This is a genomic window from Nonomuraea deserti (assembly GCF_004348685.1).
GTDB classification, from domain to species: Bacteria; Actinomycetota; Actinomycetes; order Streptosporangiales; family Streptosporangiaceae; genus Nonomuraea; species Nonomuraea deserti.
Window position 1 is genome coordinate 1 of the sequence record NZ_SMKO01000060.1, and the last position, 47812, is coordinate 47812.

The following is a 47812-nucleotide window of genomic DNA, read 5'->3' on the forward strand; positions in this document are numbered from 1 at the left end:
GCGGGAACCCGGGCGGGATGAACACCGGCCCCGGCCCGGGAGGCACCGGCCCCGGCCCGGGAGGCACCGGCCCCGGCGGGTGGAAGCCCTCAGGGGTGGGCTGCGTGTTGCCGACCAGGTTCCGGCCGTAAGAGTCATGCTCGCGGTTCCGGCCGTAAGAGTCATGCTCGCGGTTCCGGCCGGAAGAGTCATGCTCGCGAGGCGGGTTGGTGTCCATGACGTCTCCTCGGGTCAGTCGAGCGAAGGCAGCCAGGCACATTCGCTCAGAGCACGCGTGCGCCGGTCTGGTGAGCTTCATGGAACACCCGCGCGTGTTTCATCCTTGTTAGCTCGGCGCCCTCATGGCCGGGGCTAGTGGCGCGCGAGGGCCGGGCTAGCGGGGTCGTGAAACATCTCGTTCGTGGATCTCCTGCTCGTCGCATGCCGGGTCCTGATCGGGACCGCGTCCGCCGTCACCGAGCCGCGCAGCCGCGGGGGCTCGCGCTCGGTCGCGTCCGCCCTGTGGACGGTGCCGGAACGGCCTCGCCTTCCGGCGGCCGGCGTGCTCGCGAAGAGAGAGGCGGCGACGGCTGCGCTCATGGCGATCCCGGAGTCGTTCACGGACAGGCGGGGGAGGGTGTGATGCAGTACTTGGTCGCCGCGGTCGGGCTGGTCGGGCTGCTGGGCATGGTGAACTTGCTGCTGACCGTCGGAGTGATCCGCCGGCTGCGCAGCCGGAGCAGGAGCGCGCCGCCGTCGATGACGGCGGAAGGCCTCTCGCCCGGTGCGAGGATCCCGCGGTTCGCCGCCACGACCACGAGCGGTGAGCCGGTCTCCGACGAGCTCCTGGGCGCACCCGCGCTGGTCGGCTTCTTCTCCCGCGGTTGCCGGCCCTGCGAGGAACTGCTCCCGCTCTTCGTGGAGCGGGCACGCGGCACGTCGGACGCCGTGCTCGCCGTGGTCGCCGCCGGCGCCGGCGAGGACTCCGCGGCCGAGATCGAACGCCTCGCGGAGGTGGCGCGCGTCGTCAAGGAGGAGCCCCAGGGGCCCCTGCAGGCGGCGTTCAAGGTCAACGCGTACCCCACGGTCATCACGATCGACGCCGGAGGCACGGTCGCCCACAGCGGCCACACCCTGCCCGCCGAGGTCAGGACGCCATGAGGCGGGCATTCCTCGCCGCGGTGTGCGGGGTCGCGGGTCTGGCCCTGCTGGCCGTACGGCTGCGCGCGACGTACATGGTGATCCGTGTCCACGGCAACAGCATGGCCCCGTCGCTGACCGACGGGGACCGGCTCCTGTCCCGGCGCACGCGTCTCGCGGCGCTGCGCAACGGGCAGATCGCCGTGGTCCTGAGCCCTTGCCCGACCGGCAGCAAGTTCCTGATCAAGCGTATCGCCGCCCTGCCCGGCGATCCGGTGCCGGAGCACGTACGGAAGGCCGTCGACGACGACGTCGTCCCGGCCGGCAGGTTCGTCCTGATCGGTGACAACACCGAGGCCAGCTTCGACTCCCGCGAGCACGGCTTCTTCCACGCAGACGATCTCCATGCCGTCACCATCAGGAAGCTGGAGCCGCAGCATGGCCGTTGACGGGGCCCGCCTGACCGCCTCCGCGCGTGAGGCGGCGGCGACCGGCTGGAGCGCCGCCGCCGTTCCCATGATCGGGTACGCGGTCATGCTGCTGGGCACGGCCGCGGCGCCGGTCGCGGCGGCCTGGCTGACCAAGCTGGTCATCGACGGCCTCACCGGGGCGGCCTCCCTGGCCGAGCTGCTGGGCCTCGCCGCGGGGCTGGCCGGCACCGGCGTCGCCGCCGCGGTCCTGCCGCACTGGTCGAGGTATCTCGGCAATCAGGTCGGCCGGGCCATGGTGGCCACCACGACGGACCGGCTCTTCGCGGCCACGGCACGATTCCCGGGGTTGCGGCCTTTCGAGGATCCGCGCTTCCTGGACCGGCTGCGCCTGGCCCAGGAGGGGGCGTCCAGGGCCGACAGCATCGTCACCGAGTCATTCGGCCTGGTCCGCTCCACCGTCACCGTGATCGGCTTCGTCGGAGCGGTGCTGGTGATCAGCCCGGCCATGACGTTGATCGTGCTGTGCGCCGCCGTACCGGCGCTCGTCGCGCAGCTGAAGCTGTCCCGCCAGCGTACGAACATGATGTGGGAGATCGGCCCGGCGGAGCGACGGCAGCTCTTCTACAGCAACCTGCTCAGCACGATCGAGGCCGCCAAGGAGATTCGGCTCTTCAACACGGGCGGATTCCTGCGCGGCCGGCTCATGGCGGAGCTGTCGACGGCTCATGCGGGCAAGCGGCGGATGGACCGCAAGGAGCTGTCGGCGGAGGGGGCGCTCGCCCTGCTGTCCGCCGTGGTGGCCGGGGGCGGACTCGTCTGGGCCATAGCCGCGGCCCGGACCGGCGCGCTCACCGTAGGGGACGTGTCGATGTTCACCGCCGCCGTCGTCGCCGTCCAGGGTGGGCTCAACACTCTGGTCACCGGCATCGCGGTCGCCGATCACAACCTGCGGCTCTTCGGCCACTACGTGGCGGTGGTCAGGGCGGAGCCCGACCTGGTCGTGCCGGTCGACCCCGCGCCGCTGCCGCCGCTGCGGCGCGGGATCGAGCTGCGCGACGTGTGGTTCCGCTACAGCGAGGGCCATCCCTGGATCCTGCGCGGCGTCGACCTGTTCATCCCGTACGGCGCGGCCGTCGCGCTGGTCGGGCTCAACGGCGCCGGCAAGAGCACGCTCGTCAAACTGCTCTGCCGCTTCTACGACCCGAGCCGGGGAACGATCCTCTGGGACGGAGTCGACCTGCGCGACGTGCGGCCGGACGCGCTGCGGGAGCGGATCAGCGGCGTCTTCCAGGACCACATGACCTACGACTTCTCCGCCCGCGACAACATCGGCGTGGGAGACGTCGGTGCCCGTGACGACCTGGACAGGATTCGCGCGGCCGCGCGAAAGGCAGGGGTGGACGAACTGCTCGCAGCCCTTCCCCGCGGCTACGACACGCTGCTCACCCGGATGTTCACCAGCGAGGAGGACCGCGAGGACTCCTCGACCGGCGTCGTGCTCTCGGGCGGCCAGTGGCAGCGAACCGCCCTGGCCAGAGCCTTCCTCCGCGACGGACGGGACCTGATGATCCTCGACGAGCCCAGCTCGGGTCTGGATCCGGAAGCCGAGGCGGACGTGCACGCCCGGATGCGCCGGCACCGCGCGGGCCAGACCAGCCTGCTCATCTCCCACCGGCTGAACACCGTGCGGGACGCCGACCTGATCGTCGTCCTGGAGGACGGGGTCGTCGCAGAGCGGGGAGACCACGACGACCTCATGGCGGTGGACGGCACCTACGCCCGCTTCTTCCGCCTGCAAGCCCGCGGATATCACGAGGTCGCCCTCAGTGAGAACCGCGCCCAGTGAACTCGAGGCAGTGAAGGAGGTGAGAACAGAATGCTGGACAAGCTCATCGACCGGTTGATTCCCACGGTCAAGGCCGACGCGGCGTGCACCCCGAGGTGCGTGCAGGTCAGCTACGACCCGAACACCGGGTGTTACAAGATGAGGTGCTATCAGTCCGACTGCACCTACCGCATGGTCATCATGTGCGAGTAAGTCGCCGGAGAGAAGGTGGGACAGGTGAAACTCTTCACTGAACTGGCGGACCGGATCGTCGCCCTCGTCGTACCGACCGGCGACGCGCAGGCCGCCTGCACCGCGCGTTGCATCCTCGACCACACGACCTGTACGGGCAGCATCTGCTGCTCCGTCTTCAAGTGCTGGAGGACCGACTGCTCGGTCTACATCAGGAAGCAGTGCGCCTAGGCAGGTGACAGGACCCTCTGGCAGGCGCCGGCCAGAGGGGCTGCTGAAAGGCGGGCTGGTCCCCGCTCCGGGGGCCACGTGCGGCTGAAGGGCCCGGGGCAGGGCCCCTTCAGCCGCGCGGGCGTGTCGCCGATCAGCGCCGGTGGCGGCGGCGACGGCGGCGGCTGGAGGAACTGTCGTGGTCGGGGGGCGGCGTCGGCACGCTGAGGCGAGGCAAGGGCAGGATCCTGGCTGCGGTCAGGCGGCTCGGCGTTCTCATGGTGGCTGCTCCTAACGTGGTGGAGCGATCGGTACGGCTGCGGGCGCAGCCTCGACGTGGGGAGCTACCCGGGGCACTGAAGCGACAATCTGCGCAAAACGGACTCCAGGGCCAGGCTTTGACCCCTCAAAACGCTCGGTGCATCGCTTCCCGCCCGGTGCACACCGTGCCGATGCCCGGCATGGCCACCGGTCCCGACGCGGTCGTGCACCGATCACCTGCCTGCCTGCTATCCGCCGTCCGGGGCCCGCATCGTGTTGCCTATCATCGGCGGTCGAGCACCGAGGCAGGCGGCAGGAGGTCGAGGATGGAGCTCACCGGCGCGTTGGCGGAGCCCGACTGGACATCGCATCGGCCGGCGGTCTTCGGGGCGGCCTACCGGATCCTGGGCACCGTGGCCGAGGCGGAGGACGTGACGCAGGAGATCAGGTCGGCGACGGCTACGCCGTCCTTTCCGACGGCACCGAGGTCGAGACGGACGCGGTGGTCTGGTCGGTGGGAATGCGGGCCAGCGAGCTCGCCCGGCAGATCTCCGATGAGCTCGACCACCTTGGCCGGGTGCCGGTGGACCGGCACCTGCGCGCCCTTCCCGAGGTGTTCGCCGCCGGCGACACGGCCGCGGCGGCGTTCGATGCCGAGCACACGGTCATGCAGGCCTGCCAGCACGCCACCCCGCTGGGCAAGGTCGCGGGGTACAACGCGGCCGCCGACCTGCTCGGCTTGCCGCTGCGCGACTTCACCCCCGGGCCGTACGTCACCTGCCTGGACCTGGGCGCCGCCGGCGCCGTCTTCACCAGGGGCTGGGACCGCAGGGTGATGGCCTCGGGCGCCGAAGCCAAGGAGGTCAAGAAACAGATCAACCAGTGGATTCATCCGCCGGTCGACGACGCCTCGCAGATCCTCGCCGCTGCCGACCGTGTCTCCATCGAACTGCCCTTCTTCCCCCGGGACGAGAAGGCGGTCGCCACCGGGTAGCCCCCCACCTCCCGCATGACGTGGCGGCCCGGCGGCGGGCCGCCGCTAAGGTGAGGTGATGTCCCGCCTGCTTGTTCTCAGCGCAGCCGCCCTGACGGTTGCGGCCGGGCTGGGGGTGCGGGCCTGGTTCGACGGCCCCGTGTCGAAGTACGCGGGCGACGCCCTCTACACCGTGCTGCTCTACACGCTCGTGATGCTGATCCTGCCCAGAGCGAGGCCCTGGGTGGCGGCGGGAGCGGCGGCCGGCGCGAGCTGGCTGATCGAGTTCGCCCAGCTCGGGGAGATCCCGGCCGTGCTGCGGCCGGTGCTGGGCAGCACGTTCAACCCGCCCGACCTCTTCTGGTACGCGGTCGGCGCCGCGGCGGCATGGGCCGCGCACACGCTCTGGCTACGGAGGAGCGGATGACGGCGTGGCGGATCCTCCTGGTCACGGCGGCCATCGCGGGCCTGGCGAGCCTGGCGGCGTCGATCGGCCGCCCGTGGGCCTACTTCACGGTGCAGAGCAATGCCATGCTCGCGCTCTACTACGCCTGGCGGCTGGTCAACGACCGCAGGAGACCGGCGTCCGCCGACGTCAAAGGCGCGATGACCCTTTACCTGCTGGTCACGTGCCTGGTCAACTACGTCTCGCGCGACCTGGCGAACCCGCTGGCGCTGCTGGACGGCGGCGTGCGCGGGCTGGGCAACTTCCTGCTGCACTACGTGACGCCCGTCATGGCGCTGGTCGACTGGGTCGCCTTCGACCGGTCGCGCCCGGTGCGGTGGTCGGCGCCGTTCGCGTGGCTGGGCTTCCCGCTCCTGTACGGCGCCTTCGTGCTGCTCACCGCCCCCAACCTCCCCCGCCGCTACGTCTACCCGTTCCTGAACGTGGAGCGGCTGGGGTGGCCGACGGTCGCCTCGGCGGCCCTCGCCGCGCTGGCCGCCTTCGTGGTGCTGGGCTACGTCCTGCTCGGCGTCCGCCGGCCCACGGCCGGGCCGACGGACGATTGAACTCCCGCCGCGTCAAGCATCGGCCGCGGGGCCGGCGAGGTCCACGACGGTGGCGGCGAACGCCAGCGGTCCGGGCAGGGGCCCCGCACCGGCTCGTCGCGAGGGAGTGATCGCCCGAAGGCCACCGCTCCGAGGTGAAGCTCAGATCAGGTAGCGGAACCAGAGGTACGGCACGGTCAGCGTGATGGTCACCACGGTGACGATCAGGCCGTACTTGGTGAACTGCCAGAAGCTGATCGGGGTGCCGTTGCGGGCGGCGATGCCGAGGATGACCACGTTGGCCGCCGCGCCGACGGCGGTGGCGTTGCCGCCCAGGTCGGCGCCGAAAGCCAGCGCCCACCACAACACTTGAGCCTCGCCGTTGCCGCCGCCCGCCTGGACCAGTTCGGCGACGATGGGACTCATGGTGGCCACGTACGGGATGTTGTCGACGATGGCCGACAACCCGGCCGAGGCCCAGAGCAGGCCCATGGTGGTGAGCGCGAGCCGGCCTTCGGTGGCGGCGGTCGCGGCCTGCGAGATCTGGCCGATCACACCGGTCTCCACGAGCGCCCCGACCATGATGAACAGCCCGGCGAAGAACACCAGCGTCGGCCACTCCACCTCGGCGATCGCGTCCTCGGTGGTGACCTTCGTGGCGGCCACCAGGACGCCCGCGCCGAGGACGGCCACCACCGACGGCTCGTAGTGCAGCACGGGATGCAGCACGAACCCGATCATGACCAGGGCCAGCACGGTGAGGCTCTGCCAGAGCAGCCGTGGGTCGGCGATGGCCTCCCGCTCGTTGAGCGCCATGATCTCGGCCGCGCGTTCCGGGTCGTAGCGGAAGGACTTCCTGAAGAGGAACCGGCACAACCCGATGAAGACGATCACCAGCACGATGACGAGGGGCGCCATGTGGATGAGGAAGTCGTTGAAGCTCAGGCCCGCGCGGCTGGCGATGATGATGTTCGGCGGGTCGCCGACCAGGGTGGCGGCGCCGCCGATGTTGGAGGCCATGGCCTCGGCGATCAGGAACGGCGCCGCATGCAGCGCCAGCCGCTCGCACACCAGGAAGGTCACCGGCGCGATCAGCAGCACGGTGGTGACGTTGTCCAGCAGCGCCGAGGCGACGGCGGTGATGACCACCAGCAGCACCATCAGCCGGTACGGGTGACCCTTGGCGCGTTTGGCCGCCCAGATCGCCAGGTATTCGAAGATGCCGGTCTGTTTCAGCACGCCGACGATGATCATCATGCCGAGCAGCAGGAAGATGACGTTCCAGTCGATGCCGGTGTGCTCGTCGAAGAACGCGGCTCCGGCGTCGGTGGCGTGGATCAGCAGCATGAGGCCGGCGCCGCCGAGCGCGGCGGCGACGCGGTGGATCTTCTCGGTGGCGATCAGTGTGTAGGCGCACAGGAAGATCGCCACCGCCAGCCATGCGGTGACGGTCACGCGGCCACCGCCCGGTCCAGCAGCACCTGGAGCGTGACCGCGCCCAGCAGCCGCCCGTCGCTCACCACGGCCACGAGCGGGCTGTGCGTGCGCGCCATCAGCGCGGCCAGTTCCAGGATGGTGGCATCGGGGGCGCTGATCGGCAGTTCGCGCGGCCGTGCCGGTAGCGCGTCACGGACGGTCCGGTCGGCCAGGGCGTGCAGGAACCGGTCCGCGTGCGCCTCGTCGACGACTCGCGCCAGCGCCGGATCGTCGTGGCAGTAGCCGGGCACGGCCAGCCGGAGCACCTGCGTGCCGGGCAGGATGGTGACGGGCAGACCGTGGTCGTCGACCACGATGAGGCCCGGCAGGTCCTGCTCGGCAAGGAGCCGGGCGGCGTCGTACACAGGGGTGTCCACGGTGACGGCGGGAAAATCGCATGCCAGATCGCGTGCGCGCATCCTCATGCCTCTTTCATGATCGACGACGAGAATCGCCGACCAGACTTCCCGGCACACCTGCCATCAACGTATCAACGATCCGCATACGATGGCGACCGGCCCCGTGCTCACGGAGAACGGGCGCGATCGTGTCCCGCCCGTGGGCGTCCGTGGCCCGCCCTCACGCTCACCAGGCCCAGGCGGGGTCGCCGGTGGCGGCCTGGGACACCGACCACAGCCGTTCGCGGGCGGCCTCGTCGTAGGCGAAAGCCGGGCCGCGGACCGGACGGAGGTCTTCGTCGACGTACGGCCCCGGTAGGTTCCCGTCCCAGGTGGCCAGCCGGGCGTAGGTCTCGCCGAGGCGTTCGGCGGGGACGGCCATGCGGTTCTTGGGGGCGTACAAGGTGCGCGCCAACCAGGGCATGGCCGCCACCCGATCGGGGTCGAGACGTACGGCGGGGACGCGCACGCAGGTCGTCTCCAGGTTTCCGCCGGCCTTCTCGGCCAGGGTGAAGGTGGTCATGATCTGGGCGAGCTTGGCGTGGTAGTAGGCGCGGGTCGGGCTGTACCAGCTCGGGTCGTCGAGTTGGCCGAAACGGATCCGGATGCGTGGCATCGAGATCAGGCCTTTGCTGGCGACATTGATCACGCGTGGGTTGTCCGCGGCGGCGAGCAGCCGACTCAGGTGTGCGGTGAGCAGGAAGGGGCCCAGGTGGTTGACGGCCCAGAACAGTTCGTGCCCGTCCGCCGTGAACAGGGGCGTGCGGAGCGTCTGGTCGAAGACGGCGGAGTTGTTGATGAGCACGTCGAGGTGGCCGGTGGTCTCCGCGAGTTGTTCGGCGGCGGCCTTGATGGAGCCGGGTGCCGACAGGTCTGCCTGGATCAGGTCGGCCGGGTGCGCGGCGTGGGCGTTGATGTCGGCCAGGGCGGCGCGGCCACGGTCAGGGTCTCGGCACAGCGCCAGCACGTGGTGGCCTGCGGCGGCGAGGGCGCGGGCGGCGCGCAGGCCGATCCCGGAGTTGGCGCCGGTGATGGCGATGGACAACATGAGCGAATTCTATCCTGTTCGGAACAATCCGAACAGAATAGAATCTGTGTGTGACCGGTGTCGAGGAATTCGTGGAAAGTGCCGGGCTGTACTTCGAACGTTTGGGGCTCAGCCGTACGGCAGGCCGAGTCATCGGCGTACTCCTGGTCGATCCGGACGACTCCGCCGACGCCCCGGGGTTGTGCGAGCAGCTCGGCGTGGCCAAGAGCAGCATGAGCGTCGCCCTGGGCCAGCTCGAACGGGGAGGGCTCGTCGAGCGCTTCCGCCCACCCCGAGGCCGCCGCGATCACTACCGGCTGACCGAGGACGTCTTCGGACGCGCGTTCAGGGCGAAGATGGCGGAGTTCACCGCGTTCGCGCAGCTCGCCGAACAAGGGCTGGCCGCGGTCGGCGACAACCCCAGAAGCCGGGCCAGGCTGGAGCTCATGCGCGACATGTACGGCTTCATGGGCCGCGAGTTCCCCAAACTCCTCGACCGATGGGACCGGGAGCGCCACTGACAGCCGAGCGGCGCTCGACGGCGCCGTCGAGCCACCGTGGCGACGACCTGCGGGATCGACCGCGGCCGCCAGAGCGTCTCTGAAGGTCGCCACTTGCGGCGGTCCAGTCCTTTCCCCGGCGTGCCCATTTCCTTCCTGCCTTGCCCGGATCCGGAGGCCGGATGTGCGCGGCGATTCAACGAATCGCGGGTCGAGGTCGTCTACGTGGTGACGGACCACGGAAAGGCGAAGCCAGGTGGAAGACGACTCGCGTTTTGTGGAGTTCGTCGCTGAGCGAGCCGATGCGCTGCTGCGTTACGGCTACGCGCTGAGCGGCAATGCGCACGACGCGGCGGACCTTACGCAGGAGGCGCTGATCAGGCTGCACCAGGCCTGGTCGCGGGTGCGCAAAAAGGAGGACCCGGAGAGCTACGCCAAGATGATCATGGTTCGGCTGCACATCAGCGTCTGGCGGCGTCGGCGGCGCGAGCAGCTCACGTGCGCTGTTCCGGAGATCGCGTTGGAGGACGTCCTGCCCTCCGATGCCGACCAGGAGCTGTGGCAGGCACTGTGCGTACTGCCGCGAAAGCAGCGCGCCGTGCTCGTCCTGCGCTTCTACGAGCAACTCACCGACGCCGAGATCGCCGCTCTGCTGGGCGTCTCCCGGGGGACTGTGCGCAGCCATGCCTCGCTCGGTCTCAGCAAGCTCCGCTCCGCGATGCCGCACCTCGTACCCGCCAGGAGGAGGACGACCCCATGACCGAACAGCCGGAACGTGATCTTCCCCGGGTCATCGGATGCGCGGTAGAGGGCGCGCCGCGAGCCCCGGGCGACTACGCGGCGCGGATACTGGGCCGCTCCCGGCGTCGCAGGGCCCGGACACAGGCCCTGCTCGCCGCGGCGGCGGTGGTGCTGGTCGTGGGAGGGGGCGCCGTGGCCGTACAAGGGGCGTCGGGCGGCGAGCCGCCGGTGGCGGCCGACATCACGCCCGAGACGACGCCGTCTCCGACGATGACGATGCCCGCCCCCGTTGCCGAGGTGTGGCCGGATGCGGTCCATACGATCCCGACGAAGCTCCCCAACGGCCGCAGAGGCCGCCCGCTGACCCTGATCGACGATCACACGCTCCTGCTGGAGACGTGGCAGAGCTTCGAGAAGGCCGACGCCCTCTACTCCTACGATCTCGCCTCCGGCCAGACCCGGAAGATCACCGATATCCGCACGCCGGAAGGCGCGTTCGCCTCGGGATACGCGGTGGGTGAAGGGCGGATCATCTGGAAGATGATCGATGGCGTACACACGAGCTTCTGGTCGGCGCCGCTCTCGGGCGGGCAGCCCACCGCCGTCGAAACCGACGCGCCGGTCAAAGGGCGTGGGGGCGGGCTCGTCGTAACCGGCGACAAGATCGCGTTCTCCCTCTTGGAAGGCGGCGTCTTCACGCTTCCCCTGAAGGGCGGCGCCGTCACCCCTGTCGAGGGCGCCGAACGCCACCACATCCTGCAGTGGCCCTGGGTGGGGACCCCCGGTGAGTACACGCCGAACAACGAGCCCAGCTTCGAGGAGATCCTCAATGTCGAAACCAGGCAGACCAGCAAGGCCCTCGTCCGGCTCGGGGAGGAGAACGTGCGCTGCGGCGTGACGGCATGCGTCGGCCGGAGGCCCGGCCGTAGCGCCTTCTACCGCCTGCGGGACGGTTCCCGGGAACGGGATCTCCCCGACTCCACGCTGGGGTTGGCCTACGACCGTTTCATGACCGTCAGCGTGGGTCCAACCCGCGCCCAGGTGCTGCTCGACCTGGCCACAGGCCGGTCCGGCGACCTCGGCTTGCGCCCCGACACCAAGGGACGAACAGGCAACATCCAGCCGGGCCTCAACCCCTACGAACGGCTGATCGCGTACGAGCTGAAGGGCCAGTACGTGATCATCGACCTCGCCATGATCCGCTGAGGTAACCCGCGTCATCGTCCGGTACTGGTGGGCTGTGCGGAGAGCGATGACGGCGACCCGGATGACGAGGGCGGCGACGGCGGCGACGGCGACGAGGGCGGCGACGGCGACGAGGGCGACGTGGATGACGAGGGCGGCGGCGACGGCGCGGCTGTGGGTGGCCGGCGCGAGAGCAGGTATCCCGTCAGCGCGGCGAGCAGGCCCGCCAGGCCGGCAGCGGCGAAGCCGCCCGCCGGCACGGACGCGTCGATCGCCACTCCCACGACGGGTGAGCCGAGCGCGAATCCCGCGCTCGCCGCCGAGGAGTGCAGCCCGGTCGCCTCACCTCGCACACTGGCGGGGGCGAGACGGCTCACCGCGTCGGAGACCGTGGAAAGGGTCGGCGCGGTGAGCAGCCCGGCCCCGATGACGGCCACGCACAGCCAGGCCCAGTCATGGGCGAGGCCGGCCGGAATCGTCGCCAGCCCGAGCAGGCCGAGCAGCAGCCAGGTGGGCATCGGCCGGGGCAGCGCTCCGTACACCAGACCGCCCACGACGGACGTCACCCCGAACACGGCGATGACCACGGCCGCCCACGAGACCTGACCGGCTTCTCGGAGGGTGGCGACGATGGCCAGGTCGACGCCGCTGAGCAGCATCGCGACGCCGAACCCCATCGTCAGGACAGCGACCATGCGCGCTCCGAGCCACTCCCGGCGCCGGGGCCGGCCCGCTGCCTCGCCGTCCGCCTCGTCGCCGGCCCGCAGCGGCGGATCGAGCAGGGCGATCCCTGCCCCGCCGGCGACGATCGCGGCGCCCACTCCCCAGGCCACCACGCCGGGGGACACCAGCGCCGCGCACAGGATCACCACCGCCGGCCCCACCATGTACGACAGCTCGCCGACCACGGACTCCAGCGCGAACGCCGCCCGCCGCTGCCCTGCCGTCGTCATCGCGGCGATCGCCTGCCTGGTCACCGATTGGACCGGCACCATCAGCAGGCCGGCGGCGAAGGCTGCGCTCAGCAAGATCACGTACGGCAGCGCGGGCACGGTCAGCCAGAACACGAACTGGGGCACAAGTGTGACCAGCAGCACGGTACGCAGGCCCCGCCGGTCGATCATCCGGCCCAGCAGCGGCCCGCCCAGCGCGACGCCGGCGGTGAGCGCCGCCACCACGGCTCCCGCGGCCGCGTAGCTCATGTCGAGGGCGACGACGACGTACATCGTCAACGCCATCGCGTCCGCCGTGATCGCGGTACGAGCGAGCAGCGAAATGCCCAGCAGGGGCGTCATCCCCGGCACCGCGAGCACCTGTCGAAATCTGGTCACCGGTTGACGCTAGATCCTCCGGAATGCCATAGGAAGTCGTCATTTTGTTGGACCGGGCATAATGCACACTTATGGCACCTGATCTCGAAACCGCACTGCTGCGGTCGTTCGTCACCACCGTGCGAGCGGGCAGCATCAGCCGCGCGGCGGCGGCGCTCGGCCGCACCCAGCCTGGGCTCAGCCAGCAGTTGCGCAAGCTCGAGAGGGCCGTCGGCAGTCCGCTGCTGCACCGGGCGCCGTCCGGCGTCTCGCCGACCCGGGTGGGCGAGGAACTGCTGCCCTACGCCGAGCGCATCCTCGCGCTGTCGGCACAGGCGCTCGCCGAGACAGGACGCGCGCTCACCGGGCATTGCGGGGTGGGACTCCACGAGGATCTCACCGCTTCCCGCCTTCCTCAGGCACTCGCGGACCTCGCGCGACTGCACCCCGACGCCGCACTGGAGGTGCTCAGCCTTTCCAGCGCGGCGATGCGGGAGGCCTACGACACGGGCCGGGTCCAACTCGTGCTCGACGAGGTCCCGAACCTTCCCTGGCCGCCGCGCTGGACGGTGCGTCTGCCACTGGTCTGGGCGGTCGGGCAGGGTGTCGCCGTCGACGCCGATCCGCTGCCTGTGGTGCTGTTCTCGAACACGTGCGCCTGGCGAACGTCGGTGCTGGAAACGATGGAAGCCACGGGGCGCCGCTGGCGGGTGGCGTTCGAGAGCAACAGTCTCGCCGGGGTGCTCGCCGCGCTACGGGCCGGACTCGGCGTCGCGGCGCTCCTGCCCGCCAACCTCGAACCGGCCATGGCCTGCCACGACGCGGCCGCGCTGCCCGCCCTGCCGGACGTCGAACTGGGCCTCACCCGCCATCCCGGCACCGAAGGCGATGCGCTCGTCGACGCGGTGGAGACCGCCCTGCGGCGAATGATCTGACCCGCACACCTGACCCGCCGCGTCCCGGACGGGACCGCCTTCGCCACCGAGCCCGCGCTGGCCACGCGGTAACTGTGCCGGAAATCGGCAACGTTCTTCAGGGGGCTTCGGTGGCCCTGGTGGGCGATATGAGAGGTGGGGCAAGCGCGCACCGTTCGGATACAGGGTGGACGGCGACATCGACTGCCTCGCCCATGCGCCGAATGGCGACGTCCTCGTCATCGGGTCCGTGGAAGGAGTCGACGTCCAGGGCGGTGACTCCCACGGCGCGGGAGCGTTCACCGGGCGGACAGGGCCGCCTCGACCTTGGCCACGGCCGACGACAGCGCGCCGACCCAGCCCGGCAGCCTTTCGCGGTCGAAACGGGCGGTCGGCAGGGCAAGCGACAGCGCGGCCACGGGGGAACCACCCGCGTCCTTGATGGCCATGCCGACGGCCGTCAGACCGGTCTCGGTGAGCTGGTCGTTGATGGCGAAGCCGCGCTCGCGCACCAGCGCCAGCTCGCGGCGCAGGCGGGGAAGGTCAACGCTGTCGTCCTCGCTGTAGAGCGCGTCCAGTTCGGTGGGGGGCAGCGCGGCCAGGATCGTCTTGCCGCCCGACACGCAGTGCGCCGGCAGCGACCGTCCCACCCGGTCGCCCCCCCGCAGGACCTGCGGGGACTCCGCGGTAGCGATGAAGCGCACCTCCGCGCCTGCGGGGACCATGAGGTTGGCCGACTCCTGGGTCCGTTCCATCAGGGTGCGCAGCTCCGGCAGGCAGAGCTCGCGCAGCAGGGCGACGGGCGCGGCGGAGGCGGCGGCCGGGCGCAGCACCTTGCCCGGCCGGTAGCGCCGGTCGGGTCCCTGCTCGGCGAAGTCCCGGTACACCAGCATGGCCAGGAGCCGGTGGGCGGTGGAGACCGCCACGCCGAGCCGTTCCGCGGCGTCGGTCACCCGCATCGGGCCTTCCTGCTGCAACAGCGCGGCGAGGTGGAGCGCGTGGTCCACGGATGAGAGCGCGTATGGCGGCTTATTCCTCATGGCAGAAAGAGTTTATCTGCAGAATGGAAAATAGTGCAGGGTGGGGTGCATGACCCTTATTGATCCGCCGCCGGTGCCCATCGTGGCAACCGACGCAGAGGACCAGCCCGAGCGCACGCCGGCGTTGGAGGCTTTGTACCGCGGGTTCGAGTCGGAGCTGCTGATCCCGCTGTGGACGCAAATCGGTGACCTGATGCCGCTTTCGCCCCGGTCGAGGGCCGTGCCGCATCTGTGGCGATGGAACCGGCTGTTGCCGCTGGCCGAGCAGGCGGGTGAGCTGGTGCCGGTGGGCCGCGGCGGCGAGCGCCGGGCCATCGCGCTGGCCAACCCGGGGCTCGGCGGCCGGCCGTTCGCCACCCCGACGCTGTGGGCGGCGATCCAGTACCTCAACCCGGGTGAGGACGCCCCGGTGCACCGTCACACCCAGAACGCCTTCCGCTTCGTCGTGGAGGGTGAGGGCGTCTGGACGGTGGTGGACGGCGACCCGGTCGCGATGCGCCGCGGAGACTTCCTGCCCCAGGCCGGCTGGCACTGGCACGGCCACCACAACGTCACCGATCGGCCGATGGCCTGGATCGACGGCCTGGACATCCCGTTCCAGTATTTCGCGGACTCGACGTTCTTCGAGTACGGCCCTGACCAGGTGGAGACCCGCGAGGCCCCCGACCGCTCCCGCTCCGAGCGCCTGTGGGGACATCCGGGGCTGCGGCCCCTCACCCACCTCCAGCCGACCCCCGCCACCCCGCTTCTGGCCTACCGCTGGGAGCACACCGACCGCGCGCTGAGCGAGCAGCTCGCCCTGGAGGCCGAGGGCTACCGCGCCACGGTCGAGCCCGGCCACGCCGCCGTCCGCTACGTCAACCCGACCACGGGCGGCGACGTCATGCCGACCCTGCGCACCGACTTCCACCGGCTCGCGCCCGGCACGGCCACCGCCGCCACGCGAGAGGTCGGGTCGTCGGTCTACCAGGTGTTCGAGGGCACGGGCGAGATCACCGTGGCCGAGCACACCTGGCGCGTCGAGCGCGGCGATCTGTTCGTGGTGCCGTCGTGGCAGCCGCTGACGCTGGCCACCGAGGACGGCCTGGACCTGTTCAGGTTCAGCGACACACCGATCTTCGAGCGCCTGCACCAGCACCGCGTCCAGACCGAGGGGGAGCGACCATGAGACTGGCCACCGTCCGCACCGCCGGGGGCACCCGCGCGGCCAAGGTCACCGGCGGCGGGTACGTGGACCTCGGGCTGCCCGACGTGGGGGCCCTGCTGGCCCACGAGGACTGGCCCGAGCTGGCCGCCCGCGCCGACGGGCCGGCCCTGCAGGCCGGCGACCTGGCGCCCGTCGTACCGCGGCCGGGCAAGATCCTGTGCGTCGGGCTCAACTACCGCACGCACATCCTGGAGATGGGCCGGGAGCTGCCGGACCATCCCACGTTGTTCGCCAAGTTCGCCGAGGCCCTGATCGGCCCGCGCGACGACGTCCAGCTCGCGCCCGAGTCCTCGGCCGTGGACTGGGAGGCCGAGCTGGCCCTGGTGATCGGCGCCACGGTGCGCCGGGCCTCACCGGAGGAGGCGGCGGCCGCCATCGCCGGGTTCACCGTCATGAACGACGTCACCATGCGCGACTGGCAGTTCCGCACCAAGGAGTGGCTGCAGGGCAAGACTTTCGAGGGCACCACGCCGCTCGGCCCCGTGCTGGTCACACCCGACGAGCTGCCCGGCGGCGTACGCCCGGCGCTGCCGATCCGCTGCCTCGTGGACGGCGAGCAGACGCAGCTGGCCGACACCGCTGACCTGGTCTTCGATCCCGTGGACCTGGTCAGGTACGCGTCCACGATCATGACTCTGCGCCCTGGCGACGTCATCGCCACGGGCACCCCCGGCGGCGTCGGCCACGCCCGCACGCCTCCGCGCTATCTGACCGACGGCGTCACCTTGGTGACGGAGGTCGAGGGCGTCGGCCGCCTGGAGAACACCGCGAGGACGGCATGAGCACGCGCGCATGGATGGATCTGGGCACCGAGTTGTTCCTGCGCACCGTGGACAGCCTGGACGACGCCCAGCTCTCCGAGCCGTCGGCACTGCCCGGCTGGAACCGGCGGCACGTCGTCGCTCACGTCCACGGCAACGCCGAGGCGCTGCGCCGGTTGGTCAGCTGGGCCGCCACCGGGGTGGAACGGCGCATGTACGCCGGCGCGCGCCAGCGGGCCGAGGAGATCGAATCCATCTCGGCGTTGCCCGCCGGCACCCTGCGAGATCTGGTCGGGCAGTCGGCGCGGGACCTGGCGGCCGACATGGACCGGCTGCCTGAGCAGGCGTGGAACACCCTCGTGGTGACGGCCCGGGGCCGTACGATCCCGGCGGCCGAGATCGTCTGGATGCGCACCCGCGAGGTCACCGTGCATGCCGTGGACCTGGCCCACGGCGTCGGCTTCGCCGACCTGCCCGAGGAGATCAACGTCGCACTGATCGCGGACGCCCTGGACACGCACGCTCGCAGGAGCGGCGATGCCGCCGCCGGCCTGGCGGCATGGCTGACCGGCCGGAACGCGGAGCCGCCCGCGCTGGGGCCTTGGCTGTAGACGAACGATTGGGGATGGTAACGATGAACGCTCCCACGGACGTCGTGGTGGCCGGAGGCGGCATCGGCGGGCTCGCCAACGCCTTCGCCCTGGCGTCGGCCGGGTTCACGGTTCAGGTCCTGGAACGGGCGCCCGAGTTCGCCGAGGTCGGGGCTGGCCTGCAGATGGCGCCCAACGCCACCCGCGTCCTCGCCGAGTGGGGCCTCCTGGACGAGGTGCTGGCGGCCGGGGTGAGGCCCCGGCGGCTGCTGTTCAAGGATGCCCTCGACGGCTCCGAGCTGACCCACCTCGCTCTGGACGAGGACTTCACCGGCCGCTACCACGCGCCGTACGTGGTCATTCATCGCAGCGACCTGCTCGAAATCCTGGCCCGCGCCTGCGAGCGCGCCGGGGTCGAGATGGTGCCGGGCTGCGAGGTCCACGACGTCGTGGACGGGCCGGACGCGGCCGTGGTCCGCAGCTCGCTCGGCCGGCACCGGGCGCGCCTGGTGCTCGTGGCCGACGGGCTGCACTCGCGGCTGCGGGCGCGCTTCAGCGACGACGAGCCGGTCTGCTCGGGTTACGTCGCCTACCGCGGCGCCGTCCCCGTCGAACGGCTCGGCCGCGCGCTGGATCCCGAGACGTCCTCCGACGTGGTCGTGCACGTCGGACCCGGCTGCCATCTCGTCCAGTACCCGCTGCGCCGGGGCGAGATCTACAACACCGTGGCCGTCTTCCGCTCCCCCGCCCACGAGCGGGGGGAAGAGGACTGGGGCGGGCCCGAGGAGCTGGACGCGGCCTTCGCGTGGTGCTCTCCAGACGTTCGCGAGGGTCTGACGTCGTTGTGGCGCGACCGGCGCTGGCCGATGTACGACCGGCTGCCGATCGACAACTGGACGGACGGCCGGGTCGTGCTGACCGGCGACGCGGCCCATCCCATGCTGCAGTACCTGGCTCAGGGGGCCTGCCAGGCGATCGAGGACGCGTACCACCTGACCGCCGAGCTCACCGCGGCCGGATGGTCCCGCTGGGCGGAGGCGCTCAAACGGTACGAGGCGGAGCGGACCGCGCGCACCGCCTGGATCCAGGAGACGGCCCGGACATGGGGTGACATCTGGCACGTGGACGGCGTCGGCAGGCTGCTGCGCAACGAGCTGTTCCGCCGCCGTGACCCCCGCGACTACACCTACATCGACGAGTTCTACGCCGTGCGGTCGTAGGGCGCGGGGGCGAGGCCCGCCAGTCCCGGGTCAGAACGCCTCTTTGGGGACGTCCATCAGGCGGTTGTCCGTGGTCTCGACGATGCTGCGGTGGGCGTCCAGCAGCGGGAGCACGGTGACCGCGAAGAACCGTGCGACCGCTGTCTTTCCCCGGTAGAAGTCGCGGTCGGCGGGGGAGAGATGCCCCTGGTCCAGCCGGCGGTGGGCCGTGGCAGCCTGCCGCAGGAGCAGGTAGCCGACCATGAGGTCACCCGCGCACATGAGCAGACGGGTGGTGTTCTGGCCGACCTTGTAGAGTTCGCGCGGGTCCTGCGTGCGGCGCCGGGCATGGGTGAGCATCGCGTCGGCCATGCCCGTGAAGGCGTCCCGGGCCCTCGATACGGCCTCCCGCTCGAGCCGCAGACGGTCGTCCCCGGCCAGGGTCTGCAGGAAGTCGCCGATCTCGGCCAGGACGACGTCGAGCGCCCGCCGGCCGTCTTTCGCGATCTTGCGGAAGAACAGGTCCTGGCCCTGGATCGCGGTGGTGCCCTCGTACAGGGTGTCGACCTTCGTGTCGCGCACATACTGCTCGAGGGGGTAGTCCTGGAGGTAGCCGGAGCCGCCGAGGGTCTGCAGGGCGTGGGCGAGTTGCTCGTAGGAGCGCTCCGAGCCGACGCCTTTGACGATCGGCAGCAGGAGCGCGTTGACGGCCCTGGCCGTGGTGACGTCGGAGCCCGCGTGCTCGCCGGCCGCCACCTCGTCCTGCCAGCCGGCGGTGTAGAGGACCAGCGCCCGCAGCCCTTCGGCGTAGGCCTTGTTCAGCATGAGGCTGCGCCGGACGTCGGGATGGCTGATGATGGCCACCTGAGGGGCGGACCTGTCGCCCAGCCGGGTGAGGTCCGCCGACTGGATCCGGGTTCGGGCGTGGTCCAGTGCGTGCAGATAGCCCGTCGACAGGGCCGCGACGGCCTTCACGCCGACGAGCATTCGGGTGTGCTCGATCACGTGGAACATCTGCGCGATGCCGTTGTGCGCGTCGCCGAGCAGGTATCCGACGGCGGGCTCCCGCTCGCCGAACCGGAGCTCACAGGTGGTGGAGGCCTTGATCCCCATCTTGCGTTCGAGGTTGGTCACCTGCACGCCGTTGCGGCCGAGCGGCTCGCCGGTCCGGAGGTCGAACAGGAGCTTCGGCACGATGAAGAGCGACAGTCCCTTCGTGCCGGCCGCGCTGGCCCCTTCGGGGCGGGCCAGCACGAGGTGCACGATGTTCTCGGTGAGGTCGTGGTCGCCGGAGGTGATGAAGCGTTTGACCCCTTCGATGTGCCAGGTGCCGTCGTCCTGCCGCACGGCTTTCGTACGGCCGGCGCCGACGTCCGACCCGGCGTCCGCTTCGGTGAGCGCCATGGTGGAGCCCCAGCCCCGCTCGATCATGTGCGCGGCGATCCTGCGCTGTTCCGGAGTGCCCTCGCGGTGGACGACGCCGGCGAAGGGCACACCGGTGCCGTACAGGTGGGCCGCGGGGTTGGACCCGAGAAGCAGCTCGGCCACCGCCCAGACCAGCGTGCGGGGGGCGGCCACGCCGCCCAGCTCCGGCGGAGCCTCCAGCCGCCACCACTCCGCGGCGCGCAGGGCCGCGTAGGCCTTCTTCAGCGAGCCGGGCACCGTGACGCCGCCGGATTCGGGGGAGAAGACGGGAGGGTTGCGGTCGGCGTCCGAGAACGAGTCGGCCAGCGGCCCTTCGGCCAGCCGCGCCACTTCCGCGAGGACGTGCCGGCAGGCCTCGTGATCCAGATCGGGGGAGAGGGCGGAGCCGAGGAATCGGTCGATGCCCAGGATCTCGAACAGGTTGAACTCGATGTCGCGGACATTGCTTCGGTAGTGGCTCATCAGCTCGCCCTTCCGACGGTCAGTGGTAGTAGCGGAAGACTGGTTGGGCCACGCAGACGGGTTTGTCGACCCCGTCGGCGTGGATGGTCACGTTCAGCACGAGTTGCACGCCGCCGGCGATCTCCGTGACCTCGGCGATCCGCGCGTGCAACCGGATCTCGGCGTCGACGGGTACGGGCGCGGGGAAGCGGACCTTGTCGAGCCCGTAGTTCACCTTGGTGGTGGCGTCCTGGACGTCGAGCAGATCGCCCCACAGCGGGATGACCAGGGACAGGGTCAGGTAGCCGTGGGCGATGGTGGTGCCGAAGGGGCCGGCGGCGGCCGCGACGGGATCCACGTGGATCCACTGGCGGTCGCCTGTCGCTTCGGCGAAGAGGTCGATGCGTTTCTGATCGACGGTGAGAGACGTGCTGTATCCGAGATCCTGGCCGACCAGGCCGGGGAGTTCGGAAACGGTGACGGTTCTGGTCATGGAGGATCTCCGATCACTGCGGCAGGCCGAGCAGACGGCCCGCGTTCTCCTTGAGGATCTTGGGGCGGACCTCGGGCTTGATGTCGAGCCGGTCGAAATCGGCGATCCACCGATCCGGTGTGATGAGGGGGAAATCCGACCCGAAGAGCACCTTGTCCTTCAGCAGCGTGTTCGCGTAGCGGACGAGGTTGGGCGGGAAATACTTGGGCGACCAGCCTGAGAGGTCGATCCACACGTTGGACTTGTGGGTGGCGACCGCCAAGGCCTCGTCCTGCCAGGGGAACGACGGGTGCGCCAGCACGATCTGCAGATCGGGGAAGGCGGCGGCGACCTCGTCGAGGAGCATCGGGTTGGACAGGCCGAGCCGAATGCCGCCGCCTCCGGGGAGCCCGGCTCCGATCCCGGTCTGACCGGTGTGGAAGACGGCCGGGACACCGAGTGCGGCGATGGCCTCGTACAGAGGGAAGACCGCGTGGTCGGTCGGGTCGAAGCCCTGCAGGCTGGGGTGGAACTTGAAGCCGCGTACGCCGTGCTCGCCGACCAGCCGGGCGGCGGCGGCGACGCCCGCCCTGCCGCGGGAGGGGTCGATGCTGGCGAAGGGGATGAGCACGTCGGGGTGCCGCGCCGCCGCCTGGGCCACGTATTCGTTGCTGATGGGAGGGTGGCCGGTGGCCCCTTGGTGATCGACGGTGAAGACGACCGCGGCCATGTTGCGGTCGCGGTAGGTCTGGGCGATCTCGTCCACCGTCGGCGTGCGATGGTCCGACCTGAAGTAGGCGGCGGAGGCCTCCATCAGCTCGCCGCCGAGGGAGGGATGACCTTCGTCGTCCACCTCCACGTGCACGTGCACGTCTATGGCGGTGAGCGAGGCGAGGCTGATCGGCTGTGTCATGCGCGCTTCCCCTCGGGCTGGGGGATCGGCTCCCCTACGGACTGGACATGAGGGCCGAACGCCGTCGGCCAGGTCTCGGCCAGCGCGTCGGCGCTCCAGCCGTCGTCGGCGAATGCGCTGACGATCTGCTGCGGATGGGACCAGAGGCTGACCCGGTCGCCGCCGACGCCGATGGCCTGCCCGGTGATGTCGGCCGCGGCGTCCGAGGCGAGGAACGTCACCACGCCGGCGGCGTCCGAGGGCGTTCCGAGGGCGAGGGCTCTGCGCGCGAAGGGCGTCAGCTTCTCGCCCCGGTCCAGCGCCTCGATGTGCGTGCGCAGGAAGGGCACCGTCCTGGTCATCTCGGTGGCGGCCACCGGGATGACCGCGTTGACGGTGATGCCGGCCCGGGCGAGTTCCATGGCCCACGTGCGGACCATGCCGACGATGCCGGCCTTGGCCGCGGCGTAGTTGGTCTGGCCGAAGGTGCCGCGCTGGCCGGTCGGCGAGCCGACACAGATGATGCGCCCTCCGTCGCCTTGCTCGCGCATGCGTACGGCCGCCGCGCGGGCGCAGGTGAAGGTGCCGCGAAGGTGGACGTGGACGACGGTGTCGAAGTCCTCGTCGCTCATCTTCCACAACACCGTGTCACGCAGGACTCCGGCGTTGGCGACCATGATGTCGAGGCGCCCGAAGGCGGAGACCGCGCGGTCGACGAGCGCTTGGGCGGCTTCGCCGGTGCCGACCGCGGCGGCCTGGGCGACGGCGGTGCCACCGGCCTGGCCGATCGCCTCGGCCACGGCCACGGCCGCCGCCTCGTCGATGTCGTTGACCACCACGTGCGCCCCTGCGGCGGCCAGGTCCTTGGCGTAGGCCAGTCCCAGCCCGCGCCCGGCGCCGGTGACCACAGCCACTTTTCCTCTCAGATCGGCCATTGGCTCGCTTTCGTTGTCGCTGGTGTCGTTGAGTCTGGGCTGGACCGTACGCGGAAATAGATGATAATGTCAATGATTGAATAGTTCGATCATTGAATACCTCCGACGAGAGGGTCGCCGTGAGTGGACAAGACGACGGGCTGCTTGATGACACCGGGTTTCTGCTGGCACACGCCAGCGGGGTGATCGTGCGCATGACCAACGCCAGGCTCGCCCCCCTCGACCTGCGGGTCCGTCACTACTCCGTCCTGGCGCTGGTGTGCGACCGCGACGGACTGTCCCAACGCGACATCGCCGAGTTCCTCGGCATGGATCCCAGTCCGGTGGTGTCGCTCGTCGACGCGCTGGAGACCAGGGGCCTGGTCGTGCGGCTTCCCCACCCGGCGGACCGCCGGGCACGTGAGGTGACGGCCACCTCCGAGGGGCGCGCCATGCGGGACCGCGCGCGGGCCGAGGTCGCCGCGGCACGCCAGGAGTTCCTGGCGCGGCTGACGCCCGGCGAGCAGGCCCACCTGCTCGCCATCCTCAGAAACCTGACCCTCGACGGCTCTGACCAGGGCCGCCCGGACACGGTGGCGACCTCGGATGCTTAACCAGGGTCTGGGCTCATGGCCCCTCAGGCGTGCTCGCTCCTCGCCGCACCAGCGTGCTCTCGTGGTGGGCGCCGATGAACAGACCTACGCCGGCCTGGTCGAACGGACCACTCGGTTCGCGCATGCGCTGCGCTCGATGGGCGTGGCGCATGGCGACCGTGTCGCCTACCTCGGGGCGAACGCGGCATCGCTCGTGGAGACCATGTTCGCCGCTCATCTGCTGGGGGCGGTGTTCGTACCGCTCAACACCCGGCTCACCGCGGCGGAGCTGAGTTTCCAGCTGGACGACTGCGGCGCGTCCGTGCTGGTGTACGCCACCGGTCACGCCGGGGTGGTGGAGCAGTTGCAGGTGGCCGCTCCCCCCGTGCTCGTCGCCGTCGGCGGCGGCAGCGCGGCCGCCCTCGACTTCGAGGAACGCCTGCAGGCCTCGCCCGCCGACCTCATCGACGAACCGGTCGGGTACGACGATCCCGCGATGATCCTCTACACCTCGGGCACCACGGGACGCCCGAAGGGGGCGGTCCTCACGCACGGCAACGTCATCTGGAACTGCATGAACGTGCTCGTCGAGCTCGACATCGCCGGCGACGAGGTCACCCTGATCAGTGCGCCGTTGTTCCACGTCGCCGCGCTGAACATGACACTCCTGCCGACCTTGCTCAAGGGCGGCTGCGCGGTGCTCATGACCGGCTGGAACGTCGACGACTGCTTCGACCTGGTCGAGCGGCACGGGGTCACCTGGATGTTCGGCGTCCCGACCATGTTCGCGGACCTCACGCGCTCACCCCGCTGGGCGTCGGCCGATCTGTCCTCGATCCGCTCCCTGCTCGCCGGTGGAGCGCCCGTGCCGACCTCGCTGATCGCCGCCTACCAGCAGCGCGGGCTGCGATTCCTGCAAGGGTACGGGCTCACCGAGGCGGCTCCCGGAGCGCTCATCGTCAGGGCGGAGATGAGTACGGTGAAAGTCGGCTCGGCGGGCGTTCCGCACTTCTTCTCCGACGTCCGCTTGGCACGTTCCGACGTGGCCGGATCCGGCGCCACGGAAGGCGAGCTCCTCATCCAGGGCCCGACCGTCATGGCGGGCTACTGGGGCCGGCCCGACGCCACCGCGGCGGCCATCACGGAGAACGGCTGGATCCGGACCGGCGACGTGGGCCGGGTCGACGAGGACGGCTACTACTTCGTCGTCGGCCGCCTCAAGGAGATGTACATCTCCGGTGGGGAGAACGTCTATCCCGCCGAAGTCGAATCGGCTCTGCTGCGCCATCCCGCGGTGGAGGAGTGCGCGGTGATCGGGGTGCCCGACGACCGGTGGGGCGAGGTGGGGCAGGCCTTCGTCCGCGTACGTTCCGGCCACCGGATCACCGAACAGGACCTGCTGGCCTTCCTCGACGGCAGGCTGGCCAGGTACAAGATCCCCAAGACGGTGCGGTTCATGGACGAACTGCCCCGGACCGGGTCCGGAAAGATCCACCGCGACAAGTTGCGATAACGGGCCATCGCCGCGAAAACGACGTCCAGCGGCTCCGCCGGCCTCACGAACACCCGGGCACGCACCGAGCCCGGCCATGATGAAGGGAACATGATGTCGGAAGTTCTGATCGTCGGCGGCGGCTTCGCCGGAGTGTGGAGCGCCGCCGCCGCTGCCCGCGTGCGAGGTGACAGTGATCTGCGCATCACGCTCGTCGCGCCCAACGAGGACATGGTCCTGCGGCCACGCCTGCACAAGCTCGATCCCGAGTGGTCGCGGGTCGCGCTCAAGCGGGTCCTGGAGCCGATCGGCGTGACGCACCTGAGAGCGGAGGTCACGGGCATCGACGTGGCCGGCTCGACGGTCACCGCCGGAGACCGCTCGATCGGCTATGACAGGCTGGTGCTGGCGGCCGGCAGCCGGCTTGTCCGGGCCACGCTGCCGGGCGCGGAACACCTCTTCGACATCGACACCGCCGACGGCGTGGCCAGGCTCAACGCCCACCTCGGCAACCGCGTGGGCTTCACCGCCGTGGTCATCGGGTCCGGCTTCACGGGGCTGGAGATCGCCACCGAGCTGGCCGCCCGCGGGCGAGTGATCCTGCTTGAGCGCGCCGACGTCGTCGCCCCCGAACTGGGCCCAGGCCCCCGTCCCGTGATCACGGCGGCGCTGGCCGAGTTGGGCGTCGAAGTACGCCTCGAAGCGAGCGCGGCGTCGGTCACCGGCCGGGGCGTCGTCCTGACGGATGGCAGCGAGGTCCAGGCCGACGCCGTCATCTGGACGGCGGGGATGCGGGCCCACCCCATGACCGAGCAGATCCCCGCGGAGCGCGACCGGCTCGGCCGGCTGGAGGTCGACCGTCACCTGCGGGTCGCCGGCGACGTGTTCGCCGCCGGCGACGTCGCCGCCGCCCTGGTCGACGCCGATCACCACGGGGTGCAGAGCTGCCAGTTCGCCACCCCCATGGGGAAGGTGGCAGGTCACAACGCCGCCGCCGACCTGCTCGGCCTGCCGCTGGTCGAGTTCGCCCCCGACCCGTACGTCACGTGCCTCGACCTAGGCGCCGCCGGCGCCGTGTTCACGACCGGATGGGACCGCGCGGTGGCGCTGACCGGACAGCAGGCCAAGGAGCTGAAGGGGACGATCCTGGAGGTGATCCACCCTCCGCTCGACGATGCCGACGAGATCCTCGCCCAGGCCGGCCGGCAGAGCAACGAGGTGGCCGGCTGAAACAAGCAACGGTGCGGGCCGATGGGAAGGTTTATCGGCCCGCACCGTCGTTCTGTGCCGCGCCGGCTCTCAGAGCCTCGCGGGGTCGGCGCCACGGCGGCTGATCCCGGCGAGGCCGACGGCGATGAGCAGCGCCGCGCCGTTGAAGACCTGGCTCACCCATGAGGGCGCGCCGACAAGGGTCAAACCGCTGACGCTGACGGCGACGAACAGGACCCCGATGACGGTCCCCAGCACGGAGGGCCGTCCCACCTCGATGACGATCGTGCTGAGGAACACCGCCGTCAGCGCGGGGAACAGCATGTTCATCCCGTTGTCCGACGTCGCGGCTCCCTGCCGGGCCAGCAGCAGCACGCCGGCGACACCGGAAACCAGGCCCGACAGCGCGAACGACAGGAACTTGATCCTGGTGACGTTCAGGCCGACCAGGTGAGCCGCGCTCGCGTTGGAACCCACGGCGAACAGGTGCCGGCCGAGCGGCGTGTGCCGCATCACGAACCACACCGCCACGGCGATCAACGCCGCCGCCAGCACGATCCGGGGGATGCCGAACACGGACAGGGAGCCCAGGTCGGTGAGCGTCTCGGGGATGTCCTTGCTGATCTGCAACCCGTTCGTGTACGCGAAGATGGCACCGCCCAGCAGGGTCGCCATGCCCAGCGTCGCGATGAAGGGGTTGATCCCGTACCGGGCCACCAGGAGCCCGAGCACGGCGCCGGCGACGACGCCGGATGCGACGGCCAGCAGGATCGCCACGAAGAGGGGGAGCCCGAAGTGGGACACCGCGGCCGCTGCCATGACGGACGACGTCGCGGTGACGGCACCCACGGAGAAGTCGAAGGACCCCGCCGCCATGGGGAAGAGCAGGGCCAGCGCCACGGTCAGGCCCACCGCCTGGCTGGCCAGCACCGAGTTGATGTTCGCCGCACTGCGGAACGCCTCGCCTGAGGACGGCAGCAGGGCGAAGAACACGACCATCCCGACGAGCAACAGCAGCAGGCCGTAGCGTTCGATGACACCGGCCACGGACCGGTCCCGGCCGACTACCGCGACAGGCGTCCTGCGCGGGGCCGGGGCCTGGTCCGGCAGCACGGCCGAGTCGGGGGAAACGTCAGTCATGGGTCGGCTCCTTGGGAGTGATCTGAGTGAGTTCGGCGATGGCGGCCTCCGTGAGCCGCGGCCCGGTGAGCTCGGCGACCCGCGAACCGCCGCGAAGAACGATCACGCGATGGCACAACGACTCCAACTCCTCGAAGTCCGACGACACGACCAGCGCGGCGTTGCCCCTGGCCACGTGCTCCCTGATGAGCTCGTGGATGTCGGCCCGCGCCATCGCGTCGACGCCCTGGGTGGGTTCGTCGAGCAGGAGCAGGCGCGGATCGAGTCGCAGCCATCTCGCGAGTACGGCCTTCTGCTGGTTGCCCCCGGACAAGTGGGTGAAGGGGGCGTTCGGGGTGGCCGTGCGAATGCCGAAGGTCCTGATCAGGCGCGTGGCGTCGCGCCGCTCGGTCGCGCGCGCCATCCGCCAGCCGGACCAGTACGACCTGATGGCCGTCGCGGAGACGTTCTCCCACAGCGGCAGGTCGGCGAAGGCGGCATCCTTGCCGCGATCTTCGGGCACCAGGGCGATGCCGCGGCGGATGGCGTCCCGGGGAGACCGGAGCCGGGCGGGGGCCCCGTCGACCTCGAGCCCGCCGCGCTCCATACGAGCATTGCCGAAGAGGGTCCGCAGCAGGGTGGAACGGCCCGAGCCCAGCAGGCCGGCGACCCCCACGATCTCATGGCGCCGCACGGTCAGGTCGACGCCGCGCAGCGGGCCGGCCACCAGGCCGCTGACCGTCAGCACCGGTCTCGCGTCGGCCTCCGGCATGCCGCGGGCAAGCGGCTCTCGCGCCTCCTGACCGGTCATGAGCGCCACGATCTGGGCCTCGTCCAGGCCGGCGGTGGACCGCTCCGCGACCAGAACCCCGTCGCGGAGCACCGAGATCCGGTCCGCTATCTCGAGCACCTCCGACAGGCGATGGCTGACATAGACGATCGTCTGGCCCCGGCTCTGACACCGGCGGATCGCCTCCAGGAGGACACCCGCCTCGTGCTGCGGCAGGCTGGCGGTGGGTTCGTCGAGCACGAGCGTCACATGACTGCCCTCGTCGCTGTCGCGTAGCGCCCGGGCGATGGCCACCAGGGTGCGGTCGCTCGGCCGGAGATCCCGCACCAGAGTCTGCGGATCGACGTCGACGTGTGCGCTCTCCAAGCTCTGACGGGTCGATCGGCGCAGCCCGCGCCAGGAGATGGCCATCCCGGCCCGCCGTGGATAGCCGCTTTCGAGCGCGAAGTTTTCACTGACCGTCAGATCGGGGACGAGCCCCAGGTCCTGATGCACGAAGCGGAGCCCGGACTGGCGCGCGATCGCCGGGCCATAGGATCCCGCGGCGTACGCCCGGCCGTAGATGGTGATCGTCCCGCCCTGGTCGGCCGGGTGAACGCCGGCGAGAATCTTCAGCAGCGTCGACTTGCCGGACCCGTTGCCACCGAGGAGAGCATGCACCGACCCGGGCGCGATGCTGCAGTCCACGTTCCGCAGCACCGGTATGCCGTCGAAGGTCTTGTTGATGCCGGTCAGCCGGATGGCTGTCGTGGACGGGCCGCTCCTCATCGCGACGAGCCGTTCCACGTCTTGCCGTACAGGCCGGCGAAGTCGACGGGGCCGACGTACTCGGCGCCGGGGACGGGGAGATTGTGGTCCTTGTCCACGATCTGGATGCCGACGCCTCCGGGGACGATCTTCTCGCCGTTGAAGACGCGGTTCAGGGCGTCGACCGTCGTGTAGGCGCGGTAGGCGTTCGAAGCGCCGAGGCAGAACTGCTGCCCCTTGCCGCTGCGGATGTAGTCCAGGTTGTCGATCTGGCACTCATTGCCGATCACCACCAGGTCCTTGCGAGGGCTGGACACCAACGCCGGCTGGATGCCCGCCACGAAGAAGTGATCGACGTCGACCGCGACGACGTTGGCCTGCGGCACCTGCACCAGCGCGGTCTCGAACTTCTGCCGGATGTTCGGGACGTCCGCGGGCGCGATCTTGACCGTGCTGACGATCTCGCAGCCGCCGCAGGCGGCGATGCGGTCCGCGAACCCCTTGGCCACGTAGCTGCCGAACGCGATGCCGTGGAAGGCGATGTGCAGCACCTTGGCCTTGCCCTGCGTCTTGGCGATGGCGAGATCGGCCCTCATCGTGCCCAGCCGGGTGTAGAAGCTGGCCAGGTTCGGCATGTCCGCGCTGTAGCCGGCCGGGGCGTCGAAGAGCGGCGAACTGCCGTCCTGCGTGGGGTCGTCGCAGTCGAAGCCGCTGAAGGAGGCGATCTTCACTCCGGCCTTCTTCGCCTCCACGAGGGCCTGCCGTACAGGGGCGCAGTCCACCGAGACCAGCACGATGCCGCTGGCGCCCGCCGCCGTGGCCTGGCGGACGCAGGTGGCCATGCCGCCGTTGGCGTTGTTCAGGCCGTCGCACGTATGTGCTTTCCAGCCCAGCGTGGTGGCCGCCTCGGTGAGTTGTTCGGCCTGGTAGGCGAGCGCGCGGACCTGCTGCCACGCTGTGATCACCCAGATGTTCTTGCCGGTCGCGGGCTTGGGCCCCGACTTCGGAGGCTCGGAGTAGGCCCCGGCATAGCCGCTCTCGACGGCTTTCGTGGCGGCGTCGAGCACCGCGGCGGACGTGCTCGACGAGGTGTCCGCGCCGCTCTGCGAAGCGGTTGTGCCGCATGCCGCCAGCGCGAGGCAGGCGGTGAGCAGGAGGCCGAGGAGGGGGGTGCGGGAATACCTTGGAGTGTTGACCATGTCGGTGATTCCTTGATTTGGCCATGCTCAGCCGGAGGGACGGCTGAGCGTGGGGGAGAGCGGTTCAGGAGCTGTAGCGGGGTGGGCGTGCGGCGGGCCAGCCCGCCATCGTCTGCATGGCGCCGGCCAGGCGGATCAGCGTGGCCTCGTCGAACGGCGCGCCGATCAACTGCGCGCCGATGGGAAGCCCGTCGGCTGCGATGTGGACGGGCAGGCTGATGGCCGGCAGGCCCGTGACGCTGGCCACCGCGGTGAAGGAGACCATGGCCAGGGCACTGGGCATCGCCGTTTCCGGATGCTGGTTGGCGTCGTCCAGCACGGTGCCGAGGCGTGGTGGCGGGCCGGCCATGGTGGGAGTGAGCAGCACATCGAAGTCGCGTCGCCACTGGGCGACCACCTGCCGCGATTCGACCTGCAGCCGCGCCACGGCCTGCACATAATCGCCGGCGTCGATGCCCCGCACCCGTTCCCATCGGTGTCGGTTGTACGGTTCGGCGGCCTTCGGGTCGTCGAAGGGATGGACATAGAGGGAGGCGGCGATGACCTTCTCCACGTAGGCATGCGCGCCTTCGGGGCTGAGGAGGAAGGGAGTGACGGGGAAGACCTCGTGACCCAGGTCTTCGAGGAGGGCGGCGGCGGCCAGGGCGCTGTTGACGCATTCGGGATCGACCGGCAGCCCGGTGGGGGCTTCGAGGAGCAGGCCGACCCGCAACCGCTCCGTCTCGCGGCCCAGTTCCGCCGCGAACGGGTGGCCGGAGGCGGGAGCCTGGAACCAGGCGAGCGGATCGGGCGCGCAGAGCGCGTCCAGTATCGCCGCGACATCCTCGACGTGGCGGCAGATGACACCCTCGGTGGTGCAGTACTCCCACCAGGACTGGACGTGTTGCGGTATCCGAGCCCGGCTGGGCTTCAGCCCGACCAGACCGCAGGCGGAGGCCGGCATCCGGAGCGATCCGCCGCCGTCGTTGCCGTGGGCCACGGGGGCCATGCCCGCTGCCACGGCGGCGGCCGCTCCGCCGCTCGAACCCGCGGGGGAACGGGTGAGATCCCACGGATTGGCGGTCTTCCCGTATCGGGCGTTCTCCGTCACGGGCAGCGTGCCCATCTCCGCGGTGTTGGTTCTCCCCATCAGGATGAAGCCGGCGTCGAGGAGCCGGTCGATGACCAGATCGTTCGTCGTCCTCGGGGCGTCGGAGACACCTCGCGACCCCATCGTGTTGGGCTGCCCCGCCACCGAGGTCAGGTCCTTGACCGGAATCGGGACCCCGTGGAACGGTCCGATCCGGTCGCCGGACACCAGCGCTCGCTCGGCCGCGCGGGCGGCGGTCATGACCGCCTCGTCGTCGCGCCAGACGAACGCGTTGATCTCCGGGTCCAGCCGGTCGATCCTGTCCAGGTACGCGGTGGCGACCTCGGCCGGGCTGAGCTCGCGGGCACGGATCGCCTCGGCTAGCTGTACCGCGGACACGAACGGGTCCATGGATTGCCTCCCATCACGGCTCCACGGCATGGTTCCGGCCGTAGATCGAGTCGGTGTCCCGACAGTCGGTCACAAGCCCGGTCGTGAGCGCTCCGTGGCTCAGCACCGGATCAGTCGTCACCGTGGTGTCCTCGAGCCCGTGGTGCACGCGCTGCTTCGGCGATCCCGGCGAGCCGCCCGCCCGGGCGGGCAAGTCCCTCCGCACGCCGTCTACGTGCGTAGATGTGCTCGACATGGAGACACGTTAAGCCGACTGTTCCGCAGAGGCGTATCTAATTCTGCTATGGAGAACAAACCTCGCACCCGCTCGACTCGGGCGACGACGCGTCGCGCCTCCCGGAGATCCCGCGAGCGCAAGGGCACCGTCGAGAGCAGGGGTTCCCGGCGGCAAGGACCCGTGGGCCGGTGGCCGGACCACTACCGCCGAGAGTTTCAAGCCGCCTGGCCCGTCATCGCGTCAAGCTGGAGCAGCGGAAGGCACAACACGAACCGGGCGCCACCCAGGTCCGATTCATGGGCGGTCAGCGTGCCGCTGTGGGCTTCGGCGATGGCCAAGGCGATGGACAGGCCGAGCCCGGCACCCCCGTGGCCGCGACTGCGGGCGCTGTCGGTCCTGGCGAAGTGGTCGAAGACCCGTTCGCGTTCCGGCAGGGGAACGCCCATGCCGTCGTCGTCGACCATGAGCATCACCTCACCGCCTTCGCTGCTCACCGACACCCGCACCGCCGACCTGCCGTGTCGTTCGGCATTGTCCAGCAGGTTGCCGAGCAGGCGCGCGAGGGTGGCGTTGACGCCTCCCACGACCAAGTCCTCCTCCAGGTCCAGATGGATGGGCAGGACATAGGGCCGCTTGCCGACCTCCTGCTTGACGAGATCGGCCACGTCGATGGGCAGGAGCGGGTCCGGGAATCCGGCGTCCAGCCTGGCGAGCGTCAGCATGTCGCCGATGATGGCCTGGATCCGGTCCACCTCCCGCAGGGCGTGGCGGACGAGGTCGTTCAGGTCGGTCTGGCCGGGATGCATGCGTGCTTCCTCCAGCTGCAGCCGGAGGCCGGCCAGAGGAGTGCCCAGCTCGTGCGAGGCGTCAGTGACGAACTGTCGCTTCTGGGCCCGCATCTGCTCTACCAGGCGCTCCATCCGCGTGACGAGGGTGACGACCTCGCCGCAGTCATAAACTGTGGTCATGGGATCCTCCACTAGTCCTGACCTTCAGCATGCCGGTCACGAAGCCGCTCCCGACACCGTAGAAATACGCGTTCGCCGTGGACCGCATGGGTGACGTCGCTGGAGGCCGGGCAGTCCGGCGGGTTCCGGGCACCGCCACAAGAAGGCCACGTGGGCGGCCTCTCATGCGGCGTCTTCGACTCCGAAGTCGTCGGCGACCTCGAACCAGACGACCTTGCCCGTCCTCGTGTAGTCCACACCCCACTCGCGGGACAACGTTTCCAGCAGGAACAGGCCTCGCCCGCTCTCCTCGTCAGGACCGGACAGCCGAGCGGGAGGCAACGGCGTGGATGCGCCGTGCTCTTCGACCTCCACCCGCAGCACACCGTCCCTGTCGCTGAGACGGACGTGCACCGGCTCGTCCGTGTGCGTGAGCGCGTTGGTGACCACCTCGGAAACGAGCAGTTCGGCGGTGGTGCTCTCGTCGGCGAACCCCCACCGCCGCGCCTGCGCAACCACGCTGTGCCGCGCCGCCGGCACCGAAGCGACGATGGGCGGGAAGAACCACGACGCCTGGCGGCACCTGCCGCGCCTGGCGCAGTCGCTAGGGGCGCCGCAGGCGTGGACCCGCAAGGGCAGGGTTCGTGTGTGACGGTTCGATGGACTGAACGGGGCAGGACGCCGCGGCTCTCTCCGGGTCCGGTGAGGCACCTCGCGGTCGAACGTGTTCATGCCGACCTCCTGGTCGTGTCTCACGTGCAGATGGTCGCTGACGGGCATCGAGCCCGCTGCCGGCACATGGCGCCCGCTTCCCGTGACCTGCACGGATTTCATACATCTCCATCGTCGGGTGGTCCGCTACGGGGCATAACCGGGAAACTGCCTGTTCCGGGTACGTGCACGTATGTAGTGGACCGCGTACGTGGTGCGGCGGCGGCGCCGTACGGCCGCGACCGATGATGCACGCGGGGCGGGTCGCCCGGACGCGAACCGTACGCTCATCGGAGGGAATGATGGTGAAGTCCTCCCGTTGCGGAGAGAAGCGTATCTGAGCTGCGTTGATAGCATGAAATGTGGCTTCACAGACGGTGTCGAGGCGGGCGACCGACAACCTTCCGGCCGACGCGAAGGAAATCGTCGGGCGCCGACGCGAGGCCGCCGACATCAAGCGACTGCTGTCGTCCACGCGTCTGCTGACGCTCACGGGCCCCGGAGGGGTGGGCAAGACCCGCCTGGCCCTCTACATGGCGGCCACGATGCGTCGTGCCTTCTCCAACGGCGTGTGGTTGGTGCAACTGGCCTCACTGCAGGATGGCGAGCTGCTGGGACGCGCGGTGGCGGAAACGCTGGGAGTGCATGACAGGACATCTCGTTCCTCCATGGATGCGCTGATTGACCACTTGCGTGACAATCAGACGCTGCTGGTGCTGGACAACTGCGAGCACCTGATCGACGCGTGCGCCGCCTTCGCCGATGCGCTGATCCGAGCGGTTCCGGAGGTGCGGATCCTGGCGACCAGCCGGGAAGTGCTGGGCGTCCAGAGCGAGGTTCGGTATGTCGTGCCACCGTTGTCCATGCCGCCGCAGGGCCAGGAGCTGACGGCCGCCGACACGGGCCGATATGAGGCGGTGGCGCTGTTCCTGGAACGCGCCAGAGCCATCGACCCGTCATTCAAGCTGGTGCCCGACCACGACGGTGCGGCCGAGCTGTGCCGGCTCGTCGATGGCATTCCGCTGGCCATCGAACTGGCGGCGGTACAACTCCGGGTCCTTTCTCTCGACCAGATCGTCGAGAGGCTAGGTGATCACCTGGATCTCCTCACGCAGGGCTACCGGACCGCTGTGCCCAGGCACCAGACGCTGGGCGCGACGGTCGCCTGGAGTTTCGCGTTGTGCTCGCCTCAGGAGCAGACGCTCTGGCAACGCCTCACCGTCTTCTCCGGCGGCTTCGATCTGGACGCGGCCGAAGAGGTGTGCTCGGGTGGCGGGCTGGCGCGTGACGAACTCCTGCCCCTGCTCGGGGCGCTCATCGACAAGTCTGTCCTGACGTGTGACCGCAGCGGCGCTCAGTTGCGCTACGGGATGCTGGAGCTGCTCCGTCAGTACGGCCTGGAACGACTGGCCACGAGCGGTTCCGAGGCGGAGGTCCGGCTCCGCCACCTGGATCACTACCGGCGGCTGAGCGAGCGGACGCAGGCCGGCTGGTTCACCCCCCTGCAGGTGGACTACTTCACCGGCGTGGTCCGCGAGATGCCCAATTTCCGGGTGGCGCTCGAGACCTCGCTCGGAGATCCGGCCAGGGCCGAGACCGGGTTGGAGATCATCACCAGGCTCTACGGATACTGGGTCTACTCCGGCGGCTTCAGCGAGGCGCGTTACTGGCTCGACCGCGCGCTCCAGCTCGTGCAGGGTGCGCGACCGGCGCGGTTCAGGGCGCTGGCGACGGCGGCGCTGTTCGCCCTGATGCAGGGGAAACTCGATGCGGCGATGCCGCTGATCGCCGATTGCTCCGCGCTGGCCCGTGACTGGCAGGACGGCAGCGCGCAGGCGATGGAGAAGTGTCTGTCGGGCCGGGTCGCTCTCCTGCTCGGCGACTATCGCAGCGCGGTCGACCAGCTGGAGGAGGCCGTCCGCTGGTACGAGGAGAACGCCGGCGCCCTTGCCGAGGAGGACGTGCTGCAGGGCCCGTTCCTGCCCGCGTTCTACCTGGCCTTGGCAGCCGCCTTCGGACGTGATCCACGTGCCGCCGCGTTCGCGGACCGATGCCGGAGGACGGCGGAGGACGCCGGGGCGCAGGGAGAGATCTCCATGGGGGTGTGGGCCAGCGGTATAGAGCGTTGGCTGGCGGGTGAGACGGCGGCCGCGCTGGAGTTGTTCCGCACGAGCATCCGCATCGGCCGCGCCATCGGGTACCGCTACGGCGCGGCATGGGCCATCGAGTGCCTGGCCTGGGCGACGGCTGCGCAAGGACGGGATGACCGGGCCGCCCGCCTGCTCGGTGCGGCTGCGTCGATCCGCGAGATCCTGGGCCTGTCGTTGCCCGGTTTCCAGCCCTACGCCGACGCGCATCACGATTGCGAGGCGGCGCTGCGCGCCAGGCTGGGTGGGGAGGCGTTCGAGGCGGCTGTCGAGCAGGGGGCTGGCCTCGACTTCGACGAGGCCGTCGCCTATGCCGTGGAGGATGCGAGAGATCCGGACAAGGCTGACACCGGGGCCGCGCCACGACGGCGGGCCGAGACGACGGTACTGACTCCCCGCGAGCTGGAGGTGGCCGGCCTCATCGCTCAGGGTGTGCGCAACAAGGAGATCGCCGCGCGGCTGGTCATATCGACCCGGACAGCGGAGGGCCATGTGGAACACATCCTGACCAAGCTCGGCCTGACCTCTCGCACCCAGATCGCTGCCTGGTACTTCGACCACACCTCGCCGCCGTCGGCGGATTGACCCGAGTACGCCGAGCGCACCGTACCGACCGGCCGGGCGATCGCGGCCCGGCCGGGGAGACGCCGGCCACGCCCGCGCGACGGCGGAGCCGCTCACCCGTCCGAAGCCAGGACCAGTTGCCCGGCCAAGGCTGCGTGATGGGCACCAGCCAGAGCCGCTGGAGCCCCGGATCCGCCCGGCCGCAGTACTCCGTGAGGTGGCAGGAATATCTCTCGCTCCTATACCCTTAGGGGGTATTAACAGAGCTAAGGAGATCGTATGCGACGCCTTACCGCGCTGGAGCCCGCCGAAGCGCCAGGGAAATCCCGTGAGCTGCTGGAGGACATCGTCGCCAGGAGGGGCGGAGTGGGAGACATGGTCGCCACCATGGCTCATTCGCCGGCCCTGCTGCAGGGCTACCTGGAGTTGTCCCGTGCCATGAAGCGCGTCAAGCTGCCTCGTGCTCTCAGCGAGAAGATCTCGCTCGCCGTGCAGGAGTGGATCGGCTGCGCCTACTGCCTGGAAGCGCACACGGAGGCGGCCCGTGCGGCGGGGCTGAGCGAGAGCGACATCGCACTCGCTCGTCAGGGATCGGCCACGGACACGCGTGAGGCGGCCCTCATCGCGATGGCGGTCCGCATCCTGGCCGAGCCGTCTTCCATCGGCGACGACGATGTGGCGGAGCTGCGCGCACACGGCTGGAGTGACCGGATCATCGCCGAAGTCCCGGGACTGGTCGCCCTGAACCAGATCACCGGGACCTTCAACCTCCTCGCCGGGCTCGAACCCGCGGTGCCGGAAGAGTAGGGAGGACGGGATCAGTCCGGGAGCGAGCTCTGCGGTTGGTCCTGTCGGTTCGTGCGGCCGGGTGTCAGCAGCGCGGCAACGACGGCGCCGGCCGCTGCCGCGACGGCCGCCACGACGAACCCGTTGGTGAAGCCGCTCAGCGTGGTCCCGACCAGGCTCGCGGCTGCGACGCTCGACACGACCGCGGCTCCGACGGAGGCGCCGAACTCGTGGAAGGTGCTCACGATGCCGGAGGCGATGCCGGCTTCGTGGGGCGCCACCTGGCCGAGCGCGGTCGCTGAGGCGATGACGAACATCGCGCCGGTGCCCGCCGCCGCGACGGCCACGCCGATCACGACGCTGACCGTGTTCATCGACACCGCCGGCACGGCCATGCCGATCGCCGCGACCGTCAAGCCCGTGACGGCCAGCCGGCGTCCACCCCATCGGCCGAGCAGGCGCCCGGTCAGGTTGGCGCCGAGCATCGTCGCCAGTGCCACTGGCAGGAACAGCAGCCCTGCCTGCAAGGCGCCGTACCCCAAAGCGTGCTGGAAGTAGAAGGTGCCCAGGAAGAACACGGCGATCATCAGCGCCGTTGCCAGCAGGATGAGGAAAGCGCCGGTCGCCACAGGCCGCCTGGCCAGCAGCCGGACGTCCATCAGCGGTGACCGGGCCCGCCGCTGCCAGAGCACGAACAGCACATAGCCCACCGCGGCCGCCAGGACGAGCCATCCGGTGAGCGCGCTGAGCCAGCCCCGCTCGCCTGCGGCGATGAGGGCGTAGATCAACGACGCGGATGAGGACGTCACCAGAATCGCGCCGAGGACATCGAGCCGTGGCCGGTCGGCGGACGTGGCCGGCCGGGCCGGCAGCAGAGCGGCGAGCACCGCGGCGATCACGAGCCCGATGGGCACGTTGACGTAGAAGACCCACGACCATCCCGGGCCCGCGGTGAGCAGGCCGCCGAGGAGCACGCCGAGGGCGGCGCCACCGCCGCCGAGCGCGGACCAGACGCCCAGAGCCTTGTTCCGCTCCTCTCCGTCGAACAGCGCCACCACCAGCGACAAGGCGGAGGGCGACAGGAGCGCCGCCCCGACACCCTGCGCCACGCGACCGCCCACCAGCATGCCTGCGGACCCGGCCAGCCCGGTGACCAGCGATGCGACGGTGAACAGGAGCAGTCCGGCGAGCACGACCTGCTTGGCTCCTACGAGGTCCGTGATGCGTCCGCCGAGCAGCATCAGTCCGCCGAAGGTGAGCGTGTAGGCGCTGACCGTCCAGGTCAGCGCCTCGCGGCTGAGCTCGAGGTCCGTCCCGATGTGGGGCAGTGCTATCGCCACGACGGTGACGTCGAGGATCAGCATGAGCTGGGCCACCCCGAGGAAGCCGAGGATGCGCCACCGTGCCGGATGCGGCTCGTGGGGTGAGGTCTGGCGTACTGCTGGTTGGGCCATCGGTTGCCTCCATGCGAACAACTCGTACTCTCATATACGAGATCTAGCCGTCACTATAACCTGTATATGTGCATACGAGTTAGACTGGTGGCATGGCCGCACCCTCCGCGCGCTCCAGACGTCGCGCCGATGCCGAGCGCAACATCGCCCGCATCGTGTCCGCAGCGCGCGCATCGCTGAGTTCGGATCCGAACACGACCACGGACGACATCGCGCAGGCCGCCGGTGTCGGCCGGATGACCCTGTACGGGCACTTCCGCACCCGGGCCGACCTGGTCGAAGCGGCGCTCATGGACGCGTTGCGAGCCGGCGACGAAACCCTGTCGTCCCTCGACCTGACGGGGGACGCCCACGAAGCCATGACCCGCCTGCTGGCGTCGAGCTGGGAGATCGTGGCCGAATCCGCGGCGCTGCTGACCGCCGCCGAGACAGTGCTCCCCGCGGGACGCGTGCGCGAACTGCACGCCGAACCCGCTCGGCGCATGGCCGAGCTCATCCGCCGCGGCCAGGAACAAGGCGTCTTCCGCGCCGATCTTCCCACACCCTGGCTGGTGAGCCTCGTCCACTACATCCTGCACGGCGCGGCGAGCGAGGTACGCGCGGGACGCCTGCCTTCACACGGCGCCTCCGACATGGTGACGAAGTCCGTGCAATCGGTGCTGACCGGCTAGAAGCGCTGCCGGAAACGCCCTGCTGCGCAGCGCGTGGCGTTCGCAGCGTCGCGCTCAGTCGCGGCGTTCCGCCGGGCCTGACGAATCGCGAAGTACCAGCTCGGTGGGCGGACGGATCGCCTCGCTCTCGCGTGGTGATCGTGCGGCGAGCTGCTCGATCAGGAGCTCCACCGCGAGCCGACCGGCGTGCGATGCGCCGGGACTCCTCGGCGTTCACGATCGCCAGAGTGGCGTCGGACGCCCTCGCGCGCTGCTCCGCGCCGCGGATCAGCTCGAAGAAGTGGGGATTGGTGATGTCGGCGAGCACCATGGCGATCGTTCGGTGGCGTAGACCCGAGAGAGCGCGGTTCTGCGGTCTGTGCTGGTAGCCGAGCTGCGCGGCGGCGGCGACTATCCGCTGTCGCGTCGCTTCGTTGACCCGGCCGGGCTTGTTGAACGCCCGGGAGACCGTCGACGCGGCCACGCCGGCGGCTTGCGCGACGTCGAAGATGGTGGGCTCCACGAACGCATCTAGTCACCAAATGGAAATTTTGGCAACGTCTTGCAGAAGTTGTCACACATACCTACGTTTCGATCATGCCGGCCACACGGTGACGTGTCGGGCGAGAGGAGCGAGGGATGTCGCAGCCCGGGCGGAGAGATCGAACTGTGCAGCACGACGAGCGCACGATCGCGAGTCGGGTCAGGCGGTGGTCCGCGGTTGTGACGGCCGGCGCTCTGCTGACCGCGTCGCTGACGTCGGTGGGGGTGACGCCGGCGCAGGCAGCATCGAGCGACTTCACCATCTTCAACGGTCGCACGACGGCGCCGATCCTGATCGACCCGTCCTACGGCGGCGACCACACCGATCGCGACTACATGCAGGTGCGCCGCGCGGTCCAGGACCTGCGTCAGGATGTCGCCATGGTGACCGGGGCGATCGATCCCGGTGAGGTGCAGAGCCTGTTCGTCGACGACGAGCCGGCCAAGGAGGCGCGGCTGGCGGAGGCCGACCAGAGCAGACTGCCGGCCCTGCTGACCGAGGCCGCGGGCCAGAAGACCGCGATCATCGTCGGCCAGCTCGGGCAGAGCCGGCTGATCGACGAGATCGTCGGAGCCGGTAAGTTCGACGAGGCCGCCGGGATCCAGGGCAAGTGGGAGGCGTACGCGACCAAGACCGTCAAGAACCCGGTGCCCGGCGTCGACAAGGCACTGGTGGTCGCGGGCAGCGACGCCCGCGGGACGATCTACGGGATCTACTCCATCTCCGAGGAGATCGGCGTCTCGCCGTGGTACTGGTACGCCGACGTGCCGGTCAAGCAGCGCGACGACATCAAGGTCGAAGGCAGGACCCGGGTCGACGACGGGCCGGACGTCAAGTACCGCGGAATCTTCGTCAACGACGAGGAACGCACCATCGCGTGGGCGAAGAAGAAGTTCCCCACCGGCGACGGCACGCCCGATGTCCACTACTACCGGCACGTCTTCGAGCTGATGTTGCGGCTCAGGCTGAACACGCTGTGGCCGGCGATGCACCTGGCCTCGACGGCGTTCAACGCGGTCACCGACACCGGGACGTACGACAACGGAACGCCGGTCAACGCTCGCGAGGCGGCAGCGTTCGGCGTGGTCGCGTCCTCCTCTCACGCGGAGCTGATGCTGCGCAACAACGAGGGCGAGTGGCGACAGTGGTACGCCCGCAACAAGGACGCGCTCGACATCAAGGGCCCGGACGCCGTGTCGGCCTTCGACTACTCGATCAACAAGCCCGCGATCCTGGAGTACTGGCGCCAGCGTGTGGTCGCCAACGCCGGCTTCGAGAACATCCTCGCCCTGGGCATCCGCGGTGTGCACGACAGCGATCCGGTGTTCACGCCCGGTAACCCGTACGGGTTCAAGGACAAGATCGAGATGGTGGCCGACGTCATTCGCGAGCAGCGCGAGCTGATCGCGCAGGTCTATGGCGGAGTCGACGCCGTGCCGCAGGTGTTCATCCCCTACAAGGAGATGAACGACCTTTACAACGCCGGGCTGAAGGACCACATCCCCGGCGACGTGACCCTGATGTGGGCCGAGGACAACCATGGCTATCTGCGCCAGGTGCCCACGCGGGCCGAAGCGGCCCGGTCCGGCGGGAACGGCGTCTACTATCACATCTCCTACTGGGGCGAGCCGAAGAGCTACCTGTGGCTGAACTCGACGCCCATGTCCCTGATGGTGCAGCAACTGCATCGGGCGTGGAATTCCGGCGCAGGGCGCTACTGGATCCTCAATGTCGGGGACATCAAGCCCGGCGAGATCAAGCTCGACCTGTTCGCCAAGCTCGCGTGGGACGTCAAGGGCTATGACGACACCAACATCGGGACGAAGTTCCTCACCGAGCACGTGCACAGGGACTTCCGGCTGAGGGGCGACAACGCTGCCGTCGTCGCGGACGCGCTGGAGAGGTTCGACGTACTCGAGAGCACCAAGCGCGCCGAGTCCTGGGGAGAGATCAACTCGTCCAACGCGAACTCAGGAAGAATCCACAACGGTCAGGTCTTCCCGTTCAGCGCCACCTCGGACGGTGACGAGCTCCAGCGCCACATCAACGAGTCCAACGAACTGGTGGCGATCCTCGAGGGTGTTTCCAGGAGGCTCGACCCCCGCTATCGTTCCGCGTTCTATCAGCAGGTGCTCCACCGGGTCCGGTCCTACCGCAACATGGCCGAGCAGATCGGCTACTACTGGAAGAACCGGCTCGCCGCCGCCCAAGGCCGCTACGCCAGCGCGGGAAGCTACGAGCTGCTCTCGAAGCAGGCCCGTGAGCGCATCTTCACCGACGAGGACTACTGGAACACGATCAGCGGCGGCAAGTGGGACCATGCCATCGGCCACAGCCACCCAGAAGGCTTCCCGAACGAGGGCGCCGTCATGCTCACCAACGACCGGTATGCCCGGGTGGCCACCCCTACCGATGGGGTGGGCGCCGCCGCCGAGGGCAGCAAGGAGCCTGGGCGCGGCACGCTGACGTTCAACTCGGCCGCGCCCGACGACAAGCGGTTCTTCGACGTGTTCTCCCGGGACGACGTGGCCGGCCCGCAGGAGTGGGTCGCCGAGGCGGACGCTCGGTGGATCACCCTTTCCCGGCGCTCGGGCACGACGGCGACAGAGCAACGGGTCACGGTGACGGTCGCCAGGAACCACCCGGCCACGACGGGGACGATCCGGGTCTTCAACGCCGCCCACGGCGCCAAGGTCGGCGACCCGGTCGCGACGTTCACGGTCGACGCGGAGCGGGCAGCCGTGGATCTGCGCCGTGTCGCCGAGCCGGCGCACCTGGAGGCCAACGGATACGTGGCCCTCGAGGCCGAGCACTTCTCCGAGAACGTGCCGGGCGCCGACGGCAGCCGGTGGGCCCCCCTTGCGGGCGTGGGCCAGCGCGGGGCATCGATGGGCAGCTTCCCGGAGATCGCGCCCCGGGTCGACTCCGGCTTCGAGACGACCGCCCGCCTGAGATACCGGGTCTACTTCACCTCCACCGGGAGGTTCACCGGAACCTTCTACCGGATTCCGACGCTGAACGAAGGCACAGAGGACGACGGCACGCCGCGAACCGCACGCACGGCGATCGGGCTCGACGAGCAGGCCCCCAGCCTGCTGCGCGGCAACTCAGTCGCCGGTACGAGCACCAGCCCCTGGGGATTCAACATCATGCAGGGAATCGAACCCCTGAAGTTCACCATCGACGTGACCACCCCGGGGTACCACGACCTCGTGGTCTACCGCTCGGACGCGGCGATCCTCTTCGACCGGATCATCATCGAGACGCGCGCCGGCGCGGCCGGTGACGGCCTTGTCGGCCCGCCCGAGAGCCCGAACAACATCGCCGCGCCCCAGAAGGCCACCGTGGCGCCTCGCCCTGACACGATGCCGGAGCTCCACCGGCTGCCCGCGATCCAGACGTCGGTGGGCGAGACGAGCACGGTCGAGGGTGTGCGGGATGTGAAGGCCGCGGAGTCCGACAACAAGACCGCCGTGTCGGTCGCGGTGAAGGACGGCCGCCTGCGGGTCACCGGGCACAGGGTGGGGATGGCCGAGCTCTCCATCACCGCCGGTGGTGGTGAGGCCTGGGTGGCGCCGGTCGCGGTGGGCCGGGCCGAGGGCGCGCCGACCGGCCCGTACCTGGAGCAGGACGGTCTGGCGGTCATCGATGCGGCCGACGCGCTCGAGAAGAGCGCCGCCGCTCACGCGACCGGCAGCAACAACGGGACGCACGGCTGGGCACTGGCTCGTAACGGTCTCCAGGTCGTCCCGCCGGCCGACGCCGGCGCCAAGGCGCAGTGGCTGGCGACCTCGCCGGCCCAGGCCGAGGCGTTGTTCAAGGCCGGCCCGACACAGAAGGTCAACGGGAGCTCCGCGGCAGGAGCACCACCGCGGCTCGACTTCACCGTCGACATCCGGACCGGTGGCACGTACCACCTGTTCGCCAACACGAGCAACCCGAACCCCGACGCCGACTCCTACCACGTGCTCGTCGACGGGCAGTGGAGATACCACTCGAGCAAGTCCGGGCCGGAGACCGGGTTCGAGACCTGGTACGGCAGCACGAGCGTCGCCGCGGCCGCGTTGGCGCTCGCGCCGGGCGAGCACACGATCTCGCTGGCGCCCCGTGAGGCGGGGCTGGTGCTCAACCAGATCGTCCTGACCACGGACGACACCCCCGGCCTGACCGGCTTCCAGGACCCCAGCAGCCGGAGAGTGAGCGCCTCATGACGCCCTGACATCGAGCACACCTTCGGAGCACATGACCCCGCGCTTCGGCTCAGGCGGGCGGGGGCGCGGCAGGCGCGGTGCTCTCGCGTACGACGAGCTCGGTAGCCAGTTCGACGCGGCTTTGTGGCGGCTGCTCGCCGTTGGCCAGCTTCAGCAGCATGGAGGTGGCCGCGGCGGCCATCTCGGCGAGGGGCTGGCGGATGGTGGTCAACGGTGGGATGGCCCATCGCACCGAAGGCATGTCGTCGAAGCCGATCACGCTGAGATCGTCCGGGATGCGCAGGCCGAGCTGGTGGACCGCGTGGTAGACGCCGATGGCCTGGCCGTCGTTGGTGGCGAAGATCGCAGTCGGCCGGTCGGGCAGGCGCAGCATGCGGTGCGCCTCGGCCAGGCCGCCCTCGATCAGAAAGTCCCCCCGGCCGACCAACTCCGGATCAACGGGCACGCCGGCCATGTCCAGGGCGGTGCGATAGCCGTCGAGACGGGCCCGGCTGGACAGCGCGGAGTCCGGCCCGGTGATGATGCCGATGCGGCGGTGCCCGAGCTCCAGGAGGTGGCGGGTGGCCGTGAGCCCGCCGTTCCAGTTGCCGGCGCCGACCGAGGGGATGTTCCTCGCGGGGGCGTCGGCCGGATCCAGCAGGACGAGCGGGATCTCGCGGCGGGCGAGCTGTTCGTGCTGACGTTCGGTCAGGCCCGAGAACACCGCGATCACACCACTCGGGCGGCGCCGTAACACGCCCTCCAGCCAGGCGTCTGCGGCGGTGCGGTCACAGCACAGGTCCGATATCCCCACCGTGAGCTCGTGCTCCCGCGCGACCCGCGCCACACCTTTGGTGATCTCGACGGGATAGTCGCCCTCCAGCGCGTGGAAGGCCAGCTCGACCAGGGCTGTCGGCGTGGAGCGGCGGCGCTGTCGCCGGTAGCCGTGCCGGCGGATGAGCTCCTCCACGGCGGCGCGGGTTTCGGACGACACCTCGGACCGGCCGTTCACGACCTTGGAGACCGTCGCGGTGGAAACGCCCGCCAGCTCGGCGAGCTGAGCGATGGTGAGAGGAGACGACTCCGCGGTCATGGCGGCAGTCTAATCACGGAGTACGGGCAGGCGCGGGTGCCGTCCTGGACGGTGGGCGGGCTCGGCCTCGCACCGAGCCCGCCACGCCGGCTCCCGAGCCGGACCCGTGTCACGCCGTCAGCGCTGCAGTGTCAGCAGGCCCGGCCGGTAGGGCAGGAGGCCGTAGTCGCCGCCGGAGTTGGGGCTGCGTCCCTGGTAGAGCAGCTGCAGGTTGCAGGGATCAACGGTGAAGGTCTGATCGGCGCCGGTGCGGATCAGCTCTCCGTGGCTGATGTCGTTGGTCCAGGTGGCGCCGCTGTTGGCCTTGCCGGCGAACGGGTTGCTCTCGGTGGCGGCCTGCGGTGTCCACGAACCGTTCAGGCTGGTGGCGGTGAACGAGCGGAAGTAGCGGCCCTGCGAGCCGATCGCCTCGACGAGCATGAGGTAGCGGTTCTGGCCCTGGAGCTTGTAGACCTGAACGCCTTCGAACAGGTTGTTCGTCGTGTCGCTCATGATCACCGTCGAGGTGGTGCCGAAGCTGCCGGGGAAGTTCCCGATGGGCATGCTCGCGCGGTAGATCTTGCCGTTGTCCCCGGCGAAGAACAGGTACATCGTGGTGCTGTCACCGATGAGCGTCTGGTCGATGGGTCCCGTTCCGGAGCCTGAGATGCTGCCGGAGAAGAGCACCTGCTCCGATGACCAGCCATTCGGATTGGTGGGGTCGCTGGAGGTCCTGTAGGAGAAGGCGGTCCCGCCCCACTGGTAGGCGAGCACCCAGATGTTCCTGGGGGCGAAGTAGAACAGCGTGGGCGCGACGGTGGCGGAGGACATCGTGTTCTGGCTCGCCGAGGCCATCTCGGACCAGTTGGTGAAGGGGCTGAAGTTCATCGAGCCCCACCTCGTGCCCGTGTCGTGTGTCGTGGCGTAGACGAGATGCCGGCCGTTGTAGGGGGCCACGGTGAAGTCCTTGAGCGAGACCCAGCCCGACTTCGGGGTGGCCAGCTGGCCGGTCGAGGTCCAGCGGTAGGTCGACGGAAGATCGCACTGGCCGGGGTCCGGGTTGCCGCCGTCGACCCGGACGAGCTGCCATTGCTGGTTGGCGCCGTTCCAGTCGTCGTACTGGACGATGTTCGCGCCGTCGGCGGTGGAGGCGCCCTGTACCTCCAGGGCCTTGTTGCTGTGGCGCGAGATGAACCGCACGTGGCCGTCGGAGCTGTCGGCCAGCCGCCACTGCTGGTTGGTGCCGTTGTGGTCGGTCCACTGCACGATCGCGCCGCCGTTGGCGGTCGACCAGTTGTGGACGTCCAGGACCTTGCCGGAGTGGCGGGACTTGATGCGGTAGTAGCCGCCGCCGGAGTCGACGAACTGCCACTGCTGCTGGTTGCCGTTGTTACGCGACCACTGGGTGATGCGGCCGCCGTCGGCGGTCGAGAGGTTGTAGACGTCCAGGGCCTTGCCGCTGTTGCGGTTGATCAGGACGTACCAGGCGTTGGTGTCGACGGTGGCCGCATGGGCGGACTGAGTCTGGAGGCCGACGAACAGGCTCGCCAGTAAGGTGGCCACCGTCGCGACGACGGCCAGGGATCTGGTTTTCACGTCTGTGCCTTTCGGTCAGGGGGTGGTGAGATCGAAGCGGCGCACGGTGACCGCGCCGCCGAGGGACTGGGTGGCGTAGTTGAAGATTCCGAAGCGGTAACCCATGAAGAACTGCCAGGCGTTGTTCAAGGTGAAGGCCGGGCCGAGGCTCACGAAGGTGCTGCCGTCGGTGCTGTAGGAGAAGCGGGCCTGCCTGCCGGAACCGGGCCGGATGTCGGCGTTGACTCGCAACCAGATCCGGCCGCCCGAGACGTTCGCGCTCGCCGCCTCGGCCCCGGTGCCGGTGGTCTGCCACGAACTGTTCATGGTCAGCCCGTTCGTCATCACGACCCGGTTGACGCCGTTGTCGCGTTTGACGCCGATCCAGGCCGACTGGTCGCGCAGCATGGCGAGCCCGGCGCGGTCGCCGTTGGTCATCTGTGAGTAGTCGAGTTCGATCGTCGCCGTCGACGACGGGCCCTGGATGCGGTGGGTCAGGGTGTTGCGGGCGTTGTAGAGGTCGCCTGTGACGGTCGCGGTCTGCAGGCGCAGGCCGTTGCCGGTGGAGAAGCGGCTGGTGTCGGGATTGTGATTCCATTCCCAGCGGTGGCCGAGACCGCCCGAGGCGAAGGTGTCGGGGCCGATCATGGACGCCACGGTCCGGCTGGTCTGGATGTCCGGCTTCGGGTAGTTGACACCCCAGCCGCCGTTGACGGTACGCACGATCGGCCAGTCGCCGGTCCAGGTGATCGGCGCGAGTGCGGGGACGCGGCCGCCGGGGTAGGCGTCGACGAACGACATGTAGTACCAGGCGCCGTTCTGGGTCTGGACGAGCCCGCCCTGGTGGGGCACGCCGCCGCCGGAGATGGGGCCGGGCATGTCGAGCAGGACCTGGCGCATCTCGTACGGACCCCACGGCGAGGTGGAGCGGAGCACGTACTGACCGTTGGCGGGGCGGGTCAGCCAGATGTAGTAGTAGCCGTTGCGCTTGTAGAAGCGGGCGCCTTCCAGGGTGCCGACGCTGCTCGGGGTCTGGAACACCTGCTGGGCACGCACCTGGCTGAGCCCGTCGGGCGTGAGCTGGGCCACGCTGATGGTGCCGTTGCCGTAGGCGACGTACATGGTGTCGTCGGAGTCGATCAGCAGGCCGGCGTCGTAGTAGCAGTTGTTGATCTGTGAGCGCTTGCTCCACGTGCCGTCCACGGCGGGGGCGGTGTAAACGTAGGTCCGGTTGAACTCGACGCAGCCGATCCAGTAGTAGGTGCTGTTGCTGGGCCGGTAGTTCAGGGTCGAGGCCCAGATGCCCTTCACGTACGCCCGGCCGCCGTCGAGGTCGTAGGCGCCCGAGCCGAAGTCGAGTCTGGGGACCGAATGGCCGGCGTACTCCCAGTCGACCAGGTTGTAGGAGCGCAGGATCGGCGCGCCCGGCGAGTAGTGCATCGTCGAGGCCGAGTAGTAGTAGGCGTCGCCGACCCGGATGATGTCGCCGTCGGCGAAGTCCTGCCAGACGACCGGGTTGGTGTAGTCGCTGTTGCCGTTGACCGGGACGAGCTGCCATTGCTGGTTGGCGCCGTTCCAGTCGTCGTACTGGACGATGTTCGCGCCGTCGGCGGTGGAGGCGCCCTGTACCTCCAGGGCCTTGTTGCTGTGGCGCGAGATGAACCGCACGTGGCCGTCGGAGCTGTCGGCCAGCCGCCACTGCTGGTTGGTGCCGTTGTGGTCGGTCCACTGCACGATCGCGCCGCCGTTGGCGGTCGACCAGTTGTGGACGTCCAGGACCTTGCCGGAGTGGCGGGACTTGATGCGGTAGTAGCCGCCGCCGGAGTCGACGAA

The 47812-nt window shown here is 69.8% G+C and carries 44 protein-coding genes and 1 pseudogene; 24 read left to right on the top strand and 21 right to left on the bottom strand.

Going from position 1 to position 47812, the window contains the following annotated elements; genetic code table 11:
• A partial coding sequence (locus tag E1292_RS52780) for a hypothetical protein (protein WP_220446999.1) occupies window positions 1–217 on the bottom strand: 217 nt, incomplete at its 3' end.
• Window positions 218–400: 183 nt separating this feature from the next.
• On the opposite strand from E1292_RS52780, the gene E1292_RS51280 reads away from it, so the two are divergent.
• The 9 genes from E1292_RS51280 to E1292_RS22405 all read left to right on the top strand — a co-directional run bounded on the left by E1292_RS51280 (window position 401) and on the right by E1292_RS22405 (window position 6022).
• Window positions 401–622 (top strand): hypothetical protein, encoded by a 222-nt coding sequence (locus tag E1292_RS51280; protein WP_165974675.1) that lies wholly within the window; start codon window positions 401–403, stop codon window positions 620–622.
• Complete coding sequence (locus E1292_RS22375; protein WP_165974676.1) at window positions 622–1140, top strand: TlpA family protein disulfide reductase; 519 nt, start codon at window positions 622–624, stop codon at window positions 1138–1140. The genes E1292_RS51280 and E1292_RS22375 overlap by 1 nt, the downstream gene beginning before the upstream one ends.
• Window positions 1137–1568 (top strand): S26 family signal peptidase, encoded by a 432-nt coding sequence (locus E1292_RS22380; RefSeq protein ID WP_132597174.1) that lies wholly within the window; start codon window positions 1137–1139, stop codon window positions 1566–1568. Before E1292_RS22375 ends, E1292_RS22380 begins: the two co-directional genes overlap by 4 nt.
• Window positions 1558–3396, top strand: coding sequence for an ABC transporter ATP-binding protein (locus E1292_RS22385; protein ID WP_132597175.1), 1839 nt, complete (start codon window positions 1558–1560; stop codon window positions 3394–3396). Before E1292_RS22380 ends, E1292_RS22385 begins: the two co-directional genes overlap by 11 nt.
• Before the next feature lie 30 nt (window positions 3397–3426).
• Entirely contained in the window at window positions 3427–3588 is a 162-nt protein-coding gene (locus E1292_RS51285) for a hypothetical protein (RefSeq protein ID WP_165974677.1), read from the top strand.
• A gap of 24 nt (window positions 3589–3612) precedes the next feature.
• Window positions 3613–3798, top strand: a complete 186-nt coding sequence (locus E1292_RS22390; RefSeq protein ID WP_132597176.1) for a hypothetical protein — start codon at window positions 3613–3615, stop codon at window positions 3796–3798.
• Window positions 3799–4195: 397 nt separating this feature from the next.
• Window positions 4196–5032, top strand: a complete 837-nt coding sequence (locus E1292_RS55450) for an FAD-dependent oxidoreductase (RefSeq protein WP_342775681.1) — start codon at window positions 4196–4198, stop codon at window positions 5030–5032.
• Window positions 5033–5090: 58 nt separating this feature from the next.
• Entirely contained in the window at window positions 5091–5438 is a 348-nt protein-coding gene (locus tag E1292_RS22400; protein WP_132597178.1) for a ribosomal maturation YjgA family protein, read from the top strand.
• Window positions 5435–6022 carry a Pr6Pr family membrane protein gene (locus E1292_RS22405; protein WP_132597179.1) on the top strand — a complete coding sequence of 196 codons (588 nt, stop codon included), beginning with the start codon at window positions 5435–5437 and terminating at the stop codon, window positions 6020–6022. Before E1292_RS22400 ends, E1292_RS22405 begins: the two co-directional genes overlap by 4 nt.
• Window positions 6023–6163: 141 nt before the next feature.
• Here the strand turns inward: E1292_RS22405 and E1292_RS22410 are convergent, their stop codons facing one another.
• The 3 genes from E1292_RS22410 to E1292_RS22420 form a co-directional block, all read right to left on the bottom strand.
• On the bottom strand, window positions 6164–7456 hold the full coding sequence (locus E1292_RS22410; protein ID WP_132597180.1) for an ArsB/NhaD family transporter: 1293 nt from the start codon (window positions 7454–7456) through the stop codon (window positions 6164–6166).
• A complete protein-coding gene (locus tag E1292_RS22415; RefSeq protein ID WP_132597181.1) occupies window positions 7453–7896 on the bottom strand; it encodes a CBS domain-containing protein in 444 nt (147 codons plus the stop codon). The genes E1292_RS22410 and E1292_RS22415 overlap by 4 nt, the downstream gene beginning before the upstream one ends.
• 166 nt (window positions 7897–8062) lie before the next feature.
• Window positions 8063–8923 carry an SDR family NAD(P)-dependent oxidoreductase gene (locus tag E1292_RS22420; protein WP_132597182.1) on the bottom strand — a complete coding sequence of 287 codons (861 nt, stop codon included), beginning with the start codon at window positions 8921–8923 and terminating at the stop codon, window positions 8063–8065.
• Window positions 8924–8973: 50 nt separating this feature from the next.
• Here E1292_RS22420 and E1292_RS22425 point away from each other — a divergent pair, with 50 nt between their 5' ends.
• The 3 genes from E1292_RS22425 to E1292_RS22435 all read left to right on the top strand — a co-directional run bounded on the left by E1292_RS22425 (window position 8974) and on the right by E1292_RS22435 (window position 11349).
• The gene (locus tag E1292_RS22425) at window positions 8974–9423 is read left to right on the top strand and encodes a GbsR/MarR family transcriptional regulator (RefSeq protein ID WP_165974678.1); all 450 of its coding nucleotides are present in this window, start codon (window positions 8974–8976) and stop codon (window positions 9421–9423) included.
• A gap of 235 nt (window positions 9424–9658) precedes the next feature.
• On the top strand, window positions 9659–10162 hold the full coding sequence (locus tag E1292_RS22430; RefSeq protein ID WP_132597184.1) for a SigE family RNA polymerase sigma factor: 504 nt from the start codon (window positions 9659–9661) through the stop codon (window positions 10160–10162).
• Window positions 10159–11349, top strand: coding sequence for a TolB-like translocation protein (locus E1292_RS22435; RefSeq protein ID WP_132597185.1), 1191 nt, complete (start codon window positions 10159–10161; stop codon window positions 11347–11349). Before E1292_RS22430 ends, E1292_RS22435 begins: the two co-directional genes overlap by 4 nt.
• Before the next feature lie 11 nt (window positions 11350–11360).
• Here the strand turns inward: E1292_RS22435 and E1292_RS22440 are convergent, their stop codons facing one another.
• A complete protein-coding gene (locus E1292_RS22440) occupies window positions 11361–12659 on the bottom strand; it encodes an MFS transporter (protein ID WP_132597186.1) in 1299 nt (432 codons plus the stop codon).
• Between the two features lie 71 nt (window positions 12660–12730).
• On the opposite strand from E1292_RS22440, the gene E1292_RS22445 reads away from it, so the two are divergent.
• Entirely contained in the window at window positions 12731–13573 is an 843-nt protein-coding gene (locus tag E1292_RS22445) for a LysR family transcriptional regulator (protein WP_132597187.1), read from the top strand.
• A 278-nt stretch (window positions 13574–13851) separates the two neighbouring features.
• Here E1292_RS22445 and E1292_RS22450 read toward each other — a convergent pair whose 3' ends face one another.
• Entirely contained in the window at window positions 13852–14559 is a 708-nt protein-coding gene (locus E1292_RS22450; RefSeq protein ID WP_246090270.1) for an IclR family transcriptional regulator, read from the bottom strand.
• Between the two features lie 82 nt (window positions 14560–14641).
• Here E1292_RS22450 and E1292_RS22455 point away from each other — a divergent pair, with 82 nt between their 5' ends.
• From E1292_RS22455 to E1292_RS22470, 4 genes are read left to right on the top strand one after another with little or no spacing between them, the layout of a single operon-like run.
• On the top strand, window positions 14642–15760 hold the full coding sequence (locus E1292_RS22455; RefSeq protein WP_132597189.1) for a cupin domain-containing protein: 1119 nt from the start codon (window positions 14642–14644) through the stop codon (window positions 15758–15760).
• Window positions 15757–16581 carry a fumarylacetoacetate hydrolase family protein gene (locus E1292_RS22460; RefSeq protein WP_132597190.1) on the top strand — a complete coding sequence of 275 codons (825 nt, stop codon included), beginning with the start codon at window positions 15757–15759 and terminating at the stop codon, window positions 16579–16581. Before E1292_RS22455 ends, E1292_RS22460 begins: the two co-directional genes overlap by 4 nt.
• On the top strand, window positions 16578–17171 hold the full coding sequence (locus E1292_RS22465) for a maleylpyruvate isomerase family mycothiol-dependent enzyme (RefSeq protein ID WP_220447001.1): 594 nt from the start codon (window positions 16578–16580) through the stop codon (window positions 17169–17171). The genes E1292_RS22460 and E1292_RS22465 overlap by 4 nt, the downstream gene beginning before the upstream one ends.
• A gap of 23 nt (window positions 17172–17194) precedes the next feature.
• Window positions 17195–18370: an FAD-dependent oxidoreductase gene (locus E1292_RS22470; protein WP_220447002.1), complete on the top strand. Its 1176-nt coding sequence runs from the start codon at window positions 17195–17197 to the stop codon at window positions 18368–18370.
• 30 nt (window positions 18371–18400) lie between these two features.
• On the opposite strand, the gene E1292_RS22475 is transcribed toward E1292_RS22470, so the two are convergent.
• Genes E1292_RS22475 through E1292_RS22490 form a run of 4 tightly spaced genes read right to left on the bottom strand, consistent with a single transcriptional unit; the run spans window position 18401 to window position 22493 of the window.
• Window positions 18401–20236 carry an acyl-CoA dehydrogenase gene (locus E1292_RS22475; protein ID WP_132597192.1) on the bottom strand — a complete coding sequence of 612 codons (1836 nt, stop codon included), beginning with the start codon at window positions 20234–20236 and terminating at the stop codon, window positions 18401–18403.
• A 19-nt stretch (window positions 20237–20255) separates the two neighbouring features.
• Window positions 20256–20708: a MaoC family dehydratase gene (locus E1292_RS22480; protein ID WP_132597193.1), complete on the bottom strand. Its 453-nt coding sequence runs from the start codon at window positions 20706–20708 to the stop codon at window positions 20256–20258.
• 13 nt (window positions 20709–20721) lie between these two features.
• Window positions 20722–21600 (bottom strand): amidohydrolase family protein, encoded by an 879-nt coding sequence (locus E1292_RS22485; protein WP_165974679.1) that lies wholly within the window; start codon window positions 21598–21600, stop codon window positions 20722–20724.
• The gene (locus E1292_RS22490; protein ID WP_281284052.1) at window positions 21597–22493 is read right to left on the bottom strand and encodes an SDR family NAD(P)-dependent oxidoreductase; all 897 of its coding nucleotides are present in this window, start codon (window positions 22491–22493) and stop codon (window positions 21597–21599) included. The genes E1292_RS22485 and E1292_RS22490 overlap by 4 nt, the downstream gene beginning before the upstream one ends.
• Window positions 22494–22633: 140 nt before the next feature.
• On the opposite strand from E1292_RS22490, the gene E1292_RS22495 reads away from it, so the two are divergent.
• The 3 genes from E1292_RS22495 to E1292_RS22505 all read left to right on the top strand — a co-directional run bounded on the left by E1292_RS22495 (window position 22634) and on the right by E1292_RS22505 (window position 25808).
• A complete protein-coding gene (locus tag E1292_RS22495) occupies window positions 22634–23107 on the top strand; it encodes a MarR family winged helix-turn-helix transcriptional regulator (protein WP_246090271.1) in 474 nt (157 codons plus the stop codon).
• Window positions 23100–24599 carry an acyl-CoA synthetase gene (locus E1292_RS22500; protein WP_132597195.1) on the top strand — a complete coding sequence of 500 codons (1500 nt, stop codon included), beginning with the start codon at window positions 23100–23102 and terminating at the stop codon, window positions 24597–24599. Before E1292_RS22495 ends, E1292_RS22500 begins: the two co-directional genes overlap by 8 nt.
• Window positions 24600–24689: 90 nt before the next feature.
• Window positions 24690–25808, top strand: a complete 1119-nt coding sequence (locus E1292_RS22505) for an NAD(P)/FAD-dependent oxidoreductase (protein ID WP_220447003.1) — start codon at window positions 24690–24692, stop codon at window positions 25806–25808.
• A gap of 69 nt (window positions 25809–25877) precedes the next feature.
• On the opposite strand, the gene E1292_RS22510 is transcribed toward E1292_RS22505, so the two are convergent.
• From E1292_RS22510 to E1292_RS56320, 6 genes are all read right to left on the bottom strand, one after another.
• Window positions 25878–26927: an ABC transporter permease gene (locus tag E1292_RS22510; RefSeq protein ID WP_132597196.1), complete on the bottom strand. Its 1050-nt coding sequence runs from the start codon at window positions 26925–26927 to the stop codon at window positions 25878–25880.
• The gene (locus tag E1292_RS22515; RefSeq protein ID WP_220447004.1) at window positions 26920–28482 is read right to left on the bottom strand and encodes a sugar ABC transporter ATP-binding protein; all 1563 of its coding nucleotides are present in this window, start codon (window positions 28480–28482) and stop codon (window positions 26920–26922) included. Before E1292_RS22515 ends, E1292_RS22510 begins: the two co-directional genes overlap by 8 nt.
• Window positions 28461–29642: a sugar ABC transporter substrate-binding protein gene (locus tag E1292_RS22520; protein WP_132597197.1), complete on the bottom strand. Its 1182-nt coding sequence runs from the start codon at window positions 29640–29642 to the stop codon at window positions 28461–28463. The genes E1292_RS22515 and E1292_RS22520 overlap by 22 nt, the downstream gene beginning before the upstream one ends.
• Before the next feature lie 64 nt (window positions 29643–29706).
• The gene (locus E1292_RS22525; protein WP_132597198.1) at window positions 29707–31122 is read right to left on the bottom strand and encodes an amidase; all 1416 of its coding nucleotides are present in this window, start codon (window positions 31120–31122) and stop codon (window positions 29707–29709) included.
• Between the two features lie 432 nt (window positions 31123–31554).
• Window positions 31555–32307 (bottom strand): sensor histidine kinase, encoded by a 753-nt coding sequence (locus E1292_RS22530; RefSeq protein WP_132597199.1) that lies wholly within the window; start codon window positions 32305–32307, stop codon window positions 31555–31557.
• A 162-nt stretch (window positions 32308–32469) separates the two neighbouring features.
• Complete coding sequence (locus E1292_RS56320) at window positions 32470–32826, bottom strand: ATP-binding protein (RefSeq protein ID WP_165974680.1); 357 nt, start codon at window positions 32824–32826, stop codon at window positions 32470–32472.
• 533 nt (window positions 32827–33359) lie between these two features.
• Between E1292_RS56320 and E1292_RS22540 the strand changes: the two genes are divergently transcribed.
• Window positions 33360–35729: a helix-turn-helix transcriptional regulator gene (locus tag E1292_RS22540; RefSeq protein ID WP_132597201.1), complete on the top strand. Its 2370-nt coding sequence runs from the start codon at window positions 33360–33362 to the stop codon at window positions 35727–35729.
• 258 nt (window positions 35730–35987) lie between these two features.
• Window positions 35988–36515, top strand: a complete 528-nt coding sequence (locus tag E1292_RS22545) for a carboxymuconolactone decarboxylase family protein (protein WP_132597202.1) — start codon at window positions 35988–35990, stop codon at window positions 36513–36515.
• 11 nt (window positions 36516–36526) lie between these two features.
• Here the strand turns inward: E1292_RS22545 and E1292_RS22550 are convergent, their stop codons facing one another.
• Window positions 36527–37948 (bottom strand): MFS transporter, encoded by a 1422-nt coding sequence (locus E1292_RS22550; RefSeq protein WP_132597203.1) that lies wholly within the window; start codon window positions 37946–37948, stop codon window positions 36527–36529.
• A gap of 92 nt (window positions 37949–38040) precedes the next feature.
• Here E1292_RS22550 and E1292_RS22555 point away from each other — a divergent pair, with 92 nt between their 5' ends.
• Window positions 38041–38619, top strand: a complete 579-nt coding sequence (locus tag E1292_RS22555; protein WP_132597204.1) for a TetR/AcrR family transcriptional regulator — start codon at window positions 38041–38043, stop codon at window positions 38617–38619.
• Between the two features lie 373 nt (window positions 38620–38992).
• Here the strand turns inward: E1292_RS22555 and E1292_RS54995 are convergent.
• A pseudogene (locus E1292_RS54995) lies at window positions 38993–39121 on the bottom strand (LacI family DNA-binding transcriptional regulator); the annotation flags it as partial.
• Between the two features lie 200 nt (window positions 39122–39321).
• On the opposite strand from E1292_RS54995, the gene E1292_RS22565 reads away from it, so the two are divergent.
• Window positions 39322–43353 (top strand): glycosyl hydrolase 115 family protein, encoded by a 4032-nt coding sequence (locus E1292_RS22565; protein WP_165974681.1) that lies wholly within the window; start codon window positions 39322–39324, stop codon window positions 43351–43353.
• 49 nt (window positions 43354–43402) lie between these two features.
• On the opposite strand, the gene E1292_RS22570 is transcribed toward E1292_RS22565, so the two are convergent.
• The 3 genes from E1292_RS22570 to E1292_RS22580 all read right to left on the bottom strand — a co-directional run.
• On the bottom strand, window positions 43403–44425 hold the full coding sequence (locus tag E1292_RS22570; RefSeq protein ID WP_132597206.1) for a LacI family DNA-binding transcriptional regulator: 1023 nt from the start codon (window positions 44423–44425) through the stop codon (window positions 43403–43405).
• A gap of 117 nt (window positions 44426–44542) precedes the next feature.
• Window positions 44543–46000, bottom strand: a complete 1458-nt coding sequence (locus tag E1292_RS22575) for a non-reducing end alpha-L-arabinofuranosidase family hydrolase (protein WP_132597207.1) — start codon at window positions 45998–46000, stop codon at window positions 44543–44545.
• Window positions 46001–46015: 15 nt separating this feature from the next.
• Window positions 46016–47812: family 43 glycosylhydrolase (locus E1292_RS22580; protein ID WP_132597208.1), on the bottom strand; the 1797-nt coding region annotated here is incomplete at its 5' end.

Excerpts from the sequence above, each read along its gene's own strand:
- E1292_RS22375 (WP_165974676.1), top strand. The coding sequence starts at position 622 with ATGCAGTACTTGGTCGCCGCGGTCGGGCTGGTCGGGCTGCTGGGCATG.
- E1292_RS22380 (WP_132597174.1), top strand. The coding sequence starts at position 1,137 with ATGAGGCGGGCATTCCTCGCCGCGGTGTGCGGGGTCGCGGGTCTGGCC.
- E1292_RS22385 (WP_132597175.1), top strand. The coding sequence starts at position 1,558 with ATGGCCGTTGACGGGGCCCGCCTGACCGCCTCCGCGCGTGAGGCGGCG.
- E1292_RS51285 (WP_165974677.1), top strand. The coding sequence starts at position 3,427 with ATGCTGGACAAGCTCATCGACCGGTTGATTCCCACGGTCAAGGCCGAC.
- E1292_RS22400 (WP_132597178.1), top strand. The coding sequence starts at position 5,091 with ATGTCCCGCCTGCTTGTTCTCAGCGCAGCCGCCCTGACGGTTGCGGCC.
- E1292_RS22405 (WP_132597179.1), top strand. The coding sequence starts at position 5,435 with ATGACGGCGTGGCGGATCCTCCTGGTCACGGCGGCCATCGCGGGCCTG.
- E1292_RS22415 (WP_132597181.1), bottom strand. The coding sequence starts at position 7,896 with ATGCGCGCACGCGATCTGGCATGCGATTTTCCCGCCGTCACCGTGGAC.
- E1292_RS22420 (WP_132597182.1), bottom strand. The coding sequence starts at position 8,923 with ATGTTGTCCATCGCCATCACCGGCGCCAACTCCGGGATCGGCCTGCGC.
- E1292_RS22435 (WP_132597185.1), top strand. The coding sequence starts at position 10,159 with ATGACCGAACAGCCGGAACGTGATCTTCCCCGGGTCATCGGATGCGCG.
- E1292_RS22445 (WP_132597187.1), top strand. The coding sequence starts at position 12,731 with ATGGCACCTGATCTCGAAACCGCACTGCTGCGGTCGTTCGTCACCACC.
- E1292_RS22455 (WP_132597189.1), top strand. The coding sequence starts at position 14,642 with ATGACCCTTATTGATCCGCCGCCGGTGCCCATCGTGGCAACCGACGCA.
- E1292_RS22460 (WP_132597190.1), top strand. The coding sequence starts at position 15,757 with ATGAGACTGGCCACCGTCCGCACCGCCGGGGGCACCCGCGCGGCCAAG.
- E1292_RS22465 (WP_220447001.1), top strand. The coding sequence starts at position 16,578 with ATGAGCACGCGCGCATGGATGGATCTGGGCACCGAGTTGTTCCTGCGC.
- E1292_RS22470 (WP_220447002.1), top strand. The coding sequence starts at position 17,195 with ATGAACGCTCCCACGGACGTCGTGGTGGCCGGAGGCGGCATCGGCGGG.
- E1292_RS22475 (WP_132597192.1), bottom strand. The coding sequence starts at position 20,236 with ATGAGCCACTACCGAAGCAATGTCCGCGACATCGAGTTCAACCTGTTC.
- E1292_RS22480 (WP_132597193.1), bottom strand. The coding sequence starts at position 20,708 with ATGACCAGAACCGTCACCGTTTCCGAACTCCCCGGCCTGGTCGGCCAG.
- E1292_RS22485 (WP_165974679.1), bottom strand. The coding sequence starts at position 21,600 with ATGACACAGCCGATCAGCCTCGCCTCGCTCACCGCCATAGACGTGCAC.
- E1292_RS22500 (WP_132597195.1), top strand. The coding sequence starts at position 23,100 with ATGCTTAACCAGGGTCTGGGCTCATGGCCCCTCAGGCGTGCTCGCTCC.
- E1292_RS22505 (WP_220447003.1), top strand. The coding sequence starts at position 24,690 with ATGATGTCGGAAGTTCTGATCGTCGGCGGCGGCTTCGCCGGAGTGTGG.
- E1292_RS22510 (WP_132597196.1), bottom strand. The coding sequence starts at position 26,927 with ATGACTGACGTTTCCCCCGACTCGGCCGTGCTGCCGGACCAGGCCCCG.
- E1292_RS22520 (WP_132597197.1), bottom strand. The coding sequence starts at position 29,642 with ATGGTCAACACTCCAAGGTATTCCCGCACCCCCCTCCTCGGCCTCCTG.
- E1292_RS22525 (WP_132597198.1), bottom strand. The coding sequence starts at position 31,122 with ATGGACCCGTTCGTGTCCGCGGTACAGCTAGCCGAGGCGATCCGTGCC.
- E1292_RS22530 (WP_132597199.1), bottom strand. The coding sequence starts at position 32,307 with ATGACCACAGTTTATGACTGCGGCGAGGTCGTCACCCTCGTCACGCGG.
- E1292_RS22545 (WP_132597202.1), top strand. The coding sequence starts at position 35,988 with ATGCGACGCCTTACCGCGCTGGAGCCCGCCGAAGCGCCAGGGAAATCC.
- E1292_RS22550 (WP_132597203.1), bottom strand. The coding sequence starts at position 37,948 with ATGGCCCAACCAGCAGTACGCCAGACCTCACCCCACGAGCCGCATCCG.
- E1292_RS22555 (WP_132597204.1), top strand. The coding sequence starts at position 38,041 with ATGGCCGCACCCTCCGCGCGCTCCAGACGTCGCGCCGATGCCGAGCGC.
- E1292_RS22570 (WP_132597206.1), bottom strand. The coding sequence starts at position 44,425 with ATGACCGCGGAGTCGTCTCCTCTCACCATCGCTCAGCTCGCCGAGCTG.